The 56,404-nt window shown below is 66.6% G+C and carries 55 protein-coding genes and 1 tRNA gene (1 of these 56 cut by a window edge); 27 read left to right on the top strand and 29 right to left on the bottom strand.

The window, feature by feature from the left end; translation table 11 throughout:
* Window positions 1–875, top strand: partial view of a phosphonate ABC transporter, permease protein PhnE gene (gene phnE, locus DY468_RS12795; protein ID WP_164605185.1) — the 3' portion only. 7 nt of this gene lie to the left of the window's left edge; the window shows 875 of its 882 coding nt (coding positions 8–882); its start codon lies off the left edge, out of view; it ends in the stop codon at window positions 873–875.
* A complete protein-coding gene (gene phnE, locus DY468_RS12790) occupies window positions 872–1,738 on the top strand; it encodes a phosphonate ABC transporter, permease protein PhnE (protein WP_164605184.1) in 867 nt (288 codons plus the stop codon). The genes phnE (DY468_RS12795) and phnE (DY468_RS12790) overlap by 4 nt, the downstream gene beginning before the upstream one ends.
* 323 nt (window positions 1,739–2,061) lie before the next feature.
* Here the strand turns inward: phnE (DY468_RS12790) and phnF are convergent, their stop codons facing one another.
* Complete coding sequence (phnF, locus tag DY468_RS12785) at window positions 2,062–2,790, bottom strand: phosphonate metabolism transcriptional regulator PhnF (protein WP_164605183.1); 729 nt, start codon at window positions 2,788–2,790, stop codon at window positions 2,062–2,064.
* Between the two features lie 111 nt (window positions 2,791–2,901).
* Between phnF and phnG the strand changes: the two genes are divergently transcribed.
* From phnG to DY468_RS12730, 11 genes are all read left to right on the top strand, one after another.
* Window positions 2,902–3,375 carry a phosphonate C-P lyase system protein PhnG gene (phnG, locus tag DY468_RS12780; RefSeq protein ID WP_164605190.1) on the top strand — a complete coding sequence of 158 codons (474 nt, stop codon included), beginning with the start codon at window positions 2,902–2,904 and terminating at the stop codon, window positions 3,373–3,375.
* Between the two features lie 2 nt (window positions 3,376–3,377).
* Complete coding sequence (gene phnH, locus DY468_RS12775; protein ID WP_164605182.1) at window positions 3,378–3,980, top strand: phosphonate C-P lyase system protein PhnH; 603 nt, start codon at window positions 3,378–3,380, stop codon at window positions 3,978–3,980.
* 3 nt (window positions 3,981–3,983) lie between these two features.
* Window positions 3,984–5,081, top strand: a complete 1,098-nt coding sequence (locus DY468_RS12770; RefSeq protein WP_164605181.1) for a carbon-phosphorus lyase complex subunit — start codon at window positions 3,984–3,986, stop codon at window positions 5,079–5,081.
* The gene (locus DY468_RS12765) at window positions 5,078–5,956 is read left to right on the top strand and encodes an alpha-D-ribose 1-methylphosphonate 5-phosphate C-P-lyase PhnJ (protein WP_164605180.1); all 879 of its coding nucleotides are present in this window, start codon (window positions 5,078–5,080) and stop codon (window positions 5,954–5,956) included. The genes DY468_RS12770 and DY468_RS12765 overlap by 4 nt, the downstream gene beginning before the upstream one ends.
* Complete coding sequence (gene phnK, locus DY468_RS12760) at window positions 5,949–6,767, top strand: phosphonate C-P lyase system protein PhnK (RefSeq protein WP_164605179.1); 819 nt, start codon at window positions 5,949–5,951, stop codon at window positions 6,765–6,767. Before DY468_RS12765 ends, phnK begins: the two co-directional genes overlap by 8 nt.
* Entirely contained in the window at window positions 6,767–7,477 is a 711-nt protein-coding gene (gene phnL / locus DY468_RS12755) for a phosphonate C-P lyase system protein PhnL (RefSeq protein WP_164605178.1), read from the top strand. Before phnK ends, phnL begins: the two co-directional genes overlap by 1 nt.
* An 8-nt stretch (window positions 7,478–7,485) precedes the next feature.
* A complete protein-coding gene (locus DY468_RS12750) occupies window positions 7,486–8,652 on the top strand; it encodes an alpha-D-ribose 1-methylphosphonate 5-triphosphate diphosphatase (protein ID WP_502706223.1) in 1,167 nt (388 codons plus the stop codon).
* On the top strand, window positions 8,649–9,233 hold the full coding sequence (gene phnN, locus DY468_RS12745) for a phosphonate metabolism protein/1,5-bisphosphokinase (PRPP-forming) PhnN (protein WP_164605176.1): 585 nt from the start codon (window positions 8,649–8,651) through the stop codon (window positions 9,231–9,233). The genes DY468_RS12750 and phnN overlap by 4 nt, the downstream gene beginning before the upstream one ends.
* Window positions 9,214–9,861, top strand: coding sequence for a pyridoxamine 5'-phosphate oxidase family protein (locus DY468_RS12740; RefSeq protein ID WP_164605175.1), 648 nt, complete (start codon window positions 9,214–9,216; stop codon window positions 9,859–9,861). Before phnN ends, DY468_RS12740 begins: the two co-directional genes overlap by 20 nt.
* Before the next feature lie 110 nt (window positions 9,862–9,971).
* On the top strand, window positions 9,972–10,154 hold the full coding sequence (locus DY468_RS12735) for a hypothetical protein (RefSeq protein ID WP_164605174.1): 183 nt from the start codon (window positions 9,972–9,974) through the stop codon (window positions 10,152–10,154).
* A 174-nt stretch (window positions 10,155–10,328) separates the two neighbouring features.
* Window positions 10,329–11,618 carry a PepSY-associated TM helix domain-containing protein gene (locus DY468_RS12730; protein ID WP_164605173.1) on the top strand — a complete coding sequence of 430 codons (1,290 nt, stop codon included), beginning with the start codon at window positions 10,329–10,331 and terminating at the stop codon, window positions 11,616–11,618.
* Between the two features lie 153 nt (window positions 11,619–11,771).
* Here DY468_RS12730 and DY468_RS12725 read toward each other — a convergent pair whose 3' ends face one another.
* From DY468_RS12725 to DY468_RS12715, 3 genes are read right to left on the bottom strand one after another with little or no spacing between them, the layout of a single operon-like run.
* Entirely contained in the window at window positions 11,772–12,899 is a 1,128-nt protein-coding gene (locus tag DY468_RS12725) for an ABC transporter permease (protein ID WP_164605172.1), read from the bottom strand.
* A gap of 2 nt (window positions 12,900–12,901) precedes the next feature.
* The gene (rbbA, locus tag DY468_RS12720) at window positions 12,902–15,616 is read right to left on the bottom strand and encodes a ribosome-associated ATPase/putative transporter RbbA (RefSeq protein WP_164605171.1); all 2,715 of its coding nucleotides are present in this window, start codon (window positions 15,614–15,616) and stop codon (window positions 12,902–12,904) included.
* Window positions 15,613–16,644 carry an HlyD family secretion protein gene (locus DY468_RS12715; protein WP_164605170.1) on the bottom strand — a complete coding sequence of 344 codons (1,032 nt, stop codon included), beginning with the start codon at window positions 16,642–16,644 and terminating at the stop codon, window positions 15,613–15,615. Before DY468_RS12715 ends, rbbA begins: the two co-directional genes overlap by 4 nt.
* Window positions 16,645–16,803: 159 nt before the next feature.
* Here DY468_RS12715 and DY468_RS12710 point away from each other — a divergent pair, with 159 nt between their 5' ends.
* On the top strand, window positions 16,804–17,406 hold the full coding sequence (locus DY468_RS12710) for a TetR/AcrR family transcriptional regulator (RefSeq protein ID WP_349644273.1): 603 nt from the start codon (window positions 16,804–16,806) through the stop codon (window positions 17,404–17,406).
* Between the two features lie 66 nt (window positions 17,407–17,472).
* The gene (locus tag DY468_RS12705) at window positions 17,473–19,509 is read left to right on the top strand and encodes a YgiQ family radical SAM protein (protein WP_164605169.1); all 2,037 of its coding nucleotides are present in this window, start codon (window positions 17,473–17,475) and stop codon (window positions 19,507–19,509) included.
* Between the two features lie 24 nt (window positions 19,510–19,533).
* Here the strand turns inward: DY468_RS12705 and gltA are convergent, their stop codons facing one another.
* The gene (gltA, locus tag DY468_RS12700) at window positions 19,534–22,518 is read right to left on the bottom strand and encodes an NADPH-dependent glutamate synthase (protein WP_164605168.1); all 2,985 of its coding nucleotides are present in this window, start codon (window positions 22,516–22,518) and stop codon (window positions 19,534–19,536) included.
* Between the two features lie 514 nt (window positions 22,519–23,032).
* Here gltA and DY468_RS12695 point away from each other — a divergent pair.
* Window positions 23,033–23,749: a glutamine amidotransferase gene (locus DY468_RS12695; protein ID WP_164605167.1), complete on the top strand. Its 717-nt coding sequence runs from the start codon at window positions 23,033–23,035 to the stop codon at window positions 23,747–23,749.
* A 45-nt stretch (window positions 23,750–23,794) separates the two neighbouring features.
* Here DY468_RS12695 and DY468_RS12690 read toward each other — a convergent pair whose 3' ends face one another.
* From DY468_RS12690 to DY468_RS12590, 21 genes are all read right to left on the bottom strand, one after another.
* Window positions 23,795–25,147 carry a sensor histidine kinase gene (locus tag DY468_RS12690; protein ID WP_164605166.1) on the bottom strand — a complete coding sequence of 451 codons (1,353 nt, stop codon included), beginning with the start codon at window positions 25,145–25,147 and terminating at the stop codon, window positions 23,795–23,797.
* Window positions 25,140–26,588, bottom strand: a complete 1,449-nt coding sequence (locus tag DY468_RS12685) for a sigma-54-dependent transcriptional regulator (RefSeq protein WP_164605165.1) — start codon at window positions 26,586–26,588, stop codon at window positions 25,140–25,142. Before DY468_RS12685 ends, DY468_RS12690 begins: the two co-directional genes overlap by 8 nt.
* Before the next feature lie 39 nt (window positions 26,589–26,627).
* Window positions 26,628–27,674, bottom strand: coding sequence for a hydrogenase expression/formation protein HypE (hypE, locus tag DY468_RS12680; RefSeq protein WP_164605164.1), 1,047 nt, complete (start codon window positions 27,672–27,674; stop codon window positions 26,628–26,630).
* On the bottom strand, window positions 27,671–28,813 hold the full coding sequence (gene hypD / locus DY468_RS12675) for a hydrogenase formation protein HypD (protein ID WP_164605163.1): 1,143 nt from the start codon (window positions 28,811–28,813) through the stop codon (window positions 27,671–27,673). The genes hypE and hypD overlap by 4 nt, the downstream gene beginning before the upstream one ends.
* Window positions 28,810–29,043, bottom strand: a complete 234-nt coding sequence (locus tag DY468_RS12670) for a HypC/HybG/HupF family hydrogenase formation chaperone (RefSeq protein WP_164605162.1) — start codon at window positions 29,041–29,043, stop codon at window positions 28,810–28,812. Before DY468_RS12670 ends, hypD begins: the two co-directional genes overlap by 4 nt.
* The gene (hypF, locus tag DY468_RS12665; RefSeq protein ID WP_164605161.1) at window positions 29,043–31,295 is read right to left on the bottom strand and encodes a carbamoyltransferase HypF; all 2,253 of its coding nucleotides are present in this window, start codon (window positions 31,293–31,295) and stop codon (window positions 29,043–29,045) included. The genes DY468_RS12670 and hypF overlap by 1 nt, the downstream gene beginning before the upstream one ends.
* Before the next feature lie 4 nt (window positions 31,296–31,299).
* Window positions 31,300–32,265 carry a hydrogenase nickel incorporation protein HypB gene (gene hypB / locus DY468_RS12660; RefSeq protein WP_164605160.1) on the bottom strand — a complete coding sequence of 322 codons (966 nt, stop codon included), beginning with the start codon at window positions 32,263–32,265 and terminating at the stop codon, window positions 31,300–31,302.
* Window positions 32,265–32,606, bottom strand: coding sequence for a hydrogenase maturation nickel metallochaperone HypA (hypA, locus tag DY468_RS12655; protein WP_164605159.1), 342 nt, complete (start codon window positions 32,604–32,606; stop codon window positions 32,265–32,267). Before hypA ends, hypB begins: the two co-directional genes overlap by 1 nt.
* The gene (locus tag DY468_RS12650; RefSeq protein WP_164605158.1) at window positions 32,599–33,783 is read right to left on the bottom strand and encodes a nickel-dependent hydrogenase large subunit; all 1,185 of its coding nucleotides are present in this window, start codon (window positions 33,781–33,783) and stop codon (window positions 32,599–32,601) included. The genes hypA and DY468_RS12650 overlap by 8 nt, the downstream gene beginning before the upstream one ends.
* Window positions 33,780–34,301, bottom strand: a complete 522-nt coding sequence (gene hybE, locus DY468_RS12645; protein WP_164605157.1) for a [NiFe]-hydrogenase assembly chaperone HybE — start codon at window positions 34,299–34,301, stop codon at window positions 33,780–33,782. Before hybE ends, DY468_RS12650 begins: the two co-directional genes overlap by 4 nt.
* A complete protein-coding gene (locus DY468_RS12640) occupies window positions 34,291–34,503 on the bottom strand; it encodes a rubredoxin (protein WP_164605156.1) in 213 nt (70 codons plus the stop codon). The genes hybE and DY468_RS12640 overlap by 11 nt, the downstream gene beginning before the upstream one ends.
* Window positions 34,500–35,366, bottom strand: coding sequence for a hydrogenase expression/formation protein (locus tag DY468_RS12635; protein ID WP_164605155.1), 867 nt, complete (start codon window positions 35,364–35,366; stop codon window positions 34,500–34,502). Before DY468_RS12635 ends, DY468_RS12640 begins: the two co-directional genes overlap by 4 nt.
* Window positions 35,363–35,767 (bottom strand): thioredoxin domain-containing protein, encoded by a 405-nt coding sequence (locus DY468_RS12630; RefSeq protein WP_164605154.1) that lies wholly within the window; start codon window positions 35,765–35,767, stop codon window positions 35,363–35,365. Before DY468_RS12630 ends, DY468_RS12635 begins: the two co-directional genes overlap by 4 nt.
* A gap of 316 nt (window positions 35,768–36,083) precedes the next feature.
* Window positions 36,084–36,386 carry a HypC/HybG/HupF family hydrogenase formation chaperone gene (locus tag DY468_RS12625; RefSeq protein ID WP_164605153.1) on the bottom strand — a complete coding sequence of 101 codons (303 nt, stop codon included), beginning with the start codon at window positions 36,384–36,386 and terminating at the stop codon, window positions 36,084–36,086.
* Window positions 36,387–36,404: 18 nt separating this feature from the next.
* A complete protein-coding gene (locus tag DY468_RS12620) occupies window positions 36,405–36,989 on the bottom strand; it encodes a HupE/UreJ family protein (protein ID WP_164605152.1) in 585 nt (194 codons plus the stop codon).
* A 13-nt stretch (window positions 36,990–37,002) separates the two neighbouring features.
* Entirely contained in the window at window positions 37,003–37,605 is a 603-nt protein-coding gene (locus DY468_RS12615) for a HyaD/HybD family hydrogenase maturation endopeptidase (RefSeq protein WP_164605188.1), read from the bottom strand.
* 141 nt (window positions 37,606–37,746) lie between these two features.
* On the bottom strand, window positions 37,747–38,472 hold the full coding sequence (gene cybH, locus DY468_RS12610; protein WP_164605151.1) for a Ni/Fe-hydrogenase, b-type cytochrome subunit: 726 nt from the start codon (window positions 38,470–38,472) through the stop codon (window positions 37,747–37,749).
* Between the two features lie 22 nt (window positions 38,473–38,494).
* Window positions 38,495–40,288, bottom strand: coding sequence for a nickel-dependent hydrogenase large subunit (locus DY468_RS12605; RefSeq protein WP_164605150.1), 1,794 nt, complete (start codon window positions 40,286–40,288; stop codon window positions 38,495–38,497).
* 18 nt (window positions 40,289–40,306) lie between these two features.
* Window positions 40,307–41,431, bottom strand: a complete 1,125-nt coding sequence (locus DY468_RS12600) for a hydrogenase small subunit (RefSeq protein WP_164605149.1) — start codon at window positions 41,429–41,431, stop codon at window positions 40,307–40,309.
* Between the two features lie 238 nt (window positions 41,432–41,669).
* Complete coding sequence (locus DY468_RS12595) at window positions 41,670–43,115, bottom strand: nickel-dependent hydrogenase large subunit (RefSeq protein WP_164605148.1); 1,446 nt, start codon at window positions 43,113–43,115, stop codon at window positions 41,670–41,672.
* Window positions 43,112–44,113, bottom strand: coding sequence for an NADH-quinone oxidoreductase subunit B family protein (locus tag DY468_RS12590; protein ID WP_164605147.1), 1,002 nt, complete (start codon window positions 44,111–44,113; stop codon window positions 43,112–43,114). Before DY468_RS12590 ends, DY468_RS12595 begins: the two co-directional genes overlap by 4 nt.
* Before the next feature lie 294 nt (window positions 44,114–44,407).
* On the opposite strand from DY468_RS12590, the gene DY468_RS12585 reads away from it, so the two are divergent.
* A complete protein-coding gene (locus tag DY468_RS12585; protein ID WP_164605187.1) occupies window positions 44,408–44,722 on the top strand; it encodes a helix-turn-helix domain-containing protein in 315 nt (104 codons plus the stop codon).
* Window positions 44,719–45,963: a type II toxin-antitoxin system HipA family toxin gene (locus DY468_RS12580; protein ID WP_164605146.1), complete on the top strand. Its 1,245-nt coding sequence runs from the start codon at window positions 44,719–44,721 to the stop codon at window positions 45,961–45,963. Before DY468_RS12585 ends, DY468_RS12580 begins: the two co-directional genes overlap by 4 nt.
* A 108-nt stretch (window positions 45,964–46,071) precedes the next feature.
* Here the strand turns inward: DY468_RS12580 and DY468_RS12575 are convergent, their stop codons facing one another.
* From DY468_RS12575 to DY468_RS12565, 3 genes are all read right to left on the bottom strand, one after another.
* A complete protein-coding gene (locus DY468_RS12575) occupies window positions 46,072–47,253 on the bottom strand; it encodes a Fic family protein (protein WP_164605145.1) in 1,182 nt (393 codons plus the stop codon).
* A gap of 306 nt (window positions 47,254–47,559) precedes the next feature.
* Window positions 47,560–47,636: transfer RNA gene (locus DY468_RS12570), tRNA-Arg, on the bottom strand.
* 322 nt (window positions 47,637–47,958) lie between these two features.
* Window positions 47,959–49,437 carry a sensor histidine kinase gene (locus DY468_RS12565; RefSeq protein WP_164605144.1) on the bottom strand — a complete coding sequence of 493 codons (1,479 nt, stop codon included), beginning with the start codon at window positions 49,435–49,437 and terminating at the stop codon, window positions 47,959–47,961.
* Between the two features lie 115 nt (window positions 49,438–49,552).
* On the opposite strand from DY468_RS12565, the gene DY468_RS12560 reads away from it, so the two are divergent.
* From DY468_RS12560 to DY468_RS12520, 9 genes are all read left to right on the top strand, one after another.
* Window positions 49,553–49,765 carry a hypothetical protein gene (locus DY468_RS12560; protein ID WP_164605143.1) on the top strand — a complete coding sequence of 71 codons (213 nt, stop codon included), beginning with the start codon at window positions 49,553–49,555 and terminating at the stop codon, window positions 49,763–49,765.
* A gap of 48 nt (window positions 49,766–49,813) precedes the next feature.
* Window positions 49,814–49,948 carry a 50S ribosomal protein L34 gene (rpmH, locus tag DY468_RS12555; RefSeq protein ID WP_006609582.1) on the top strand — a complete coding sequence of 45 codons (135 nt, stop codon included), beginning with the start codon at window positions 49,814–49,816 and terminating at the stop codon, window positions 49,946–49,948.
* Window positions 49,949–49,971: 23 nt separating this feature from the next.
* Window positions 49,972–50,313, top strand: a complete 342-nt coding sequence (gene rnpA / locus DY468_RS12550; RefSeq protein WP_164605142.1) for a ribonuclease P protein component — start codon at window positions 49,972–49,974, stop codon at window positions 50,311–50,313.
* 16 nt (window positions 50,314–50,329) lie between these two features.
* A complete protein-coding gene (gene yidC / locus DY468_RS12545) occupies window positions 50,330–52,192 on the top strand; it encodes a membrane protein insertase YidC (protein WP_164605141.1) in 1,863 nt (620 codons plus the stop codon).
* Window positions 52,193–52,322: 130 nt separating this feature from the next.
* Complete coding sequence (yihA, locus tag DY468_RS12540; protein ID WP_164605140.1) at window positions 52,323–52,973, top strand: ribosome biogenesis GTP-binding protein YihA/YsxC; 651 nt, start codon at window positions 52,323–52,325, stop codon at window positions 52,971–52,973.
* Entirely contained in the window at window positions 52,973–53,347 is a 375-nt protein-coding gene (locus tag DY468_RS12535; protein WP_164605139.1) for a DUF423 domain-containing protein, read from the top strand. The genes yihA and DY468_RS12535 overlap by 1 nt, the downstream gene beginning before the upstream one ends.
* 113 nt (window positions 53,348–53,460) lie before the next feature.
* Window positions 53,461–54,357 carry an acetylglutamate kinase gene (gene argB / locus DY468_RS12530; RefSeq protein ID WP_107342826.1) on the top strand — a complete coding sequence of 299 codons (897 nt, stop codon included), beginning with the start codon at window positions 53,461–53,463 and terminating at the stop codon, window positions 54,355–54,357.
* A gap of 86 nt (window positions 54,358–54,443) precedes the next feature.
* The gene (locus DY468_RS12525; RefSeq protein WP_164605138.1) at window positions 54,444–55,463 is read left to right on the top strand and encodes a DUF1036 domain-containing protein; all 1,020 of its coding nucleotides are present in this window, start codon (window positions 54,444–54,446) and stop codon (window positions 55,461–55,463) included.
* Window positions 55,460–56,161: a pyrimidine 5'-nucleotidase gene (locus tag DY468_RS12520; protein WP_164605137.1), complete on the top strand. Its 702-nt coding sequence runs from the start codon at window positions 55,460–55,462 to the stop codon at window positions 56,159–56,161. The genes DY468_RS12525 and DY468_RS12520 overlap by 4 nt, the downstream gene beginning before the upstream one ends.
* Window positions 56,162–56,404 lie beyond the last annotated feature (243 nt).

Here is a 56,404-nt window from a genome sequence, read left to right as displayed (position 1 = left end):
CAGCCGTCACCGAACTTCCCGAACCCCAGCTTCGTGCACTCGCCGATCATTACGATGCGGCGGTGGCCGAGAAGCGGCGGCGGCTGGCGCTCGGCGGCGCGATCCTGATCGCCGCGATCGCCGCGGCGGCCTGGATGGGCGAAGTCGATCTGGTCAAGCTGGCCGAGAATTTCTGGCGATTTCCGTCCTACTTCATCTCGATCGCGCCGAAGCTGGCGCTGGCGACGCTGTGGACCGACATCAACGAATGGTTCTGGGGCATCAAGCGCTGGACCGGTCTGCTGCTCGACACCATCCTGATCGCCTATGTGGGCACGCTGCTCGGCGCGCTTGCCGGCTTCGCGCTGTGCTTTCTCGCCTCGGCCAATCTGGTGCGTTCGCGCGCGCTGGTCTTCGTCACCCGCCGCTTCCTTGAATTCTGCCGCACCGTGCCGGAGATCGTGTTCGCGCTGCTGTTCGTGCTGGCGTTCGGACTCGGCCCGCTGCCGGGCGTGCTGGCGATCGCGATTCACACCGCCGGCGCGCTCGGCAAACTGTTCGCCGAAGTCGTCGAGAACATCGACGACAAGCCGCTCGAAGGCGTGGTGTCGTCCGGCGGTGACTGGTTCGAGATGGTGCGCTTCGCCGTGGTGCCGCAGGTGCTGTCGAACTTCGTCAGCTACGCACTACTGCGGTTCGAGATCAACGTCCGCGGCGCGGCCGTGATGGGCTTCGTCGGTGCCGGTGGCATCGGCCAGGACCTGATCGAAGCGGTGCGCAAGTTCTATTACAGCGATGTCAGCGCCATCCTGCTGCTGATCATCGTCACCGTGATGGCGATCGACTACTTCACCGAAGGCGTGCGCCGCCGCCTGATCGGTCAGGAGCGACGATGAGCACCGCCCGCCGCACCCTGAGCTTCGGCGACGAAGCCGGCATCGCCGCCCGCTTTCCCGAACACTTCCGTCCCAACTGGATCAACCGCGCCAAGCTGATCGGCGGTCTGACCTTGGCCGCGGCCATCTTCGTGTTCGGCCTGATCCGTCTTGAGATCCCGTTTGACAGGTTATTCAGCGGCATCGGCCGTCTGATCGAATTTCTCGGCCTGATGCTGCCGCCCGATCCGGGATCGTGGCAGCTCGCGCAAGTCTATCTGCACGCGATGGGCGAAACGCTGGCGATCGCGTTTCTCGGCACGCTCGGCGGCGCGCTGCTGGCATTCCCGGTGTCGTTCCTGGCGGCCCGCAACGTGCTGCGGATTCGCCCGCTGCAACTATTGACCCGGCGGCTGCTCGACATGGTGCGCGGCGTCGATACGTTGATCTGGGCGCTGATCTGGGTCGGCGTCGTCGGGCTCGGCCCGTTCGCCGGAATCCTCGCGGTGATGTGCTCGGACTTCGGCAATTTCGGCAAACTGTTCTCCGAAGCCTTCGAGGCCGCCGACAACAAGCCGATCGAAGGCGTCAAGGCCACCGGCGGCTCGCACGTCCACAGCGTGCGGTTCGGTCTGTTACCTCAGGTGGTGCCGATCCTCGCCAGCCAGTTACTCTACTTCTTCGAATCCAATACCCGCTCGGCGACCATCATCGGCATCGTCGGCGCCGGCGGCATCGGCCTGCAGCTCACCGAGCAGATCCGGGTGCTGGAATGGCAGAAGGTGTCGTTCCTGATCCTGATGATCCTGATCACCGTCGCGTCGATCGACTGGATTTCCAGCAAGCTGCGCTTCGCGATCATCGGCCGAAAGGCGGTCGCTTGATCGTCGGGGACCGGGCGGCGCGGTCGCCCGCCGGCTCTTTATGTCGCACTTATAAAACCGCGCCGATTGCCGTCTCGATCCTTTATTCTGATTGTCCGATCTTCTCCCCGCAGTCGGCGAGGCCCGAACGGCACGGAGGATCGAGCATGTACAGCCAGCGAGTGATCAATGGTCGGGGAGATTGCAGAGCTAACGTGAGGGCGCGGAAGGCGTGGCGGTCGAGCTTGCTGCTCGGCGCGCTGATGATCGTCAGCATCGCCATCAATGCCGCCATCGTGCTCGCCACCGGCAATGGCGGTTAGTCATCGCGGCCACGATGCCGGCTAGTCCGGCTCGATCACGAACTCGACCCGCTCTGCCGCAAAGCGGGCACGGGAAGTCAGCAGCGGGGTGCCGTCGGCGGCGACGTCGATGCTCTCCACCACCAACACCGGGCGCCCGGCAGGCAGATCGAGCCGCGCAGCATCGGCCGCATCCACGATCGAGGCGGTGATCCGGGTCGACAGCCGGCGATAATCGTTGACGCCGTAATGCGCCAGCACCTTGGTCATCGAGCGTTTCGCCGCGAACACCTTGGGCGCATCGGGAAATCGCACCGCCGACAGCCAGGTGGTGCCGCGGCTGATCGGCACGCCGTCCGCCGACCGCAGCGCTTCGATCCGGAACAGCGGCGCACCGATGTCGAGATCGAGCTGGCCGGCCAGCGCGCCGGTGGCCGGCTCGCGCTCCGCGGCGATCAGTTGACCGCGCGGCTCGCGCCCGCCCGCATTGATGATTTCGGAAAACCGCGTCCGGGTGCGCAGCGGATAGGCGATCCGCCGGCTGCGCACGAAAGTGCCGCTGCCACGCTCGGCGCGCACCAATCCACGCTCCGCCAGCGCTGCGAGCGCCCGCCGGACGGTGTGACGGTTCACCCCATAATTCTCGGCGATCTCGGTCTCCCCCGGCAGTTTGCCGCCGGGCAGATAGCGGCCGTCGGCGATCGCCAGCTCGATGCCGTCGGCGACCTGACGCCACAACGCGACGCCTGAAGTGAGTGCCTCGGCGGTCATGACAGGCACGCTTTTGTGATCATCGCCACGGAATTCGTCGTCATCGAGTTTTCACATTGTGCTTCTATCAAGTTGTCTATTAACATAGACAACTTGAGTTGGGCAATGGCGATGCACGCGGAGACACAAAACTCCCCCGAACAAGCCGCAACCGCGCGCCGGCGCGCCGCGATGGCGGTACTGGCCGCATCCGAGACTGCCGCGATCGGCGCGCGCCTCGACACGCTGGCTCCGCCGGCGTTCACGCTGCTGCGCGAACCCGAACAGGGACTGGTGATGCTGCGCGGCCGGATCGGCGGCGACGGCTCCGCCTTCAATGTCGGCGAGGCGACGGTGTCGCGCGCCGCGGTGCGGCTCGCCAGCGGCGAGGTCGGGTTCGGCTACACGCTGGGGCGAGACCGTACCAAGGCGAAGCTGATCGCGCTGTGCGACGCGCTGCTGCAATCGGCGGACTATTCGGCTGCGGTCGAGACCGAGGTGATCGCGCCGCTGCAGACTGAAGTCGAAGCCGCACGCGCCGAAAAGGCCGCCCGGACGGCTGCCACCAAAGTCGATTTCTACACGCTGGTGCGAGGCGAGGGCTGACCATGACCACCACCGAACTTGCCGCCGGCTTTGCCGACAAGGTGCTCGGCGCGCAATCGACCTTCCGCGCCGTGATGGAAGCGATGGCGCGGCCCGGCCGCATTCAACGCATCACCTTCGAGGCCGGCACACCGGCGCCGCTGATGCACGCCAGCGCCGCACTGGCGTTGACGCTGTTCGACCACGACACGCCGATCTGGCTCGACGCCGCGATCGCGGCGGACGGCACGGCCGCGCGCTGGCTGAAGTTTCACACCGGGGCGCCGCTGACCGACGATCCTTCTACTGCGGCGTTCGCGCTGATCGGTGACGGCTCGGCCCTTCTGCCGCTAGAGCGGTTCGCGCTCGGCACGCCCGAATATCCGGACCGTTCGACCACACTCATTATTCAAGTGCAGGCGCTGGGCTCCGGCGCCAGCTACCGGCTGCACGGTCCAGGCATCGACGGCGAGGCGCTGCTGCAGGCATCGCTGCAGCCGGCCGACCTGTTCGATCGCCTGAGTTTCAACGCCGCGCTGTTTCCGCGCGGCCTCGACGTGGTGCTGGTGAGCGGCGATCAGGTGGTGGCGATCCCGCGCACCACACGCCTCAGCCAAGGGAGCTGACCGATGTATGTCGCAGTCAAAGGCGGCGAACGCGCCATCGACAATGCCCACCGGCTGCTCGCCGATGCCCGCCGCGGCAACCGCGACGTGCCGGAGCTGACGCTCGACCAGATCTCCGAGCAGCTCGCGCTCGGCGTCGATCGGGTGATGAGCGAAGGCTCGCTCTACGACCGCGAGCTGGCGGCCCTGGCGATCAAGCAGGCGCGCGGCGATCTGATCGAAGCGATCTTCCTGGTGCGGGCGTTCCGCGCCACGCTCCCGCGGTTCGGCTCCTCCGAGCCGGTCGACACCGGCGCAATGGCGGTGCGGCGGCGTATTTCTTCGACCTTCAAGGACATTCCGGGCGGCCAGATCCTCGGCCCGACCTTCGACTACACCCACCGGCTGCTCGATCCGCAGCTCGCCGAAAGCGGCGATCCAGCCGAGCCGGCGACGGCGGAAGCCAGTGACGCACCGACGCCGCGGGTCACCGACATCCTGCGCCAGGACGGGCTGATCGAAGAATCGCCGGTTGCCGAGGATGACAGCGCGGTCGGCGACCTCACCCGCGAGCCGCTGAATTTTCCAGCCGGACGCGACCTGCGGCTGCAGAACCTCGCCCGCGCCGACGAGGGCTTTCTGCTGGCACTCGGCTATTCGACTCAACGCGGCTATGGCCGCAACCATCCGTTCGCCGGCGAAATCCGGTTCGGCGACGTCGAGGTGTTCTTCGAGGCTGAAGACGCCGGCTTCGCGGTGCCGCTCGGCAGCGTGGCGCTGACCGAGTGCCAGATGGTCAATCAGTTCAAAGGCTCGGCGACCGAAGCGCCGCGCTTCACCCGAGGCTACGGCCTCGCCTTCGGCCAGAGCGAGCGCAAGGCGATGTCGATGGCGCTGGTCGATCGCGCGCTGCGCGCGCAAGAACTCGGCGAGGACGTCAAGGCGCCGGCGCAGGACGAGGAGTTCGTGCTGTCGCATTCGGACAACGTCCAGGCGACCGGCTTCGTCGAGCATCTGAAGCTGCCGCACTATGTCGATTTCCAGTCCGAGCTCGGCCTGCTGCGCAAGCTGCGCGCCGAATTCAACCAGGACCAACCCGAGCTGCGCGAGGCCGCGGAATGACCGAAGCGACTTACAATTTCGCTTATCTCGACGAGCAGACCAAGCGGATGATCCGCCGGGCGATCCTGAAAGCAATCGCGATCCCCGGCTATCAGGTGCCGTTCGCCAGTCGCGAGATGCCGATGCCGTATGGCTGGGGCACCGGCGGCGTGCAGGTGACGGCGTCGATCCTCGGCCCGGACGATACGCTCAAGGTGATCGACCAGGGCAGCGACGACACCACCAACGCGATCTCGATCCGCAAGTTCTTCGCCAAGACCGCCGGTGTCGCCACCACCACGTCGACGCCGGACGCGAGCGTGATCCAGACCCGGCACCGCATTCCCGAGACGCCGCTGCACGAGGGCCAGGTGCTGGTGTATCAGGTGCCGATCCCCGAGCCGCTGCGCTATCTCGAACCGCGCGAGACCGAGACCCGGCGCATGCATGCGCTCGCCGAATACGGGCTGATGCACGTCAAGCTGTACGAGGACATCGCCAAGTTCGGCCACATCGCCACCGCCTATGCCTATCCGGTGAAGGTCGCCGGCCGCTACGTGATGGATCCGTCACCGACGCCGAAGTTCGACAATCCCAAGATGGACAACTGCCCGGCGCTGCAACTGTTCGGCGCCGGCCGCGAGAAGCGGATCTACGCGATCCCGCCCTACACCCAGGTGGTGTCGCTGGATTTCGAAGACCATCCGTTCACGCGCTATCGCCAGGACGGCTGCTGCGCGCTGTGCGGCGCCGACGATTCCTATCTCGACGAGATCGTCACCGATAACGCCGGCACCCGGATGTTCGTGTGCTCCGACACCGATTACTGCGAAGGCCGCCGCGCCGAGGGTCACACCGGCAGCGAAACCACACCGATGGAGAGCGCCCATGCTTGATCGCGTTTCGTCCGCCGCATTGGACACCTTCGTCGCTTCCGATCAGCCGCTGCTGATCGCCGACGGCCTGTCGAAGCGCTACGGCCGGATTGATGCGTGCCGCGGCGTGTCGTTCGAACTCTTCCCCGGCGAAGTGCTGGCGATCGTCGGCGAATCCGGCTCCGGCAAATCGACCCTGCTGCAGATGCTGTCGGGACAGATGACGCCGAGCGCCGGTCGCGTGTCGTATCGGATGCGCGACGGCGTGTTGCGCGATCTCGCCGAACTCGGCGAAGCAGAACGGCGCCTGCTGCTGCGCACCGATTGGGGCTTCGTGCATCAGGACCCGGCGCAGGGCCTGCGCATGGCGGTCTCGGCGGGCGCCAATGTCGGCGAACGGCTGATGGCGATCGGCTGGAACCACTACGGCAAGATTCGCAGCGTCGCCAGCGACTGGCTGGAGCGGGTCGAAATCGACACCGGCCGCATCGACGACGCGCCGCGCACCTATTCGGGCGGCATGCGGCAGCGGCTGCAGATCGCCCGCAACCTCGTCACCGATCCGCGCCTCGTCTTCATGGACGAGCCGACCGGTGGACTGGACGTCTCGGTGCAGGCGCGGCTGCTTGATCTGGTCCGCAGCCTGGTGGCCGAACTTGGGCTCGCCGCGATCGTCGTCACCCACGATCTGGCGGTGGCGCGGCTGCTGTCGCACCGCATTCTGGTGATGAAATCCGGCCGCGTCATCGAGACCGGGCTGACCGACCAGGTGCTCGACGATCCACGCGAACCCTATACGCAATTGCTCGTCTCCTCGATCCTTCCGGCGTGATGACCATGACCCAAACTCCCGCTCTCGTCGTCGATAACGCCCAGAAGAGTTTCGTCATGCATCTGCAGGGCGGCGTGACGCTGCCGGTGGTGCGCGGCGTCAGCTTCCAGGTTCAGCCCGGCGAATGCGTCGTGCTGTCCGGCCCCTCCGGCGCGGGCAAATCGTCGATCCTGAAAATGATCTTCGGCAATTATCGCTGCGACTCCGGCGCGATCCGTATCGCCCATGAGGGTGATACGCTCGACATCGCCACCGCGCAGCCGCGGCAGATCCTCGCCGCGCGGCGCGGCAGCATCGGCTATGTCAGCCAGTTTCTGCGCGCCGTCCCCCGCGTCGCGGCGCTCGACGTCGTGGCCGAACCGCTGATCGTGCAGGGCACCGCCCGCGAGGCGGCGCGCGAACAGGCTGGCGTGCTGCTGCGCCGGCTCAATATTCCGGAGCGGCTGTGGACGCTGCCGCCGGCGACGTTCTCGGGCGGCGAACAGCAGCGCGTCAACATCGCCCGCGGCTTCATCTCGCACACGCCGATCCTGCTGCTCGACGAGCCGACCGCATCGCTCGACGCCAAGAATCGCGCCGTGGTGGTCGAGCTGATCGCCGAGACAAAGGCGCAGGGCGCCGCGATCATCGCCATCGTGCACGACGACGAGATCCGTGAGATCATCGCGGACCGCATCGTCGACGTGACCTCGTTTGCCGCCGCCGCTTGACCAATGGAATGAACGAGACCATGAACAATTCGCAGGAGATGGTGCTGGGCAATGCCCGGCTGGTGCTGGCCGATCGGGTGATCGAACACGGCTGGGTCGCGATCGCCGACGGGGTGATTGCGGAAATCGGCGAAGGCGCCGCGCCCAACGGCGCCAAGGACATGCAAGGCGATCTGGTGATGCCGGGGCTGGTCGAGCTGCACACCGATCATCTCGAAGCGCACTACACGCCGCGCCCCAAGGTGCAGTGGAATCCGGTCGCCGCCGTGGTGTCCTACGACGGTCAGCTCGCAACCTGCGGCATCACCACGGTGCTCGACTCGCTCCGGGTGTGGCGCGAGGAAGGCGCCGAGGAGGTCGATGGCCAGGCGATCGTGCTGGCCGGCGCGATCTCGACGGCACGCGACGCGCAGCTGCTGCGCGCCGATCACTTCCTGCATCTGCGCTGCGAAATTCCGATGCCGAACGTGGTGGCCGAGGCCAAGGAGCTGATCGACCGTCCCGACATCCGGCTGATGTCGCTGATGGATCACACGCCGGGCCAGCGCCAGTTCCGCGACGAGGAAAAGCTGCGCGATTACTACCGCGGCAAGGGAGCCGGCATGACCGATGCCGAGCTCGACGTGATGTTCGCACGCCGGGTGTACTGCAAGGAGACCTACGCCGACGCCAATATGCGGGCGATCGTCGAGCTGGCGCATCGTTACGAGATTCCGCTGGCGAGCCACGACGACACCACGCCCGAGAACGTCGCCGACGCGATCCGCGACCGGGTCGCGGTCGCCGAATTCCCGACCACGCTGGAGGCGGCGCGCGAGCTGCACCAGGCCGGCATCGAAATCCTGATGGGCGCCCCCAACGTGGTGCGCGGCGGCTCGCACTCCGGCAACATCGCGGCGATCGACCTGGCGCACGAGGGACTGCTCGACATCCTGTCGTCGGACTACATCCCGTCGAGCCTGTTGATCGCGGCGCTGCAATTGCCGATGCGCGCGCCGGCGATCGATCTCGCCGCCGCGATCCGCACCGTCACCAAGGCACCGGCCGAAGCGGTCGGCCTCAACGATCGCGGCGAGGTCTCCACGGGCAAGCGCGCCGACCTGATCCGCGTCCATGTCGCACACGACGTGCCGGCGGTGCGCAGCGTCTGGCGCGAAGGACAGCGCGTGGCATGACGGATATCGCGGTGGCGGAGCAGACGACGAAACTGATCGGCCCGGGGCGGTTGGTGCTGGTGGTCGGCCCCTCCGGCGCCGGCAAGGACACGCTGATCAATGCCGCCCGCTCGCTCGGTGCCGACGACACGGCGATCGTATTTGCGCGCCGCACCGTCACCCGCGAAGCCTCTGCGGCCGAGGACAATCTGCAGGTCACGCCGGACGACTTCAGCCGCCTCGAAGCCGCCGGGGATTTCGCGCTGTCTTGGCGCGCCCACGGCCATGCCTACGGTCTGCCGCGCGGTCTCGACGACGACATCCGCGCCGGACGCACCGTGGTGGCCAACGTGTCGCGGATGGTGATCGACCCAGCGCGCAGCGCTTACGCCAATGTCGTCGTCGTGCTGATCACGGCGCCGGCCGAGGTGCTGGCCGCCCGGATCGCGGTGCGGGCCCGCGCCAGCGACGGCAGCATCACCGACCGCGTCGGGCGCAACGTTGCGGCGCATCCCGACGTCACCATCAGCAATGTCGGCGATCCGATCGCCCACGCCCAAGACTTGTTGGAGATTATCCGCCATGGACGCCCGCAGCCCTGACGACCGCCGCCCCGCCTTCCCTGCGCTCGACACGGTCGAGGCGCTGGAGGCGATCTACGGTGTGCCGAACGACGCCTCCACCGAAAAGGTGGCGCACTGGATCACGCCGCCCTATCGCACCCTGATCGAGAAATCGCCGTTCGCAGCGCTCGCCACCGTCGGACCCGAAGGACTCGACTGTTCGCCGCGCGGCGACGTCCCTGGCTTCATTCGTGTCTATGACGACACCACGCTGCTGATCCCGGATCGCCGCGGCAACAACCGGATCGATTCCTTGCGCAACGTGGTGCGCGATCCGCGCATCGCGCTGATGCTGCTGATCCCCGGCTCGACCAACGCGCTGCGCATCAACGGCCGCGGCTATGTCACGGCCGATGAGGCTTTGCGGATGTCTTTCGACGTCGAAGGCAAGGCGCCGCGCACCGTGATCGTGATGACGGTCGAGGAAATCTATTTCCAATGCGGCCGTGCGCTGATCCGCTCCGGCCTGTGGGACCCGAGCAAACAGGTCGCACAGGACACGCTGCCGACGCCCGGCGAAATCCTGGCTTCGATGACCGAAGGCCGCGTCGGCGGCGAAGCCTACGACCGCGCCTGGCCTGAACGCGCCAAGGCGTCGATGTGGTAGTGGCCGGAGCCGTTCAGGTTCCGACGGGTCGGGACATGCTGATGATTTAGTCGAATCCCGGCAACCGCCGGGCCTGTTCCCGCGTTAGCAGGGCTCAGGAGGATTCCGCCATGACGGATCACGACAACAGTCTGCAACCGGACGATTTTCCGATCGAAGTCGAGCGCTCGGCGCTGAAAACGACGGACGGAAAGACGATCGCCGAGGCGAAGACCAAGAAACTCGCCGCCGATATCGCCGACCGCCTCAACGAACAGGCGGATCGCGAGCAGCAGGATTGCTGGTCGGCTTAAGCGAATCCGGAATGCCCGATCGCATCGCACCGGTCGCTCACGCGAGGCGGATTGCCGCATCGCGTCGCGCAAAAGGTTGATAAGTCGCGACCCTCCCTTCGGCGCGGCAGCAATTTCAAACGATTCCAAAATTGCCCCCCTGGCATCGCGAGCGCGACGCGGTACAGCGGCAGCATGAGATTGATATTCGGACGACTGCACCGCTGGGCCGGGCTCCTCACCGCGGCGTTTCTGCTGTTCTCAGGCGTCACCGGCGCCGTGATCTCGTGGGACCACGAGATCGACGAGACCATCAACGCCAAGCTGTTCCACGCTGCCGCGACAGGGCCGGCGATACCGGCCATCGAGCTTGCCAAGCAGATCGAGCAGCGCGATCCGCGGGCTCGCGTGGTTTACTTCCCGATGGCCGAAGAGCCGGGCCACTCGCTGGCGTTCTTCGTGGTGCCGCGGATCGACCCGGCGACCAGCAAACGATACGCGCTCGAATATAATCAGGTGTTCGTCGACCCCGCCAACGGCGCTGAACTCGGCCGGCGCTATTGGGGCGCGGTGTGGCCGGTGACGCGCGAGACCTTCGTGTCGTTTCTCTACAAGCTGCACTACACCATGCACATCCCCGAATTCTGGGGCAGCGACCGCTGGGGGATGCGGCTGCTCGGCATCATCGCGATCATCTGGACGATCGATTGCTTCGTCGGCTTCTATCTGACGCTGCCGGCGCGTCGGCTGCTGCGGGCCGGACAGGCGCCGGCGGTGCGGCGCGAGCTCGGCAAGGGGTTCTGGGCACGATGGGCGCCGGCCTGGAAAATCAAGGCTTCGGGCAGCGCCTACCGGATCAATTTCGACATCCACCGCGCCTTCAGCCTGTGGACCTGGGCGGTGCTGTTCGTCGTCGCCTTCACGGCGTTCTCGCTGAACCTGTATTTCGAGGTGTTCTCGCCGTTGATGAAGACGGTGTCGAACTACACGCCGTCGCCGTTCGAGCAGCGCCCGTTCCGCAGCCTCGACGATCCGATCGAGCCGAAGATGAGCTTCGCCGACATCGCCGCACGCGCCACCGCCGACGGCAAGGCGCGCGGCTTCACCGAGCCGCTCGGCTCGCTGTTCTACGGCCCGGCGCACGGCGTCTATGTGGCAGGCTTCTTCAAGCCGGGCGACGAGCACGGCGCCGCCGGGGTCGGCCCGGCGCGGCTCTATTACGACAGCGAGGACGGCCGCTTCCTCGGCGAGCGGCTGCCTTGGACCGGAACCGCCGCGGACGTGTTCGTGCAGATGCAGCTCCCGCTGCATTCCGGCCGGATCCTCGGCCTGCCCGGTCGCATTCTGATCTCGGCGATGGGATTGGTGGTGGCGGCGCTGTCGGTCACCGGCGTGGTGATCTGGGCGCGCAAACGCCGCGCCCGGCTGGCGGCCAAGCGCAGCCGTCAGGCATCGGCCGGCGCCCGGCTGGCCCCGGCGGAGTAACGGCGCCACTGCGGCGCTCGTCATGCCCGCGCTTGTCGCGGGCATCCACGTCTCGAAGGCCGTGCAAGATCAAAGACGCAAAATGGCCCGAACGAGCTCGGCCATGACGCGTCGATAGGGCTTGATCGACGGCTGCTGCTCGCAGGCGCCCGTTCAGTCCTGTGCCGAGATGGTCTTGGCGAAGCGAACGCGGCAGATGCCGAGCGTTACGCCGCCGATTGCCAGCATCGCCAGCAGTTGCGGCCACACCAGATCGATGCCGGCGCCGCGATACAGCACGCCTTGCGCGAACGAGACGAACTGCGTGTTCGGCGTGAACTGCATCACGAACTGCAGCCATTGCGGCATGGTCTCGATCGGGGTGCTGGCACCGGACAGCAGATACAGGATCACGATCACCGGGATCGCCAGCAGGCCGAACTGCGGCATGGTGCGGGCATACGTCGCCAGCAGCAGGCCGAGTGCCGTCACCGAGAACATGAACAGCACCATCCCCAAAGTGAACAACGGCACCGAGCCGATAATCGGTACGCCCAGCACCCCTTTGACCATGAACTGCAGCGACAACAGTGCCGCCATCACGATCACCGCGCCGTTGGCGATGATCTTCGACAGCATGATCTCGAGCGGGTTCACCGGCATCACCAGCAGATGCTCGATGGTGCCGCGCTCACGTTCGCGAATCAGCGCGGCGCCGGTGAGAATGATCGACAGCGTCGCGATGTTGTTGATCACCTGCATCACCGAGGTGAACCAGGCCGAGTTCAGGTTGGGATTGAACTTGGCGTGCATCACCAGGTTCACAGGCGTGGTGCTGGTGCCGGAGTCCTTACGCAAGTAAGCGGCCGTCTCACGCAGCACGATGTTCTGGATGTCGACCGCGCCGTTACCGGCGATCGCCATCGCGGTGGCGTCGACATTGATCTGGATAGACGGGTTCTTGCCGGACAACGCGTCGGATTCGAATTGCGGCGGGATCTCCACGACGAACACGTAGCGGCCGCTGTCCATCGCCGAATCGATCTCGGACGGGCTGATCTGCTCGGCGGCACGGAACAGCGGCGGCAGCATCGCAGCAGCGATCCGCCGCGACAGCTCGGAGTGATCCTCGTCGACCACCGCGACCCGCGCGGCCTCGACTTCCAGCTTGGCGCCGGTCGCGATCGTGTAGATCGCGACGCTGAACACGTAGACAATGAAGCCGAGCAGGATCGGGTCGGCCCACAGACTGCGCAGCTCCTTGCCGGTGAGACGATAGATGTGTCGCAACATCGAGCCCATCGTCACGCCTCCTGCTTGCGCAGCACCAGAATGGCGCAGATCAGATAAGTCAGACCGAATCCGAACAGCACCAACAGGTTCGGCGACAGCATCCAGAACCCCATGCCCTTGGTGAAGGCGCCGATACTGACCTCCTGGAACCAGGCCGCGGGAAACGCCTCGCCGAACAATCGCCCGATCTGCGACAGCGACGACACCGGCACCAACAGACCGGAGAAGTTGACGGCCGGGATGATCGAGATGATCGCGACCACGAAGATGGCGGCGATCTGAGTGCGCAGGAACGACGAGAACAACACACCGAGCGCGGTGGTGGAGAACACGTAGAGCAGCGCCCCGCCGACCAAAGCCGTCCACGACCCGCGAACCGGAACACCGAAGATCACCATCGCCCCGACCAGCAGCAGCACGAAGCTGAAGAACGACAGCAGGGCGTAGGGCAGCTGCTTGCCGAGCAGGAACTCGGTCGCTGTGACCGGCGTCGAGCGGAAGTTGGAGATCGAGCCGACTTCCTTTTCGCGGACGACGCCGACCGCGGTCAGCATCGCCGGGATCAGCATCAGGATCAGCGTGATCACGCCAGGAATGATCGAATACACGCTCTTGAACGCCTGATTGTAGCGAAACCGGGTTTCGATATTGATCGGCGAGGCCGGCGACGCCATCGCATGGCGCCGATACTGCTCGGCAAGATAGGCCTGCGACAGCCCGGTAACGTAGGAGCGGATGGTCTCGGCGCGGAACGGCATCGAGCCGTCGATCCACACCGCGACTTCCGGAGACTTGCTGGTCAGCAAGTCGCGGCCGAAGCCGTGCGGTACTTCGATCACCAGCTTGAGTTCGCCGCTGGCGAGACGCCGGTCGATGTCGGCCGCGGAGGCGATGTCGGGCGCCTGCTTGAAGTAGCGCGAACCGGAAAAGCTCTCCAGCAGTTCGCGGCTTTCCAGCGTGTTGTCCTGATCGTAGACCGCGTAGGTCAAATTCTCGACGTCGAACGAAATGCCGAATCCGAAAGTCAGCATCAGGACCAGCGGGCCGAGAATCGCAAACGCGAGCCGCAGCCGGTCGCGCAGGATCTCCATGGTCTCGCGGCGGGCATAGGCCCACAGCCGCGCCGGATCGAACCGCCGCAGCTTGGCCGCGGCCTCGCGCGGCGCCGCCAGGCTGGTCTCCTCGCCGTCGCGCTGCGCGCCGGTCGCTTCTTCCAGATAGGCGATGAAGGTCTGTTCGAGATCGGCGGCGCCGCGGCGCGCCACCAGCTCGTGCGGCGCGCCGACCGCCAGCACCTTGCCGGCGTGCATCAGCGATATCCGATCGCAGCGCTCGGCCTCGTTCATGAAGTGGGTGGAGATGAAGATGGTGACGCCGTCCTGGCGCGACAGCGCGATCAACATCCGCCAGAACGAATCCCGCGCCACCGGATCGACGCCGGAGGTCGGCTCGTCGAGGATCAGCACTTCGGGGCGGTGGATCACCGCGACCGCGAGCTGCAGCCGCTGACGCAGGCCGAGCGGCAGACCGTCGGGCCGGGCATCGGCGACGTCGGCGAGATCGAACCGCGCCAGCATTTCGGCGACGCGATCCGGAATCTGCGCGCTCGGCAGCTCGAACAATTGCGCATGCAGCAGCAGGTTCTGCCGCACTGTCAGTTCGGCGTAGAGCGAAAAGCTCTGCGACATGTAGCCGACACGCTTGCGGGTCGCCATGTCGGAGGCGTCGAGCACCTCGCCGAACAGCCGCGCCTCGCCTTCGCTCGGCGTCAGCAGGCCGGTCAGCATCTTCATCGTGGTCGACTTGCCGCAGCCGTTGGAGCCGAGGAAGCCGAAAATCTCGCCGCGCTTGATCTGGAAGTTGACGTGATCGACCGCGGTGAAATCGCCGAACCGGCAGGTCAGGTTCTGGGCTTCGATCGCGTAGCCGTCGCCGCTGTCCGGCAGCGGCGGCAATACGACGTCGGCATAATCGCCGCGCATCTCCGCCGGCAGCAGCGCGATGAAGGCGGCGTCGAGTGTCGGCTGCTTGGTCTGCGCCCGCAGCTCGGCCGGCGTGCCGGCGCCGATGATCTTGCCGTCGTTGAGGGCGGCGAGCCAGTCGAACCGCTCGGCCTCTTCCATATAGGCGGTCGCGACCAGCACGCTCATCTGCGGACGGCGCTTCCGGATGCGGTCGATCAATTCCCAGAACTGCCGACGCGACAGCGGGTCGACGCCGGTGGTCGGCTCGTCGAGGATCAACAGGTCCGGATCGTGGATCAGCGCGCAGCACAGCGACAGCTTCTGCTTCATGCCGCCGGACAATTTGCCGGCGGGCCGATCGCCGAACGGCGACAGCCCGGTGGCGCTCAGCAATTCGGCGATGCGCGCCTTGCGCTCGGCCGTGCCCTGACCGAACAGCCGGCCGAAGAAGTCCAGATTCTCGAACACCGACAGGGTCGGATACAGGTTACGTCCGAGCCCCTGCGGCATGTAGGCGATCCGCGCCGCGCTTGCGGCGCGGTGACGGGCGTCGCGCATATCGCCGTCCAGCGCCATCACCTCGCCGGTCTGAATCCGGCGCACGCCGGCGATCAGCGCCAGCAGCGTCGATTTGCCGACGCCGTCGGGCCCGATCAGGCCGACCATCTTGCCGGCGGGCAATTCCAGCGTGACGTCGTCCAGCGCATGTGTCGCACCATAGGTGTGAGTGACATGCGTGAGACGCGCGGCGAAGCCGGTCATTGCGGCAGCTTGACCTTGAGATTATCCGGCCATGGCTTGTCGCTGTCCGTGCGCAAATACGCCATGCCGCGCACACCGGTCTTCACCTCGCGCTCGTATTTGCGCAGCAGGTCCGGCGGCAGCGTCAGCTTGACGCGGAACATCAGCTTTTCGCGCTCGTCCTTGGTCTCGACCGCTTTCGGGGTGAACTGCGCCTCGCTGGCCACGAAGGTGACCTTCGCCGGCACCACATATTGCGGGATCGCATCCAGAATCAGTCGGGCGTCGGAGCCGTAAGCCAATCCGGCGGCGACGCTCGCCGGTACGAACACCGTCATGTAGACGTCGGTGAGATCGACCAGCGTCAGCACGCGGGAGCCGGCCCCGAGCACTTCGCCGGCCTGCGCCAGCTTGTACTGGATGCGGCCGCGGCGCGGCGCCTTCAACTGCATGTCGTCGAGCACGGTCTTGATCCGCGCCACCTCGGCGCGCGCGGCATCGATCGCCGCCGTCGCATCGCTGAGGCTGGCCTTCGCGGCGATCAGCGCCGCATCGGCGACGTTCTGCGCGGACTGGCGCTGGTCGCGGATTTCCGCGGTGGAGAAGCCTTTCTCGAACAGCGCCTCGGCGCGGCCGAGCTGCTGAGCCGCCAGCTTCTGCTCGCTCTCCCGCTGCAGCACCATCGCTTCGGCCACCGCCTTGCTCTGCACGGCGCGGCGCTCCTGCGCTTCGGCGGCGAGGAGCTGGGCCTGAATGTCGGAGACGTCCATCTTCACCAGAAGCTGGCCCTTCTCGACCTCGTCGCCCTCCTTCACCAGCACTTCGGCGATCCGGCCAGCCAGCTTGGTGGCGATCTCGACCTGCTCCGATTCCAGCCGGCCGTTGGCCGAGGCGAAGCCCGCGGGCAGCCGCTTGGGCATCAGCTTCTGGATCAGCTTGTCGAATTTGTCGTCGGCATGGGCCGGGAGCGGGCCCGCCAGAACACCAACACCGAGGCAGAAAACGCTGAACAGCCGGACACCGCGGCGGGTCGGGTGAAAGATCGTCATCATACGGCTCCGGAATCACGGACTGAACAGTGAATGCCCCCACCCCAGCTATCCCTCCGTTCGATCAAGGCCAATTCCGCTTTGAACCGGATTGTCGGCGAAGCCTATTCGCAGTATTGAACACAGTTGTTCAAATCAGATCAAGTGTGTCCAAGGACCGTGTCGAGCCCCGCACAGCGGCAGATCTATCTGGCGGCGATGCAATTGTTCGCCGAGCGCGGGCTGACGCAGATCAGCGTCACCGATCTGGCCCAGGCGGCCGGTGTCGCGCGGGGGACAGTCTACAATAACCTCGGCGACCTCACCGGCCTGTTCGACCTGGTGGTGACCAATCTGGCCGGCGAACTGAATCCCCGGCTGACCGTAGCGCTGGCGGATTGCCACGATCCGGTGCGGCGTCTCGCGACTTGGATGCGGCTGTTGATCCGCCAGGCGCACGAAGAGCCCCGGCTCGGCCGGTTCGTCTGCCGGTTCGGCATGAGCTCCACGACGCTGCGGGTGGTCTGGGATGGACGGCCGCTCGACGACCTCGCCACAGGGCTGGCGCAACGCGGCCATGCCCTCAGTCCCGCCCAACTGGCGTCGGCGACCAATTTCATCTCCGGCGCCATGCTGGGCGCGATCTTCACCATCCTCGATGGCCATCGCACCTGGTCCGAAGCTGCGGCCGAGACGGTGGAGTGGGTGCTGGTGGGGCTCGGCGTGTCGCGCGACGAAGCACGGAACCTGGCGGTCGGCGATCTGCCGCCGCTGCCCGAGTGATCACAGCGCCGAGACGACGCGGCCCGCGGCGTTGAACTTACCGCCTCCCGGTCTTATGGCTGGGCGATGCAAAGCTCCCTCCTCACCGCACCGCCGCTGATGACCCGGTTCCGCCCCGTGACCGCGGCGATGCGTAAGCCTGCGCCGTTTCTGCCGATGAGCCGCGCCGAGATGGATAAGCTCGGCTGGGACGCCTGCGACATCGTGCTGGTGACTGGCGACGCTTACGTCGACCATCCGAGCTTCGGCATGGCGATCATCGGCCGCCTGCTCGAATCCCAGGGGTTCCGCGTCGGCATCATCGCGCAGCCGGATTGGCAGTCCGCCGAACCGTTCAAGGCACTCGGCAAGCCACGCGTGTTCTTCGGCGTCACCGGCGGCAACATGGACTCGATGGTCAACCGCTACACGGCGGACCGCCGCTTGCGCCACGACGACGCCTACACGCCGAACGGCGAAGGCGGCAAGCGGCCGGACCGCTGCACGCTGGTCTATGCCCAGCGCTGCCGCGAAGCCTTCAAGGACGTGCCGATCATCCTCGGCGGCATCGAAGCCTCGCTGCGGCGGATCGCGCATTACGATTACTGGTCCGACAAGGTCCGCCGCTCGGTGTTGGCGGACGCCAAGGCCGATCTGTTGCTCTACGGCAATGCCGAGCGCGCCGTGGTCGAGGTCGCGCATCGGCTCGCCGCCGGCGAAGCGCCGCGCGAACTCGACGACATCCGCGGCGTCGCGCTGTTCCGCCGCGTGCCGGAGAACTACACGGAACTACACGCCGACGATCTCGACGCCGCCGACGAGGGCGCACGCCAAGAGCGCGGCGACGTGGTGATCCGGCTGCCCTCCTGCGAGCAGGTCGAGCAGGACAAGGAAGCCTATGCCCGCGCCTCGCGGGTGCTGCACCGGGAGAGCAATCCCGGCAACGCGCGGCCGCTGGTGCAGCGCCACGGCGACCGCGACCTGTGGCTCAATCCGCCGCCGATCCCGCTGACCACCGAGGAAATGGACTCGGTCTACGATCTTCCTTACGCCCGCGCGCCGCATCCGTCTTACGGCAGCGCCAAGATCCCGGCGTGGGACATGATCAAGACCTCGGTGACGATCATGCGCGGCTGCTTCGGCGGCTGCACCTTCTGCTCGATCACCGAGCACGAGGGCCGCATCATCCAGAGCCGCTCCGAAGGCTCGATCCTGCAGGAGATCGAAAAGATCCGCGACAAGACGCCGGGCTTCACCGGCGTGATCTCCGACATCGGCGGCCCGACCGCCAACATGTACCGGATGGCCTGCAAGGACCCGAAGGTCGAAGCCGCCTGCCGGCGGCCGTCCTGCGTATTTCCGGAGATCTGCCCGAACCTCAACACCTCGCACGACGACCTGATCCGGCTGTACCGCAAGGCGCGCGAGGTCAAGGGCGTCAAGAAGGTGATGGTGGCGTCGGGGGTGCGCTACGATCTCGCGGTGAAGAGCCCGGCCTATATCAAGGAGCTGGTGAGCCATCACGTCGGCGGTTACTTGAAGATCGCGCCCGAGCACACCGAGCGCGGCCCGCTCGACAAGATGATGAAGCCCGGCATCGGCGCCTATCATCGCTTCAAGCAGATGTTCGAGGCCGCCGCTAAGCAGGCCGGCAAGCAGTATTACCTGATCCCGTATTTCATCGCGGCGCATCCCGGCACGCGAGATGAGGACATGATGAACCTCGCGCTGTGGCTGAAGCGCAATCGCTACCGCGCCGACCAGGTGCAGACCTTCCTGCCGTCGCCGATGGCGACCGCGACCGCGATGTATCACAGCGGCGTCAACCCGCTGCGCGGCGTGCGCCACGGCGCCAGCGAGCCGGTAGAAGCGATCAAGGGCCTGCGGCAGCGCCGGCTGCATAAGGCGTTCCTGCGCTATCACGATCCGGACAACTGGCCGGTGCTGCGCGACGCGCTGAAGGCGATGGGCCGTGCCGACCTGATCGGTTCACGGCCCGATCAGCTCGTGCCGGCGCATCAGCCGCCCGGCACCGGCAAGGCCGCCGGCACCCGCCGCCCGCTACGCGGCGACGGACCGAAGCCGCAGCGCTTCACCACCAAGGGCGTGCGGCTGGTGAAGTAACCGCCGCCATCGCAAGTCGCGGGCTTACGTCAGCAGCCCGCGCTTGCCTTCCTTCCAGCGCGCGAATTCGGTCTGCAGCACCGAGACGTGCTCGTCCTCTTCGGCGGCGAGCTCGCGATAGAGCTGGCGTTCGACCGATCCGTCCGGCGTCTCGCCGACCCGGGTCTTGAAGAACGAGGCGGCGCGCCGCTCGAACTCGATCGCGGCTTCGAACAGCGTGGTCGGATCGCCGATCTGTCCTTTGACGCCGGCCATGATCGCCGCGGTGCCGAGGTGGAAGCCTTCGGTCGCCTGCGGAATCGCCACATGATAGCGATTGGCTAGCGTCGTCATGTGCTCCTCTTCCATCTCGGCGAAGCTCAGGAACAGCTCCTGCAAGGTCGGATCTGAGGTTTCCTTGGCGGCGCGCGCATAGAACGCGCGGCCACCGAGTTCGATTTCGAACGCGGTGCGGATCGCCGCCAGCCCCGCTTCGTCGCTGACGCCGGCGCGGTCGAGCGGCTGCAGCTTGCCACCGCAATGCGGGCACATGCCGTAGGGGAACGCGAAGCCTTCGCTGACCTTGGCGCAATCGTCGCAGCGCCACTGCAGCTCGGAGCCGGCGCAGCAGATGTACTCCTCCGGGCCTTCCAGCTGCTGGTGACACTTCGGGCAATGCGCCACGCCTTCCTCCTCGATCGGCGGCGCCAGCTTGCCGGCGACGAAGTCGTCGGCGTCCTGCGCCGTAATGGGCCATTTGGTCTTGTTCAGCCGCAGCCAGGCGGCGATCGACTTGGCGGCGCGGCGGCCCGCGCTCATCGCCAGGATCACGGTCGCACCGCCGGTGACGATGTCGCCGCCGGCGAACACGCCCGGCATGTTGGTCGACTGGGTGTCGTCGTCGGCCGCGATGTTGCCCCACTTGTTGAGCTCGAGCCCCGGCGTCGCCTGACCGATGATCGGATTGGGCTTGGTGCCGAGCGCGTAGATCACCGTGTCGCATTCGAGCTCGATGAACTCGTCGAGCGGCACGGGCTTGCGGCGACCCCGTTCGTCGGCCTCGCCGAGCTCCATCTTCTGCAGCCGCACCGCGCGGACGTCGCCGCTCTCGGTGACGAGAATCTCCACCGGCGAATGCAGGAAGAAGAAGTCGACGCCTTCCTCCTTGGCGTGGCGGATTTCTTCGATGCGGGCCGGCGCCTCGGCCTCCGACCGGCGATAGACGCAGCGCACCGTCGCGGCGCCGACGCGGCGGGCGACGCGCAGGCAATCCATCGCGGTGTTGCCGGCACCGATTACGATCACGCTGTTACCGACGCTGACCGGCGTGTCGAGATACGGGAAGCGATCGCCGCCCATCAGATTGATACGGGTGAGGAATTCGTTGGCCGAATAGACCCGGCCGGCGAATTCGCCGGGGATACCCAGGAAGGTCGGCGCACCGGCGCCCGCCGCGACGAACACCGCGTCGAAGCCGCGGCCGTTCATCAACTGTTCGATCGTGAAGGTCTTGCCGACGACCTTGTTGGTCTCGAACTTGACGCCGATATCCTTCAGCCGCTGGATTTCGCGGTCGATGATGTCGCGCGGCAACCGGAACGACGGAATGCCGTATTGCAGCACGCCGCCGAGCACATGCAGCGCCTCATAGACCGTGGTTTCGACATTGTAGCGGGTGAGATCAGCGGCGGCGGCAAGGCCGGCCGGACCGGAGCCGACGATTGCAACCTTGCCGATCGTCTTGGACAGATCGATCGGCTTGCTCTTCGGCGCCCGCGCATTGTCGCCGACGAAACGCTCGAGCCGACCGATCGCGACCGGCTCGTGCTTCTTGTACTTGCGGATGATGCACTGCGCTTCGCACTGCGTCTCCTGCGGGCAGACCCGGCCGCAGATCGACGGGAAGATGCTCGACTGATAGATCGTCTCCAGCGCCGCATCGAAGTCGCGGAACAGGATGTTCCGAATGAATACCGGAATGTCGATCCCGACCGGGCAGCCGGCCACGCAAGTCGGCGTGATGCACTGAATGCAGCGCTCGGCTTCCTGCAGCGCTTCCTCGACCGAATAGCCGAGATTGACTTCCTTGAAATTGGCGGCGCGCTCGTGGGCGTCACGCTCCGGCATCGGGGTCTGATGCGGCGGCAGCGTCGCCAGTTTCTTGTAGTTGCGCTTGCCCTCGACGATCAGCTGCTTTTCGAGATTGCAGACATGGGCGAAATGTTCGTTCGCCTTGTCTTCCTCGGTCTTGAAACGCTTCTGGCGGGCGTGCAGCTCGTGGAAGTCGACCTTGTGGCCGTCGAAATCCGGGCCGTCGACGCAGGCGAACTTCACTTCATTGCCGACCGTGACCCGGCACGAGCCGCACATGCCGGTGCCGTCGACCATGATCGTATTCAGCGACACCATGGTCTTGACGCCGTGCGGACGGGTGGTCTCGACGCAGGCGTGCATCATCGGCATCGGGCCGATCGCCACCACCTTGTCGGGCTTCTGCTGGGTGATCACCCGCTCCAGCGCCGCGGTGACCAAGCCTGCCTCGCCGTAGCTGCCGTCGTCGGTGCAGATGATCAGTTCGTCGGCGAACTCGCGGAACTTGTCTTCCCAGAACACCAGATCCTTGGTGCGGAATCCCATGATCGCGGTGGTGCGCGCGCCGGACTGTTTGAAGGCGCGGAGCTGCGGGAAAATCGGCGCGACGCCGAGGCCGCCGCCGACGAACACCACGTGATCGACCTTGTCGATATGCTGCGGCAGGCCGAGCGGACCGACGAAGTCTTCGAACGCCTCGCCTTCCTTGAACTTGTCGCGCATCTCGCGCGTGGTCTTGCCGAGCGCCTGGACCACGACGGTCACCAGCCCCTTGTCGCGATCGAAGTCGGCGACGGTGAGCGGAATGCGCTCGGCGCCGTCGTAAAGACGGAGCATCACGAAATGGCCGGGCTCGGCGGAAGCCGCGATGTCCGGCGCCTCGACGTCCCACAGGAAAGTCGCGTCCGAGAACTGCTCGCGTCGCACAATACGATACATGATGTCAGCACAGATTGGTCCGAGGCCGGCGAGCGGCGTCGTCAGGTGACGGGAAAGCGGCTCAAAATACCCAAGGAGCGCCAAATTGATTTGACCTCGGTCATGTCCGGTCTGGCGCCGCACGCTCGCGAACGGCGCGATCACGCAGAAATGTGCCGCCGCGGTTCGCCCGGCAGGCGAGCGCATGACCGGCATGCGAAGGCGACCCGGCTTGCGGCCTTCGACCAAGGTCTAATGGGGGCGCCCCACTGAACTAATCAGGATCCCGGTCGCGTTCGTCGCGGCCCGTCATATCGGCCGCCTGCAAGTAACACCGCTGCCGTGAGGGCTCCGGCCAGACTGCATCAGGACCGTGGCCGGCTGTGCGGCGCCTCGTGGATCGCGGGACCGGCGCCGAGCTTGACATCGAGGTCGCCGATAGCGTGATGCTGATCGACCACATGTCCGTTCCGGACAGATCATTCGATCAAGCACGCGTCGCTCGCATCCGCCGCGACGTGGTGCGGAGCGCACGATGACAAACCTTCCCCGCTCGAAAACCGCCGTCGTGATTCGGCACGTCCTGTTCGAAGACCTCGGCTACTTCGCACCCGTCCTCACCGCGGCCGGCTACGACATCCGCTACGTCGATCTCGATCAGACACCATTCTCGGCCATCGATCCCGAACAGCCCGATCTGTTGATCGTGCTCGGCGGACCGATCGGCGTCTATGAAGGCGACGTTTATCCGTACCTGCTCGAGGAGCGCCGGATTCTGGCGGCGCGGCTGGCCGCGAATCGACCGACCTTCGGTATCTGCCTCGGCGCCCAGCAGATCGCCGCGACGCTCGGCGCCACCGTTGCTCCGATGGGCCACAAGGAAATCGGATTCGGAGCGTTGACGCTGACCGATGCAGGACGGCGCGGACCGCTCCGGCATCTCGACGGCATCCCGGTGCTGCATTGGCACGGCGACGCGTTCCAGATTCCCGCCGGCGCCGAGAACCTCGCCACCACCGCGCTGTGCGCCACGCAGGGCTTCGCGATCGGCCGCAATGTGCTGGGGCTGCAGTTTCACCCTGAAGTCGAAGTCGATCACGGCATCGAACGCTGGCTCACCGGGCATGCGGCGGAGCTGTCGGGAGCCGGCATCGATCCGCGCGCGCTGAGGGCGCAGGCGCAAGCCATCCCATCCGACGCGCACCTCGCCGGGCAGCGGATGTTCGAGGAATGGCTCTCGCAGATCGGTTGACGCCCGAAGACATCGAGCGGTGCGGCGGCGATCCGGCGCGCGGCGCTACGGACCGGCCTCGAGCGTCAGCGTGAACACCGCGCCGCCGCCGGCTCGATTAGCGGCGACCAGCGTGCCGCCGTGCTCGCGGGCGATGCCGTAGCTGATCCACAGGCCGAGCCCGGTGCCCTCGCCGACCGGCTTGGTAGTGAAGAACGGTTCGAAAATCTTGTCGATCATGCCGTCCGGCAGACCCGGGCCGTTGTCGGCGACCGCGATCGCCACCTCGTCGTTCTGACGCTTGGCCGAAATCTCGATCCGCGGCGCGGCGTGGCCGCGCAGCGCATCGATCGCGTTGTCGACCAGATTGACCATGATCTGGTGAAACTGGCCTTCATTGCCGATCACCGTCACGTCGGGCGCGATGTCGAAAACGAGGTCGACACGGCCGGGCTTGGCGCGCGCCGCCCAGCGCGCCGCGGTCCGCACGATGCGGTCGACGTCGATCGGCTGGGTCTCGCCGGTGCGCGGAAAACTCAGTCGGCGCAGGTTCTTCACCACGTCCGAGACCCGCATCGCGCCTTCCAGCGTGCCCTCGATCAGCGACGCGTAGTCGGCGAGCAGCGCATCGATCTTCAAGCGGCGGCGCAGTTCGTCGATCTCGGCCGGATCGGCGCCGCCGTGGATCGCCGTCAGATACGCCGCCATCCGCTCGCGGTAACGCTCCAGCATGTGGATGTTGCCGTAGATGAAGCTGATCGGATTGTTGAGTTCGTGGGCGACGCCGGCGACCAGGCGGCCGAGGCTCGCCATCTTCTCCTGCTCGACGAGCTGGCGCTGGGCGCGCTGCAGCTCGCTGTGCGCGGTGTGCAGCGCCTCGTAGGCGCGGCGCAGCTCGCCGATCGGCCGCCCGGTCAGCACCGTGCCGACACGATGGCCGGCCTGATCGCAGCGCGTCGCGCCGTTGATAGCGTAGAGATCCGATAGCCCGTGCGCGGTGACGAAGCGGATTTCCAGCGCGATCTCCGAAGACGACGACGCGCGCAGCAATTCCTCGATCCGGGCCCGGTCGGCGGCATCGACCAGATCGCCCAGCGGGCGCTCGACCACCGCCTCGGCCGGCGTCGCCAACAGCCGCACCGCCGCCGGATTGATCTGCAGCACGATGCCGTTGCGGTCGCAGACGATCAGGATGTCGGAGACCGACTCGATGACGCTGGAGATGAACGCCTGCGCTTCCTCCAGCGCGGTGTTTTTCTCTTCGAGATCGGTCTCGTAGCGCAACAGGTCCGCGTAGACCTCGTCCATCTTGCGGATCACTTCGATCCAGGCCGCCTCCTGGTCGCCGTCGAGCGGCGACAACAGAGGCGAACCGACGCGCTCGATCAATCGTTCGCCGGGTGCGATGCGATCAGGCATCGTCGCTGAGGCCCTTGCGCAGATCGTAGCGGCCGAGCTTGTTGCGCAGCCCGACGCGCGACAGGCCGAGCTCGCCGGCGACGCGGCTGATGTTGCCGCCGTGGCGATCCAGTGCCTCGATGATCATGTGGCGCTCCAGCGCCTCGATATTGGTCTTCAGGGTCGCGCTGCCATGATGCGAGGACTGCAGGCGGATCGGTTCGCTGCCGTTGCGGATCCGCGCCGACAGATCGGATTCCTGCAGCCAACCGTCGTTGGTCAGCACCACCATCCGCTGGATTTCGTTCTGCAGTTCGCGGACGTTACCGGGCCAGTCGTAGTGCCGCATCCGCGCCAGCGCGCCGGGTGTGAAGCCGTCGACGGCGCGGCCGTAGGATTTGGTGACGTCGGCCAGCACCTTGGCGGCGATCAACGGCACGTCCATCGGCCGCTCGCGCAGCGACGGCATGTGCAGCGGAAACGCCGCCAGCCGATAAAACAGATCGCGGCGGAAGCGGCCGGCGCGGACTTCGGCCTCGAGGTCACGGTTGGTGGCGGCGACGATGCGGACGTCGACCTTGCGCACGCGCTGCGCGCCGAGGGGGCGGATCTCGCTCTCCTGCAGCACCCGCAGCAGCTTGACCTGGAACGCCGGCGACGTCTCGCCGATCTCGTCGAGAAAGATCGTGCCGCCGTCGGCGACTTCGAACAGTCCGACACGATCCTGATAGGCGCCGGTGAAGGCGCCCTTCTTGCAGCCGAACAGCTCGCTTTCCAAAAGCTCGTCCGGCAGCGCGCCGCAATTCTCGACCACGAACGCCTTGCCGGAGCGCGCCGAGCCGTAATGGATCGCGCGCGCCAGCAGTTCCTTGCCGGTGCCGCTCTCGCCGGTAATCAGCACCGAGATGTCGAATTCGGCGGCGCGCTTGCCGAGCTCGATCACCTCGGCGAGCGGGCTGTCGGGCGCGTGCACGATGCGGTCGAAATCGTACAGCCTGCGGGCCACGCCGCGCTTTTCGGTGACGACTCGCTGCACCCGCTCCGGCGTCAGCTTGACGTCGATATTGGCGGTCTCGGTTTCCTTCTGCAGCCGGAACAGCTCGACCGCGCCGCGCACGATGTCGAGCAGCCGGTCCGGATGCCACGGCTTGGCGATGTATTGGTACACCCCCGCCTCGTTGATGCCGGCGATGATGTCTTCGGAGTCCGAATAGCCGGAGATGATCATCCGCACCGGATCGGGCCAGGTCTCGCGAACGTGCTTGAGGAAGTCGACGCCGGTCTCGTACTGCATCCGCTGGTCGCACAGGATGGCGTGGACGATCTCGCTTTCCAGCACGCGCCGCGCCTCGCCGGCATCCTTGGCGCAGATCACCTCGAACTCGTCGCTCAGCACGCGCTTCAGCGATTCCAGCGAGCGGATCTCGTCGTCGACCACCAAAACCGTCGCCTGACCGCTCATCGTCCTCGTTCCATCACTCACAAGACCAGTCTAACGCCTTCAGCAAATCCGCGGCAATTGCTCGCCCGAGAGCCAGTCGACGATCCGCCCGCCGCCGAACGAGGTGGTCATCTGCACGAAGTGATGATCGTCGGCGATCACCTCGCCGATCAGCGCCGCATCGCGCCCGAGCGGATGCGCCCGCATCGCGGCAAGCACGGTCTCGGCCGCCTCGGGCGCCACGATGGCGATCAGCTTGCCTTCGTTGGCGACATAGAGCGGATCGAGCCCGAGCAGTTCGCAGGCGGCCGCCACTTCGGCCCGGACCGGCATCACGTCCTCGTCGAGCCGGAACCCGACGCCGGATTGCTGCGCCAGTTCGTTCAGTGTCGCCGCCACCCCGCCGCGGGTCGGATCGCGCATCACCCGCAGCCCTTGCGGAGCCGCCGCCACCATCGCGGCGACCAATTCGTGCAGCGCGGCGCTGTCGGACTGGATCGAGGTCTCGAAGGCGAGGTTCTGGCGCTGCGACATCACCGCGACGCCGTGGTCGCCGATGAAGCCGGACAGCAGCACCTTGTCGCCCGGCTGCGCCCGGTCGGACGACAGTACCAGCTCGCGCGGCGCGATGCCGACACCGGTGGTGGTGATGAACACGCCGTCGGCCTTGCCGCGCTCCACCACCTTGGTGTCGCCGGTGACGATCGGCACACCGGCGGCACGCGACGCCGCCGCCATGCTGTCGGCGATCCGCTTCAGATCGGCGAACGCAAAGCCCTCCTCGATAATGAAGCCGGCGGACAGATACAGCGGCTTGGCGCCGGCCATCGCCACGTCGTTGATGGTGCCGTGCACGGCGAGCGAGCCGATGTCGCCGCCGGGAAAGAACAGCGGCGACACCACATAGCCGTCGGTGGTCATCACCATCCGGCCGCCGCCGACTTCGAACGCCGCCTGATCGTTGCCGGCGCGCAGCATCGGATTGTCGAACGCGGCGTGGAAGATCTCGCCGATCAGATGCGCCATCGCCCGGCCGCCGGCGCCGTGTGACAGATCCACCCGGCCGTTCTTGAGATCGAGCTTGCGCCGCCGGATGTCGCTGCTCATGCCACGTTCCTCCGTGCATGGTCGCGGAAGCGGCCATAGGTCCAGTGCGCCGCGCAGGCGCCTTCCGACGACACCATGCAGGAGCCCATCGGGGTTTCCGGCGTGCACAGCGTGCCGAACAATTTGCAGTCGGTCGGCCGCTTGATGCCGCGCAGGATGGTGCCGCATTCGCATGCCGGATTGTCGGCGGCGGAGATCTCCGCCATCGCGAAGCGCTGCTCGGCGTCGAAATCGCGATACGCCGCGCGCAGCCGCAGTCCGCTGAGCGGCACTGCGCCGAAGCCGCGCCACTCGAAGCTGTCGCGCAGTTCGAAGATCGCGTCGACTTCGGCCTGGGCGATCGTATTGCCCTCCGGCGTCACCGCGCGGATGTATTGGTTCTCGACCTCATGACGGCCGTCATTGACCTGGCGGATCAACATCAGGATCGCCTGCATCACGTCGAGCGGTTCGAAGCCGGCCACCACCACCGGCTTTTCGAACTCGCTAGCGAACGGCGCGAACGCATCCGAGCCGATCACCGCGCTGACATGCGCCGGACCGACGAAGCCGTCGAGCTTTGGGCCGGGCTGGCCGTCGAGATCGGGGTGTTCAAGGATGCCGCGGATCGCCGGCGGCGTCAGGACATGGTTGCAGAACACCGTAAAGTTGCCGAGCCCCCGCGCCTGCGCCAGTTTGATCGCCAGCGCGGTCGGCGGCGTGGTGGTTTCGAACCCGATGGCGAAGAACACCACCTGGCGCTCCGGCTCGGCCTGCGCGATCGCCAGCGCATCCAGCGTCGAATACACCATGCGGATGTCGGCGCCGGCCGCCTTGGCGCGCAGCAGCGAGGCGCTGTGCGAGCCCGGCACCCGCATCAGATCGCCATAGGTGCACAGCGTCACCTCCGGCCGCATCGAAAGCTGGATCGCCATGTCGATGCGGCCGACCGGCAGCACGCAGACCGGGCAGCCGGGGCCGTGTACCATACGCACGTTCGCCGGCAGCAGGTCTTCGAGGCCGTAGCGCGAGATCGCGTGCGTATGCCCGCCGCAGAACTCCATGAAGTGATAGCTGCGCGCCGGATCGGCCGCCTGCGCAATCGCGGCGGCGATCCTGCGCGCGACGTCGCCGTCACGGTATTCGTCGACGTATTTCATTGCGCGGCCTCCGCGAGCTGTCCCATTTCGGCGAGCAGCGCCAGCGTCTGCCTGGCCTCCTCCGGATCGATCCGCGTCAGCGCGAAGCCGACATGGACCACGACGTAGTCGCCGACCGCGACGCCTTCGACCAGCGCGACCGAGATCACCTTGCTGACGCCGTCGAGCGATACCCGCGCCATCTGGTCGGGCAGTAATTCAACGACTTCGGCGGGAATGGCGAGGCACATCAGCGCGTCTCCTGTTCGGCAATGAGTTGGCCGGCGATCCACGCCTGGCCGAGACTGAGTCCGCCGTCGTTCGGCGGCACCTGCCGGGCCAATAGCGGCGTCAGCCCGGCCGCGCGCAGCCGCGCGGCGAGATCTTCGCTCAGCACGCGATTGAGGAAACAGCCGCCGCCGAGCGCGATCGTGGTGAGTCCGGTTTGCTCTGCGGCCTGCACGGCCCAATCGGCGAGCGCCGCGGCAAGCGTGCCGTGGAACAGCTCGGCGCCGTCCTGCGCGTCCGGCCGCCCGGCGAGGTGCGCGAGCAGCGGCGAGAGATCGAGCGTGCCGGCGCCGATCTCCCAGCCGCCGCCCAGCACGCGCGGGCATTTCACCAGCGCCTCGAGCTGCATGGCCGCCTGGCCTTCGTAACCTTGTGTCGTGCAAACCCCGAGCAGACCGGCGGCGGCATCGAACAGCCGGCCGGCGCTGGTGGTCGTGGCGCAACCACGGCTGGCGAGCATTGCGGCCAGCGCCGCCGCGCGCGGCTGATCGGCGAAGCGTGCGGCGATCTCCTCGCCCCGCCCGAGTGCCGCCAACGCCGCCGCCGCCATCCGCCACGGTTCGCGCGCAGCCGCATCGCCCCCCGGCAGCGCCAGCGGCGCCAGATGGCCGAGCCGGGTGAAGCGTGCGCCATCGACGCGCAGCAGCTCGCCGCCCCACGCGCCGCCGTCGCTGCCGGCGCCGTGGCCGTCGAGCACGATCCCAAGCAGCGGCGCGGCAACGCCGTGCTCGGCGGCGATCGAGGCGACATGGGCGTGGTGATGCTGCACGGCGACCAGCGGCAGACCGAGACCTTCCGCGAAACGCGTCGAGGCGAAATCGGCGTGCAGATCGTGCGCGACCGCGACCGGCGCGGCGCCGACCAGGCGCGTCAGATGCGCGATGGTGTGTTCGAAGAACCGCACGGTGCCCGTCGTCGCCAGATCGCCGATGTGCTGCGACACGAACGCCTCGCGGCCGCGCGTCAGCGTGACCGTATTTTTCAAGTAAGCGCCGACCGCCAGCACCGGCGGCACCGCGCGCGGCAGCGCGACCGGCTGCGGCGCGAAGCCGCGCGCCCGGCGCACGAAGGAGGGCGCGCCGTCGATGATCGTTGCAACGCTGTCGTCGGCGCGCACCACGATGGCGCGGTCATGCCCGACGATCAGATCGGCGACGCCGGCGAGCTGGCGTTCGGCATCGTCGATCACGATCGGATCCCCGCCGCCATTGGCGCTGGTCGCGACCAGCACCAGATCGACCGGCGCGCGCTGCCAGGCGCGACCGGCGGGCGAGCCGGCGGCAGCGTGGAAGATCAGATGATGCAGCGGCGTGTAAGGCAGCATTACGCCGAGCGCCCCGAGCCCCGGCGCCACCGACGGCGCCAGCGCGCCGCGATGCCGCATCAGCACGATCGGCCGCGCGACCGACTTCAGCAGCGCCCGCTCGGCTTCACTCGCGATCACGATGCCATCCAGCGACGCCTCGGAGGCGACCATCACGGCGAACGGCTTGGCGTCGCGGCCCTTGCGGCGGCGCAGCCCGGCGACGGCGGTCTCATTGGTCGCATCGCACAGCAGATGATAGCCGCCAAGGCTCTTCAGCGCGACGATGCCGCCGGCGCGCAGCCGCGCGACGATCTCGGCGATCGGCTGATCGAGCCGCGGCCCGCAGGCCGGGCAAGCGACCGGCTCGGCATGGAAGCGACGATTGGCCGGATCGCGATAGTCGCGCGCGCAATCGGCGCACAGCGCGAAGCCCGCCATCGAGGTGTTGGCACGGTCGTAAGGCAGGCGCTGCGTCAGCGTGTAGCGCGGGCCGCAATGGGTGCAGTTGACGAACGGATAGAGGTGGAAGCGGCTGGCCGGATCGAACAGATCGTCGAGACACGCCTCGCAGATCGCCGCATCCGCGCCGATCCTGGTGGTCACCGCCCCGCCGCGGCTCTCGGCGATGTCGAAGCCGCGCTCGCCGCGGGCGCGCAGCGCTTCGGTCTCGATCGCGTCGACCCGCGCCAACGGCGGCGCCTCGCGGCGCAGCGCCGCGATGAACTCCGAAAGCGCCGCACCTTCGACCTCGATCAGCACGCCCTCGGCATCGTTGGCGACGAAGCCGCCGAGCCGATAGCGCTGCGCCAGGTGATACACGAAGGGGCGGAAGCCGACGCCCTGCACCGCGCCGCGCACGCGCACACGCGCGCGAGTGGCATTGGGCAACAGGGCGACGGCGGGCTGCATCGCGCTACTCGGCCGCGGTCGCGGCAGCGCGGGCGGCAGCGGCGCGCTTGGCGATCCAGGCATAGAACGCCGGCATCCCCTCGCCGGTCTTGGCCGACACCGTCAGCACCTCGATCTTCGGATTGACCCGGCGGGCGTATTCGATCGTCGCCGCAAGGTCGAAATCGAGATGCGGCAGCAGGTCGATCTTGTTCAGCAGCAGCAGATCGGACGCGGCGAACATATGCGGGTATTTGAGCGGCTTGTCCTCGCCCTCGGTGATCGACAGCACCGCCACCTTGTGCGCCTCGCCAAGATCGAACGCGGCGGGACAGACCAGATTGCCGACATTCTCGATGAACAGCAGGCCGCCCTGCATCGGTGGCAACTGCTCGAGCGCGTGGCCGACCATATGGGCGTCGAGGTGGCAGCCCTTGCCGGTGTTGATCTGGATCGCCGGTGCGCCGGTGGCGCGGATCCGCTCGGCGTCGTTGGCGGTCTGCTGATCGCCCTCGATCACCGCAATCGGATGTTGATCCTTCAGATCGGTGATGGCCTTCACCAGCAGCGTGGTCTTGCCGGAGCCGGGACTGGAGACGAAATTCAGCGCGAAGGTGCCGGCAGCCGCAAAGCGGGCGCGGTTCTCGGCCGCATAGCCGTCGTTCTTGGACAGGATATCGCGCTCGATCTGCACCACGCGTGCTTGCGTCAGGCCGGGGACGTGCACGCCGGCGATGCCGCCGCCGAAGTCGATGCTGCCCGACGCGGCCGGATGCGTATGGTCATGATCATGGTGGTGATGCGCATGGCTGTGGTCATGGTCATGGCCATGACCGTGATCATGATCGTGATGATGGTGATGCTCATGATCGTGGCCGTGGGAATGATCGTGGCCGTGACCGTGCGCGTGATCATGGTCGTGATGGTGGGCGTGGCCTTGTGCCTGCCCGGGGGCCACGCTGGCGTCTCCGCATCCGCAAACCGTGCACATCAATCGACCTCCAATTCCTTGATCCGCAACTCGTCACCCGCCGTGACCTGCAATTGATAGCCGCCGCAGTCCGGACACGGCTCGGCCCGCTGCGTCAGCGGCACCGTCTTGGCGCAGCTCATGCACCAGGCTTCGCCCGGCACGGTGATCACCTCGAACCGCGCCTCGGCGGCGATCCCGGCATGCGCGACCGCCGAAAAGCAGAACCGCATCGCCTCCGGCTCGACATGGCTGAGCGCACCGATCTCGACCCAGACGGTCCGCACCCGCGCAAAATTCTGCGCGCGCGCCTCGCGCTCGATGATCTCGATCAGCCCTTCGCACAGCGACATTTCATGCATCGGCGGCCTCACGCAACGTAACGTCGTAGCCGACGCAAGGATCGAAGGCCGCGACCAGCGACACGACGCGTTGCCGGTCGGCCTCGGTGACATGCAGCGGCGCGCCGATTAGCGCGCGGGCGAGGGGCCCCTGCGGATGGAAGTTCCACTCGGTCGGGGCGAGAATCTCGTAGCGCGCGATGCGGCCGTCCGAATCCAGCGCGATCAGATGATGCAGCCGCCCGCGCGCGCATTCGACCGCGCCGAGCCCGACACCCTCGCCGAGCCGCGTCGCCTGCAGGATGGCGGTAGCATCGGCGTCGCCACGGCGCAGCGCGTGCAGAAGCCGCGGCGTTTCGCGCGCTTCGATCAGGCGTGCAAGCAACCGGCCCGTAAGGCCGATGCCGACAGAGCGGATCAGCGGATGATCCGCGAGCCGCGCCAGCGCGCCGGTCTCGGGCATGCGGCCGGCAAGATCGGGCCGCGCCGCGAAGGAGGCGCCGCGCTGCAGGAGCTGCTCTCCGACGACGCAGTCATCGTCGGCATTGAGCGGATCGATCGCGATCGCGGCGAAGTCGGACTCCGGAGCTGGAGTCGCGGGCGCTTGGCTTTGGGGAGACGCCCCCTCGCGCCGGCCCTCTGCCCGCACGCCGGAAGAGGGAGCGCGGGCGCTGTGCGGAGGGGCGAGCGGCGAGCCGGAGGCGAACCAGATGCCGTAGGCGTCGGCATCCTCGAAATTGTGCTCGGACAGCCCGAGCGCGTCGAGGCCGTGCGCGAGGGCGTCGATCGCCTCCGCATCCAGCGCGCTGCGGCCGTCGAACCGGCGAGCGGCGGCGATCAGCTCACGAAGCTGCGGCGCGAAGGTCGGCGGCCGATCGCCGGCGAACGTGGTGATGGAGCCGCGCAGCAGTTCGATCAGCCGTTCGGCCAGCACGGCGCCGGCCTGCGCCGCCATCTGCTCCGGCGGCACGGTTTCGCCGCGCGCGGCGGCGAGCGCGCAGCTTGCGGCGGCGCGTTGCGCCGAGGCGCACAGCGCGAACAGCCGCGGCACCAGCGCCACGACCCCGTCGGCCGGCTTGCCGAACGCCAATCGGCCGACGCCGACCGGACGGCGCGCGCTGATCTCGAGCCGCGCGACGCGCCCCTGCGCCAGCTCCGCGCTGACGGCAATGCGATCCTCGCGCGGCAGGGCGTTCATGGCCGCCGCTCCGTCAGGGCGCCGCGCAGAAAGCGGCGACGGTCGAGCGCCGGGGCCGGCTGCGGGACCGCGGCGGCTTCGGGCGCGGCATCGACAGCGAAATCCGGATCGAGCACCGCCGCGAGCGCCGCCAGCGCGGTGCTCTCCGCGATCTGCTGATCGGCGAAGCCGAACATCGGCGACGCCAGCGAACAGCTCTCGATCACGCCGAACCCGTCGAGCACGCCGACGGTAAAATCCATCACCCCGGCCGGCATCGCCCGCGCCACCGTCGCGCCGGGGCTCACTTCGGCGCCGCGATCCGCTGGCACCCGCACCAGATTCATGAACCACGGCGTCACCACCACGCCGAGCGCGGAATCGCCGAGCGCGCGGAAGCCGATCGCCGCGACCGCGAGCGCCGGATTGTAGATCGGCAGATCCCGCATCGCGCGATCGGCGATGCGATACACCGCGGCGAGCGCGTCGCCGGTGGCGCGCGCCTCGGTATCGCGATCCGGGCCGGGCTCAGCGGTCATCGTCCACCTTGAGGAATTTGCTCGGCGGCGCGTCGCAGGTCGGGCAGCACCAATCCTCCGGCAGCGCGGCGAACGGCGTGCCGGGCTCGGCGCGGCCGCGGCTGTCGCCCTCGGCCGGGTCGTACACCGTCCAGCACACGCCGCATTCCATCCGCGCCTGCGAGTCGGCATCGACCCGCCCGAGATTTTCGAACTTGGTCATGCGAAATACGCCTCGATGATGTCGCCGATCCGCTCCGCCGAATCCTGAAAATCCTCGTCGGCCGCGCGCACCGCCGTCGGCACGTCGCCGACCTCGATGGTGTCGAGGATCGGGGTGTCCATCGCGTTGAGATATTGCACTGACCAGACGTGACGGGCGCCGGTCGCCAGCACGCGGCAACTGCCGTAGCCGCGCGAATACAGTTGGATCGGCCCGCTGCCGAGCGTCGCGACCAGATGCTCCATGTCGGCGGGATTCATCGGCAGCAGGGTGAAGTTGATGATGTGCGAGGGTTCCCCGGCACGGTGCGCCGCCATGCGCTCGCTGATTTCGGCGAGCACCGGCATCACGTTCATCGCGCCCGCGGGCGGCTCGGTGATGGCGATCTCGGCTGCCGGGAAGTCCAGCGCGGCGCGCGCGGCGATCTCGGGGACCGCACCGATCTCCAGATAGTCATAGGCGCGCTGGCCGGCGTCGCCCTCGATCCGCACCCGCCACAACCCGGCGAACACCGATTCCTGGATCTGCGCGACGCGGCGATCCGGCAGCGCGACGATGCCGGAGACTTCGCCCTCGCCGAGCACGTCGGCGAGTAGTTTGCGCTCGGCTTCGTCCAGCCCGTCGATCCGCACGCGCGCCGGCGGCGCATCGGCACGCTGCGCCGCGAGCGCCTGGCGGAGCTGGGCAAGAAGATCGGCGAGCCGCGGGCACTGCTCCAGCAGCTCCGCGCCGCTGCGGGTGGCGAGCGCCGCGATCGTGCCTGCCCCGGTCAGGCCGCGCCGTTCGCCGCCGTCATGGCCGACCGGCAGCACGAGCATCTCGATATCGTCGCCCCCCTCGACGCTGGTGTATCCTACTCTCATGCCGAAGCCTCCTGCGCGAGGATGCGAGCATCGGCGTCCAGCAGCACATTGATGCGCGCCAGATAAACCGACCAGTCCTGGATCTTGGAGATGGCACCGAGGCTGCGGCCCGGCCGCGCCAGCGCGATCCCAGGACAGACCTTGACGCCGAACCGCGGCATCAAGGCTTCCTCATCGCCGGCAGCGATCTCGGCGCCGACCAGCCGGCCGGCAAACGCGGTGATCAGCTCCGGCAGCACCACCGCGATATCGCTGGCTTCCGGAAACCGCGCGGTGTCACCGCGAAAGAACAGCACGGTGATTTGGCCCGATGCGGCGGCGATGAAATCGTCGACCGTCGCCTGATCGACGATCGGCAACGCGTTGTTGCGCGCGGCGGCGTGCGCGAGCGGAGAGCCCATGTTTCCTCCCAGTCCCGATGTCTCTCATCGGTCGTGACTTGCTTGACCGGATATTCAGCAAGCCATGTGCCAATCGATCTCACCATGCGGCGGAGCCGATTTTACCGTCAAACCGGGCGATTTCAGACCAATCCGGCGGAGTGATCGAGCCAGATGAAAACATGATTTTCGGAAACTGGATATTTAATTTCCGCACGCCACCGGCGCTGCGGCGCGGCCGAAAGTCTGGCTGCCCCCCCCATTTGGCAGCCCCTTGAAACGTCGATGCCCGCGACGAGCGCGGGCATGACCAGGGATCAAAGCTGAACTGCAGACCTCAGTGCCGCTCGGTCCGCAGATGCGGCGGCAGTTCGGGTTCGCGATCGATCAGGTCGGCGAACAGATGTTCGAACGGACGCCCCTCGATTGCCGCGGCGAGGCCGTCGAGCGCATCGTCGATCTGCTGCGCCTCGTCCAGATCGAGCTTCCTGATCGCGCTGTCGATGAACACCAGCAGCCGGTCGCCGATCGCGACCTCGCCGATCAGCGCGGTCGAGACAAGGCGCTGCTCGGCGCGCCGCTCGCACAGCGCGGACGCGCCGTCGGTACTGATCACGGTCATCGGGACGCCGACGCACATCGCAACGATGCCCCGGCGTTACAGTGGCAGCGCCAGGGCGACCCCGGCGAGCGCAATCGCGCCGCCGGCCAGCCTGAACGTCGGCAGACGCGAACGCAATCCGCCGAGCGCGAGACCCGCGCCGTGCAGCAGCGCAGTGGCGGCGACGAAGCCGACGCCATAGGCGAGCGGCGAAGCCAGCGCCGGCATCTCGGCGCCGTGCGCGGCCCCGTGGAAGACGCCGAACACCGCCACCACGGCGGCGGCTGCGCCCGTCGGCACCCGCACCGCCAACGCCACCAGCACGCCGAGTGCAATTACCGACAGCGCGATCATCGGCTCGACCGCCGACAGTGCGAGGCCGCTGGCGCCGCCGATCGCACCGAGCGTCATCAGCGCAATGAAACTTCCGGGCACCAACCAGCGCGCCCGGCCGCCGAGCGACGCTGCCCACAGGCCGACCGCGACCATCGCCAGCAGATGATCGAGGCCGAGAAACGGATGCGCGAAGCCGGCCGCCGCGCCCTCGGAGGTCATCAGGTGAACGCCGGTATGCGCCTCGGCGAGGCCGGGCACACACACGGCAAGGCTCGCCAGCGCAGCGGCGCGGATCAATCGGGTCATGACGTTTCCTCCCTCATCCCTGGACTGTGGTCGTCGCCGGATCGGCGCGCCGTTCGTAGCTGTCGTGATCGATGTCGTGGCCGAGCAGGCCCTGCGCCGGATCGAGCGGGACCTTGCGCGGCGCGACCGCGACGCCCCATTCGCCGAGAACGTCGCACGCCAGTGCCAGCGCATCGGCGATCCGTGCCTTCACCGGCGGCGTCAGCGCGCCGCCCCAATCTTCGAGATCCTGCGGCTGGCAGCCGATCAGCGTCAGCCGCTGCGGTGCCGCGCCGAGCAGATCGGCGGCGCTCAGCACTTCCTGGAAGCCGGTCTGGTGCAAGCTCATCTTCTTGGCGCCGGTGAATTTCGGCACCTCGTCGCCGTCGATGCGCTTCAGCGTGCCGGGCGGCAGGCCGTAGTCGATCGCGTCGAACACCAACAGATGATCGTGCTCCTGCAGGAAGTTCACCAGATACAGCCCCTGGGTGCCGCCATCGAGCACCGTGACATTGTCCGGCACCTCGAAGCCGCGATGAAACGCCTCCACGGCACGCACGCCGAACCCCTCGTCGGCCCAAAGGATGTTGCCGATGCCGAGGATCAGGATGCGGGGCGACTCTGCACTGCGGTCCATTCGTGCCATGGCATCATCCATGTATCAGCCTCCAATTCTGTCATTGCGAGGAGCGAAGCGACGAAGCAATCCAGCTCGGTGCACTGGACTGGATTGCTTCGCTTCGCTCGCAATGACGGGGTAAGGACACGACGTGCGGCCTCAATCCGGCAGATCGTCGCGGAACAGGCGCTCGCCGGAAACCATCGACGAGATCATGCTCTGGCGGCTGAGGATGTCTTCGCGCACCGCGGCGTAGATGTGGATGATGACGAACACCACGATCGCCCACATTCCGAGATGATGCAGGGTGTGCAGCGTCTGGCTGGTGAAGATCGAGAACATGAAGCCGAACATCCTGTACTGCCAGCTGTCGATGCCCTGCCCCTCCGAATACAGCGCCATGCCGCTGACCATCATCAGCACCAGGAACACCATGAAGGAGAACATCGCCATGTGCGCCAGCGGATTATGGCCGATGTACTTCTTCGGGTCCTTGACCAGGAACGCGTACCATTTGAACTCGTACAGCATCCCCCACCACCAGGTCTTGTTGGTGATTGGCAGCAAGAAGAGCTGACGGGAATATTTGTTGCCGACCAACGCCCAGTAGACTCGCATCAGGAAGAACACGATCAAGAGCTGCCCGGCGGCGAAATGCACGAACCGGATATAGCCCATCTGGAAGTTGGCAGACGCCTCGCCCGGCACCGAGGGCGGCGGCGTGCCGATGAAGTAGCCGGTGACGCACAGCGCCAGGATCAACAGCGCATTGACCCAGTGCCACAGCCGTACCGGCGCCTCGTAGACATAGACGGTCTGGAGCGAGCGCGCGCGTTCGCCGGCCGAATCGAGCGCGCCTTGGACCCGAGCAATCTCCGTGGTCATCGTCTGTTCCTCCGGCTGGCGCTCAGCGCACGGTGACCTTGCTCATCTCGCGGCCGTCCTCGCTCATCACATGCGTCGAACAGGCGAGGCACGGATCGAACGAATGCAGCGTCCGCAGGATCTCCAGCGGCTGGTTCGGATCGGCCATCGGAGTGTCGAGCAGCGACGCCTCGAACGCGCCGATGCCACCCTTTGGATCGCGCGGGCTGCCGTTCCAGGTGGTCGGCACCACCGCCTGATAGTTGTCGATCTTGCCGTCCTTGATCTTGACCCAGTGGCCGAGCGCGCCGCGCGGCGCCTCGGTGAAGCCGACGCCCTTGACGTCCTTGGCCCAGGTCTCCGGCTTCCATTTGTCGACATTGGCGGTCGAGCTGTCGCCGGCCTTCAGCGTGGCGATCAGCTTATCCTGGAAGTAGCGGAGCTGGTGCGCGGCCCATTGCGCTTCCAGCGCGCGCGCCGCGGTGCGGCCGAGCGTCGAGAACAGCGCCGTCACCGGCAGCCCGAGATCCTTCAACAGCTTCTCGGTCGGCTCCTTGAACTCCGCCTTGTTCTGCGCGTAGCCGATGATGTAGCGCGCCAGCGGGCCGACCTCGACCGCGTTGCCCTTCCAGCGCGGCGACTTGATCCAGGAGTATTTCGCCTCCTCGTCGAGCGCCTCGATCCGGGTCTTGGTGCCCTTCGATTTCGGGCCGAGCTCGTAATGCGGCACGGTGACGCCGTCCCACGGGTGCAGGCCCTTGGTCTCGTCCGGATATTTGTACCAGGAGTGGGTGACGAACTCCTGCACCTGATTGGGATCGGCGAGATCGATCGGCAGCACTTCTTTGAGATTGCCGTTGAGGATCACGCCGCGCGGCAGCTTCAACGATGCGTCCGAGTAGTCGTTGGCGTGTTCGGGGATGTCGCCGTAGCTCATCACCGATTTGCCCGACAGCCCGCCGCCGTAGGTCCAGTCCTTGTAGAACGAAGCGATCGCCTGCAGGTCCGGCAGATAAACCTGGTCGACGAAGGTCACCATCTGGTCGATGATCGACGAGACGAGATTGAGCCGCTCCATATTGATGGCGCCGACCGCGCCGGTGCCGTCGATGTTGATGGCGCACGGCACGCCGCCGACCAGCCAGTTCGGATGCGGGTTCTTGCCGCCGTAGATGGTGTGGATCTTGACGATTTCCTTCTGGAAATCGAGCGCCTCGAGATAATGCGCCACCGCCATCAGATTGGCTTCCGGCGGCAGCTTGTAGGCGGGGTGGCCCCAATAGCCGTTCTTGAACGGACCGAGCTGGCCACTCTCGACGAACTTCTTCAGCCGGGTCTGCAGATCCTTGAAATAGCCCGGGCTCGACAGCGGCCACGACGAGATGCTCTGCGCCAGCGTCGAGGTCGCCTTCGGATCGGCCGACAGCGCCGACACGATGTCGACCCAGTCGAGCGCGTGCAGATGATAGAAATGCACGACGTGATCGTGCACCTGCAGCGCGAGCTGCATCAGGTTGCGGATGGTGTTGGCGTTCTCCGGGATCTTGATGTCGAGCGCATTCTCCACCGCGCGCACCGAGGTGAGCGCGTGGGTGCCGGTGCAGACGCCGCAGATCCGTTCGGTGAACGCCCAGGCGTCACGCGGGTCGCGGTTCTTCAGGATCACCTCGATGCCGCGCCACATCGTGCCGGTCGACACCGCGTTGCGGATCACGTTGTTGCTGTCGACATTGACCTCGACGCGCATGTGGCCCTCGATCCGGGTCACCGGATCGACCACGACGCGGCGGCCGGCATTGTCGAGCTTGAAGCCGTTGGGAGTGGTGACGTTGGTCATGATGCTGCTGATCCCGACTTAGGCCGACGCGCCGTTCGAATTGCCGTTGGATTTGCCGTTACCGTTCGGCACTTCCTTGTGCCGGGACAGGTTGCGCACGGTGGTCACCGCGGCATGCGCCGCGATCGCGGCGCCGACCACACCGGCCGCCGTCGCGCCGATCTTGTCGGCATTGGCTTCGATGCCGAACTGATTGATGGTGGTGAGCCGGTCGTAGAACGAGCCCTGATCCCAGAAGCCGTCTTCCGAACAGCCGATGCAGCCGTGGCCGGACTGGATCGGGAACGACACCCCGCCGTTCCAGCGCACTGTCGAGCAGGCGTTGTAGGTGGTCGGGCCCTTGCAGCCCATCTTGTACAGGCAGTAGCCCTTGCGCGCGGCGTCGTCGTCCCACTCCTCGACGAACTGGCCGGCATCGAAGTGCGGCCGGCGGTAGCATTTGTCGTGGATGCGCTGCGAGTAGAACATCTTCGGCCGCCCCTGGCGGTCGAGCTCCGGCAGCCGGCCGAACGTGGTGACGAACGTGACCACGCCGGTCATCACTTCGGCGATCGGCGGACAGCCCGGCACCTTGATGATCGGCTTGTTCTTGATCACCTTGTCGATCGGGGTGGCCTGGGTCGGGTTCGGCTTGGCGGCCTGCACGCAGCCCCACGACGCGCAGGCGCCCCAGGCGATCACCGCCATCGAGTCCTCGGCCATCTCCTTCAGCTTCTCGACGAACGGGCGGCCGCCGTCGATGCAGAACATGCCGTCTTCATTGAGCGGCGGATTGCCTTCGACCGCGAGGATGTACTGACCTTTGTACTTCTGGCGGGTCTCCTGCAGGATCGCATCGGCCTGATGGCCGGCAGCCGCCATGATGGTGTCGTCGTAATCGAGCGAGATCATCGACAGCACCGCATCCTTCACCAGCGGATGCGCCGAGCGGATGAAGCTCTCCGAGCAGCAGGTGCATTCCAGCCCGTGCATCCAGATCACCGGAATGCGCGGCTTGGTTTCGAGCGCATTGGCGATCTGGCTGGAGCCGATCGGGCCGAGTCCGAGGCTGGTCGCCGTCAGGCTGCAGAACTTGATGAAGCTTCGGCGGGTGATGCCCTGCCGCCTGATAACCTCGTAAAAGGTTTCGGTCGCTGCGCCCATGATGGCTCCTTGGTGTCCTCGCCGCGTGCGAAGTCTGTGTCGGCTTCGCTGTTCGAGAGGTGTTCGCAAGAACCATGCCAGTGGGGCTCAGCCGTTCAGCTCAGCGCGCAAGTGTTTGAAAGCGCCGGTAAAGATACGAAGTTCGCGCGCCACGCGATCCACGCGCGGGGCGCCGCAGGTGATAAGCCGGTTGCGATGCTGATAAGCGCGTGACCGCAGGCGATGCGCGCGATCGGCCTTAGTGTGCGGTGCACACCATGCAGGGATCGAACGAGCGCACGACGTGCTGCACCGCGACAGACTTGGCACCTTCGTCGCCGACCTCGGTGCCCGCGAGCGCCTGTTCGAGCGGACCGGCGACGCCGCCCTGATCGCGCGGCGAGAAATTCCAGGTGGTCGGCGCGACGATCTGATAGCGGCGGATCTTGTCGCCCGACAGATCGATCCAATGGCCGAGGCTGCCGCGCGCGGCTTCGATCAGGCCGACGCCGGCGCCTTCGCCGCGCCGCTCGGCGCGCTGCAGAAACGGCGCGCGCAGATCGAGCCGGCGCGCCCAGCCTTGCATCGCGCATACGATCTTGGCCGTCTCGAGCAGCCGCGCGATCACCCGGTTGGTGACGTTCGGTCCGGTGCGCGCGACGAGATCGCGGATCAACGCATCGCCATGGACCGCCTGCCGCGCCAGCGCGCCGACCTCGACCGGGCCGCCCGCATAACGCGGCGCCTTGCACCAGCTATAGCCCGCCGGCTTGTCGGCATCCGGCTCGGTGTCGGCCTCCGCCGGCCGCAGCGCGGTGTCGCGCATCCAGGCATGGGCGACATCTTCGGAAATCGCCTCCGGATCGAGCGCGGCGACGCGCCCCTCCACCGGATCGAACACGCCGCGTGCGAACAACGACGCCGCTTCCTCGTGATAGGCACCATAGCTCATCAACGGCAGCGCGATGCGGCCGAGCCGGTCCAGCGCCAGATCGTCGGCGACACCGAGGAAACGGGCGAAATCGCCGCCACGCCCCTCGCGCCAACTGTCCAGCGCCGCGGCGCTGTCGAGTGCCAGCACATTGTCGAGATTGTCGGCGAACACGTCGCGCTCGAGAAAGTCGCGGACGTCGCCGATGATCGAGAACAGTTGCACCCGCTCGCCAAGATCGATCGCGCGGGTGGTGCCGCCGGGCTGGAACGCCAGCGAGTGCGGCCATTTGCCGGCGAGCAGCCCCATGATCTGCAGCAGCCGCGCCCGCGCCGGCAGCATCGCCTGCGCGGCGCTGCCGCGCACCGCCTTGAACCGGCCTGCGATCTCGCCGTGCCAGGGCCGCGCCGCGTAAGCGTCGCGGGCGCAGTCGGGCATGAAGAACAGATAGAAGTGGGTCAGATGATCGGCGATGTTTTCGGCGGCATGGCACAGATTGGCCGCCAATACGCCGTTCTCCGCCGCGTGAATGCCCTCGGCGGCGCGCAGCGCCGCGACCGCGGCGAGCGACTGCGACACCGAGCAGATGCCGCAGATCCGCGGCGCCAGCGTCAGCGCATCCAGGGTGGGACGGCCGCGCAAAATCTGCTCGAAGCCGCGATACAGCGGCGCGGTGACTTCCGCCGAACTCACCACGCCGTCATCGATGTCGAGCCGGACTTCGAGATCGCCCTCGACGCGGTTGAACGGCCCGACCGTGACGCGCCGTGTCATTTGCGGCGTCCGCCGTCGGTGCGCGGCGGCACGATAACGTGGTCGGAGGTGGCGTTGGCGCGCACCCGCTTCGGCGTCGCCGATTTCGACAGCGCCGCCAGCGCCACGAACCACGCCTTCGGCATGTCGAGCGGCAGCCCGACCGGAATCCCGCCGAGCTTGGCGGTCTCCAGGAAGTTCTGCGCGCTCTCGAAGCCGGGCGAGGTGCAGGCGATGCAGGCCATGCCACCGCTGGTGCAGGAGCCGTTGCCGTTCCAGCCGCGCTGGTTGCAGTCGCCGACCGCCTGGGTCGCCTTGCAGCCGAGATGCTCCATCATGCAGCCCTGCTGCGACAGCTCCTCGGCGCTGGCCTTGAATTCGTAATACTCGTTGCGAGCGCAGCCGTGATGGGCGAGGTGATCGGCATAGAACCGCGGCCGGCCGAAATCGTCGAGCGCGGCGCCGTCGACGCCGCCGAGCGCCAGCGCCGCCAGCGTCTCCGAGATCCACCCCGGATGCGGTGCGCAGCCGGCGATGTTGATCACCGGCAGGCCGGCGCGCGACCGGAACCCGGCGCCGAGCGCGCCGCCGGCCTCGGCCCCCGCATATTGCAGCCCGCTGGCGTCGGTGGGATTGGTCCCGGCCATCGGCACGCCGCCGAACGCCGCGCAACTGCCGGCGGCGACCACATAATCGGCGCGCGGCGCCAGCGTCGTCACCCAATGCAGCATCGAGCGGCCGGTGCCGCCGAGCATGTTGAACCGGCCGGTGCCGTTTGGCCCGCGCAGCACCGAGCCTTCGAGCACCAGCGCGTCGAGCCGCTGGGTGCCGGCCACGATCCGATCGAAGATCTCGACCACCTCGTCCGCGGTCGCCTCGCTCAGCGACGGATGCCACAGCAGATCGATGCCGAACCGCGCCAGCTCGGCGAACCAGCCGGAGGTGCCGTTATCGAGCGCCGCCATCGTGCACCCGCCACAACTCCCGCCCTGCAGCCACAGCACATTGAACGGCTGCATGCTCGAAGCCTCCCGCTGAACGTCCCCGACCCGTTTCCCGAATTAAGCCAAGTTCGACCAAGCCGGCAAGCGAGGCCCGGACGAACCGTTCCGCCGGGGCGGGAGGGAAGCGATGGACGCGGGACGGGAGGGAAGCGCCAATTCCGTGGTCCGACGGGAGCGCCGCCGTCTGGACGATGACGATATGTTTGCAGATCATTTCTGTGCAAAATGATCTGCAAACAGATCTTTCTTGATTTGCCGCAATGATCCGTTTAAGGATCAATCGAGTCCATTTTGATCCGTAAACAGATCATGACATCGACACCATCGCCATTGCTCAAGGAGTTGGGCGAGCGCCTTCGTAGCGCCCGGCTGGCCGCTGGCCTGTCGCAGGAGGAGATCGCCGCTCGGGCCGGTATCAGCCGCCCGCGCTATCGCGACATCGAGACCGGTGTCGCCGCAGCGCGCGCCACCAGCCTCGTCAACATCGCACGCGCCCTGGGCCTCGAGATGATGCTGATCCCGCAGGCGATGGTACCCGCCGTGCAATCGATGCTGCAGCCCGGCGACGACGATGACGATCGCCCCGCCTTCACCTCCGACATCGAGGACGAGGCATCACTATGAAGCGCGTCGCCTTCGCCACCGAACGAATTCAGTCGCTCGACATCTGGTTGAACGACCTTCTGGTCGGCACCCTCGTCCGCACGCCGGGCGATTACCACGCGTTCAACCTTTCGGCGGCGTATCGCAGCATGAACGATCCGCCGGTCCTCAGCCTATCGCTGCGCTCGGCGGACGGCGGCCTTCGGCGGGACGCCAAGCCGGTGCGCGGAGCCTTGCCACCGTTCTTTGCGAACCTGCTGCCCGAAGAAAAGCTACGCGAGGCGATGGAACGGCATCATGCCGCGTCGGTGAGGCCGGGAAACGACTTCGATCTTCTGGCCGCGCTCGGTACCGACCTGCCAGGAGCGGTGCGAGCGCTGCCGAGCGACAGCCCTGCTTTAGCGGCCGATCCAGAGCTTGCGGGAGCGAACAGAGCGCGCTTCTCGCTCGCCGGCGTTCAGATGAAGCTCTCGGTGATGAAGAACACCGGAAAGGGCGGGGGGATCACGCTCGCCGTCGACGACTCGCAAGGGCAACACATCGCGAAGTTTCCCTCGCTCACACACATTGGAGTTTCCGAAAACGAGTTTGCGATCCTGGCGCTGGCCGATGCGCTCGGGATGGCCGTGCCGGCGCGCGAACTCGTCGAAAAGACCGAGTTCGCCGGCATCCCGGAAGAGTTCAACACCATGTCTACCGGGAAGGTCCTGCTCGTCCGCCGCTTCGACCGCGGCACTGACGGCACACGCGTGCATATGGAAGACTTCGCGCAGGTGTTCGGCCGCTATCCGTCGGAGAAATACATAGGCGCCGCTTATCACAACATCGCTGCGGCGCTGAGCAGCGGCGTCTCGCTGGATTCCGCGATGGAATTCGTTCGCCGCCTCGCATTGGTCGCGATCACCGGCAACGGCGACATGCACCTGAAGAATTGGTCTCTACTCTATCCCGGGGACGGCCAGACGCCCGAACTGTCACCGCTATACGACGTACTTTCGACCATCCCCTATCTGCCGAAAGACGCGCTGGCGCTCAGTCTCGCCGGCGAAAAATCGTTCAAGGCGCTAACACCGGACCGCTGGCGCAATTTCGCAAACCGCAGCCGCCTCCCGGAAGGAGCCGTGCTCACAGCCGTGGCCGAAACCGCAGCCGCCGCGCACGACAAATGGTCGACCCTGCCGGAACGCGACGTTGTCCCAACACCGATCCTCGCGCGGATCGATGCGCACATCGATGAGATGGCGTCCATACTGAATCCGTAGATTCCGCTGCCGTCACGAGATCGATGGCGGCTTGCCTATCATGCGGCTTCGCTGTCTCGCGTGTCGCATCGCGCATAACGTCCAAAACAGAGCATATCGAGTTTGTCTTCAGACCGTGGTGGGGAGCGGATCGGTTCCCTCGCTCAGGATGGCAAGATACCGCCTATAACTAAATACGCGACCTCGTTTGCGCCCAGTGATTTCCTCGACGATGCCGGCTCGCTCCAGATCGGCGAGTGAGGCATTGACCGTGGGGGCGGAGAGACCGGTCTTCTGAACGAGCCGGTTGGCCGTCAGGTAGGGGGTTTGCTGAAACAGATCATGGATACGCAGCGCGGAGCCGGCCCGATCACTCTCCGTCGCAATCCGTTCGCGGTCTTCCTTGAACAGATCGACGATGCGGGTAGCAGCATCGAAGGCCTGATTGGCCGTGTCCGCAACGCCAGTGAGGAAGAAGTCCAGCCACGCTTCCCAGGCCCCGTGCTCACGCACCTCCTGGAGCAGACGATAATATTCGGCACGATGCGATTTCAGATAGAGGCTCAAATACAGCAGCGGCTTACGCAGCACGTCATTGACGCACAGGTACAAGGTAATCAGCAGGCGGCCGATCCTGCCATTGCCATCGAGGAATGGGTGGATGGTCTCAAACTGGACATGCAGCAACCCGGCCTTGATGAGGGCGGGCAGACGTGATCCCTCCTCGTGCATGAAACGCTCGAGTGCATCGAGACAGGCGTCCATCTCGGTTGGCGGCGGCGGCACGAAAAGCGCGTTGCCCGGGCGCGTACCACCGATCCAGTTCTGCGACCGCCGGAATTCGCCTGGATTCTTCGTGCCGCCACGCCCGCTCTGCAACAGTCGTGCGTGCATCTCACGGATCAGGCGCAACGAGAGCGGCAATTCCTCCAGCCGTTCCAGCCCATACATCATGGCATCGACGTAGTTCGAGACTTCACGAACGTCGTCGATCGGCTGGCCCGCCTGCGCCTCGGTCTCGAATCGGAGCAGATCCGATAGGGTCGACTGCGTCCCCTCGATCTGGGACGAAAGGACCGCTTCCTTCCTCACATACATATAGAGGAACAGCTCCTGCCGCGGCAGCAGCATTGTGACACCGTCCAACCGCCCGAGAGCACGTTCCGCCAGCCCCAGCTTTTCCAGCAGAGCCAGTACGTCGATAGCAGGCTCTGGCGGCAATGAGGGCGGCACGAAGGCGCGCACGATTTCGCCGGCAACGGGCGTCTCGACAAAGCGGCCCAGCCGAGGATTGGGGGCTGATTCTGACATGCCCCCATTATGCGGCCGGATCGTTATTTAAACAATTGCCGCTTGGCTTAAATAAAGAAGGGACTAAGGTAAGTTCCCTTAAATAGCGAAGCCACCCTCACTGACCGGTAAAAGACCGCGTAGCTCTCAAACAGACCTCCCCCCCTCGGCGGGTCAACAGGCAAAAATCTCTGAAAAGACGAGAGGTGACGAAGGCTTTTACCGCCAAGCGCCGTCGTTACGACGTTCTGACGCAGAGAGTCCCTGCCCAGCTCAGCGCGTGGGGTCGTAACTATTGCGGAGTGCAGATGGCAATCAGCGAATTGATGGCGCGCCCGAAAGGATTCGAACCTCTGACCCCCAGATTCGTAGTCTGGTGCTCTATCCAGCTGAGCTACGGGCGCGTCTGCCGCGGGCTCGCGGGGCGTGGTGCCTGGAGCCGCTGGCGTTCCGCAGCGGCGAAGCGCTGCGAAGGCCGCCATAGCTAGCGGCTCCGATCCGGATTGGCAAGCGCCGCGGATGCTCTTTTCTGACGGATCGACGACGACGCCCGCCGCGCGGCGATTCCGGCCGGGAAAACCCGCCGGCATCGGCACCGGGTGAGGCCGCACAGTGCGCGGCAGCGTCGGGAATGGCGGCGCCGGATCGCGGCGGCGCCGGTTTTCGGCCCAACGGGGACGATTCCGCGCGGTACGGCGGCCGGGTTCGAAGAGGCCGCGCCTTGGGTCAGGCGCGGGCGCGTTCGTTGCGCAGGCTGTGCAGATCGACCGGGCGATCGGGAATCGAGATCCGGAAGGTGGCGCCGATCGTGCCCTCGACCAGATTGATCTCGCCGCCATGAGCGCGCACCAGCTCGGCGGCGATCGCGAGGCCGAGGCCCGAGCCACCGGCCCGCACCGAGCCGTGGAACGCCTCGAACAGATGGTCGCGCGCCTTCTGCGGCACGCCGGGGCCGGTGTCGGACACCTCCAGCACCGTCACCGAGCCTTCGCGGCGGCCGGTGATGCGGATCTGCAGCGGATTGGCGTCGCCGCGCGGCAGGATTTCCAGCGCCTGCGCGGCGTTGCGCACCAGATTGAGCAGCACCCGGAACAGTTGGTCGGGGTCGGCATCGATGGTGAGGCCGCGCTCGATCGCGCTGACCCAGGTGATCGCGGCCTCGTCGGCGAGCCCGGCGGTTTCGCGGACGTCGTTGACCAAGGGCTCGATCAGGATCGAGCGGCGGTCCGGCGCCGCCTCCTGGGCCCGGCCATAGGACAGCGTCGACTGGCAGAACGCGATCGCCCGCTCCAGCGAGCGCACCAGCTTCGGCGCGAACCTTTGCACCCGCGGGTCCGGCACGCTGGAGAGCTGGTCGGACAGAAGCTGCGACGACGCCAGCAGGTTGCGCAGATCGTGGTTGATCTTGGACACTGCGAGGCCAAGCGCGGCGAGCCGGCTCTTCTGATGCAACATCGACACCAGATCGCGCTGCATATCGGAGAGTTCGCGCTCGGCCAGCCCGATCTCGTCGCCGCGCGGCCCCGGCACCACGATCGAGGCCGGGCTTTCCGGATCGCGGCGGAAATTCACCATATTGGCAGTCAGCCGCCGCATCGGCCGCACGAACAGGAAGTGCAGCGCCAGATAGATCAGCGCCGTGGTCAGACTGGTGATGGTGAGCGACACCAGCAGCAGATTCGACGAGAACCGGTACATCGCGTTGCGCAGCGGCGCGGCGTCGATCACCACCTCGATGAATTCGGCATTGCCCTCGGCCGGACCGATCACGCGGATCGCCGGATTACCGCTCTCCAGCATCACCACGAAGGAATCCAGGATCGCCCCCCACGGCGTGACGTGGCGCATGTCGACGACGTGATCGACCTTGGTCGGCAGATCGGAACTGGCGAGCAGCCGGCGCTGCTGGCCCATCTTGATTGCCACCGCGCGCGCTTCGATCGAATCGAGAATCTGCTTGGCGAGCGAATCCGGCACCCGCCCGGAGGGCGAAGCGTCCAGCACCAGCGCCGCCGTATTGGCGGCCGCCAGGCGGTCGTTCAGCCGATTCAGCCGGTAATTGGCGATCGACGGCACGTAAATCAGGATTTCGGCGATCAGGATCAGCGGAATCGTCAGCAGCAAAAGCTTGCCGGACAGCCCGATCTTGGGCTCCAGGCCGCGCCGCCAAGCATGCGTCTCCGGCTGTCTGTCTGTGGTCTGCACCGAACCTCGCTCTCGGCCCCGCTCCTCGCAGCCCGCATCGGGCCGGATTCGCGACATCGTCTAAAGTCAAGATGCTCCTTCGCCGGATAGAGGTCAAATTACCGTTTTCTCATGCGTGATCGCGGCCCTGGCGGGGACGGCAGCACAGGGCGCCGAGCACGGCTTCGACACCGTCGATGCGGTGACGGGTGCAATTGACGAAAACAGGACGCTCCCGTATAAGCCGCGCCAACTGTCCGCGATGACCCGGCTCTGCCCGGGGCGGTTCATTTTTGGGCTGCATCCGGCTCATCTGTGGGCCGGCATCACCGGGCTTACCCACCACTGATGACTAACTGACCCGGTGAATAACTGACCCGGCAACGGAGAACGACCCGTGAAGCGGACTTATCAACCCAGCAAATTGGTGCGCAAGCGCCGTCACGGCTTTCGTGCCCGTCTCGCCACCACCGGTGGTCGCAAGGTGCTGGCGGCGCGCCGCGCCCGCGGACGCAAGCGTCTGAGCGCCTGAGCGGGCTTGCCCGGGACCTGTTGATGGAGCGGTTACGGCAGCGGGCGGATTTCATCGCCGTTGCCGGCGGGCTGCGGATCAATGGGCCTGCCTTCGTGCTGCAGAGCCTGCGCCGCGAAGACCAGGGCCCGATCCGGGTCGGCTTTACCGTAACCAAGAAAATCGGCACCGCGACCGAACGCAATCGAATTCGACGCAGACTGCGCGAATTGGTGAAGCGGACGGATCGCGGTTTTCTGCTGCCGCACAGCGACTATGTGCTGGTCGGACGCCGCGCGGCATTGAGCCGCGACTTTGCCGTCATGCTCGGCGATCTGCGCTCCGCGCTCGAGCGACTGTCGCGGCGATCACCCAAACCTGCGTGAGTGACGAGACCCGACGATGTCCGACAATCGCAACACCATTCTCGCCGTCGTTCTGTCGGGCCTCGTGCTGCTCGGCTGGCAATACTTCTTCAACATCCCGCAGATGGAGAAGCAGCGCGCCGCTCAGCAGGCTCAGCAGTTACAGCAGCAGGCCGCGAAGCCCCAGGACGGCACCGCGCCGGCCGCCACGACGCCGGCATCGCCCGGCGCACCCAGCGCCGCTGCCCCGTCCAGCCCGCAGCCGTCGGCCGCCCCGACCGTGAGCCGCGAAGCCGCGCTCGCCGCCGCCCCGCGGGTCAAGATCGAGACCCCGCGGTTGGCCGGTTCGATCGCGCTGAAGGGCGCCCGGATCGACGATCTGGCGCTGACGCAATATCGCGAGACGGTCGATCCGAAGTCGCCGCCGATCGAGCTGTTCTCGCCGTCGGGCAGCGATAAGCCGTATTACGCCGAGTTCGGCTGGGTCGGCGCCGCGGGCGCCAGCGTCAAGCTGCCCGACCAGAACACGGTTTGGACCCAGGAAAGCTCCGGCGCGCTGACCCCGGCCAGCCCGATCACCCTGAAATGGGACAATGGCGAAGGCCTGACCTTCCGCCGCCAGATCGCCGTCGACGACCGTTATCTGTTCACCATCAAGGACGACGTCACCAACACCGGCGGCGCTCCGGTGACGCTGTATCCGTTCGCGCTGATCTCGCGCCACGGCACCCCGCACGTCGAAGGCTACTACATTCTGCACGAAGGCCTGATCGGCTATCTCGGCGAGCACGGGCTGCAGGAATACTCCTACAAGAAGATCGACGAAGCCAAATCGGTGAGCCTCAAGGCCACCAATGGCTGGCTCGGCATCACCGACAAGTACTGGGCCTCGGCGCTGCTGCCCGACACCAATGCTCAGCTCCAGGCGCGGTTCTCGGCGAGCCAGACCGGCAAGGTCACCACCTACCAGACCGACTATCTCGAAGACGCCCGCACCATCCCGATCGGCGGCACCGCCACTGCCAACGCCCGGCTGTTCGCCGGTGCGAAGGAAGCCCGGGTGGTCGGCATCAACTTCCCGTTCGCCGGGCTCGGCGGTTACGACCGTCAGCTCGGGCTGAACCACTTCGACCTGCTGATCGACTGGGGCTGGTTCTACTTCATCACCAAGCCGATGTTCCTGGCGCTCGACTTCTTCTTCCACATGGTCGGGAATTTCGGCGTCGCCATTCTGCTGGTCACGGTGCTGGTCAAGCTGCTGTTCCTGCCGCTCGCCAACAAGTCCTACGCCTCGATGGCGAAGATGAAGGCGATCCAGCCGCAGCTCGCCGCGCTGAAGGAGCGTCACCCCGACGACAAGGTGAAGCAGCAGCAGGAAATGATGGAGATCTACCGCAAGGAGAAGATCAATCCGGTCGCCGGATGTCTTCCGATCCTGCTGCAGATCCCGGTGTTCTTCTCGCTGTACAAGGTGCTGTTCGTCACCATCGAAATGCGGCACGCGCCGTTCTTCGGCTGGATTCACGACCTGTCGGCGCCGGATCCGACCAACATCTTCAACCTGTTCGGCCTGATCCCCTACGATCCGACCGCGATCCCGGTGCTCGGCCACTATCTGGTGCTCGGCGCCTGGCCGCTGGTGATGGGCTTCACGATGTGGTTCCAGATGAAGCTGAACCCGCAGCCGCCGGATCCGACCCAGCAGATGATCTTCGCCTGGATGCCGGTGATCTTCACCTTCATGCTGGCGCACTTCCCGGCCGGTCTGGTGATCTACTGGGCCTGGAACAACACTCTGTCGGTGGCGCAGCAGGCCTTCATCATGCAGCGCAACGGCGTGAAGGTGGAGCTCTGGGACAATCTGAGAACCAGCTTCGCCAAGAAGAAAAAGCCGACCTGACCTCTTCATTCCGGGGCCGCGCCTCAGCTCGGGCCCCGGAATTCGACGTCTGGTGTGAAACGAGATTCCGGGTTCGCCGCTGCGCGGCGCTCCCGAATGACCTCAGTACTCGTTGCGAGCCCGGAGCCGCATGACCGACACCATCGATCCCGATCTGATCGAACGCGGTCGCAAGATGTTTGCGGGCGACTGGCATTTCATCTGGGCGTCGCCGTCGATCGAAACGCTGCCGCCGATGGGCAGTGTCGAAATCGCCTTCGCGGGCCGTTCCAATGTCGGAAAATCCAGCCTGATCAATGCGCTGACCGGGCGCAACGCGCTGGCCCGCACCTCCCATACGCCGGGCCGCACCCAGGAGCTGATCTTCTTCGAAGGTCCGCCCAATGCCGGGCTGCGGCTGGTCGACATGCCGGGCTACGGCTACGCCGCGGCGTCGAAGGCCAAGGTCGCGTCCTGGACCTCGCTGATCCATCATTTCCTGCAGGGCCGCGCCACGCTGGCGCGGGTCTATGTGCTGATCGACGGCCGCCACGGACTGAAGGACGTCGACCTCGACATCCTGAAGACGCTCGACAAGGCCGCCGTCAGCTACCAGGTCGTCCTGACCAAGGCCGACCAGGTCAAAGCCGCCGAGCTCGCCGAGCGGGTGACCGCCACCGTCGCGGCGCTGGCGAGGCACCCGGCCGCGTTCCCCGAGGTGCTGACCACCTCGTCGCGCACCGGCGCCGGCATGCCGGAACTGCGGGCGGCGATGATCCGCCTGCTCGACGAGCGCCGCTGATGACCGCCGCCCTGCGCCTGCTGATCGCGATCGCCGGGCTGTACGGCGCCGCCGGCGTGGCGCTCGCCGCCGCGGCCGCCCATGTGCCGGACGCCGGCCGGCTCGGCCCGGCCTCGTCGATGCTGCTGTTTCACGCCTGCGCGATGGCCGCCGCGGCGCTGCTGGTCGAGCGCGGCCTCGCCCATCGGATCCCCGGATTGGCCGCGAGCTTCGGTTTCGTGTTCGGCACGGCTCTGTTCGCCGGCGATCTGTCGCTGCGGCAGTTCGCCGGCCACAGCCTGTTCCCGATGGCGGCACCGACCGGCGGCACGATCCTGATCGGAAGCTGGCTGCTGCTCGCGGTCGCCGCGCTGTGGCCGCGCCGCGGGGCCTGACCAGCACGCGCGGCCTCTAGGATCGGCCGTGCCGAAGTGCTAGCGATTTGTCCCGCCGCAACGGCTTCGAAATTGCTCGTTCAGATCGTCCCTTCAGTTCGAAAGACCGCTTCATGACCGACGTGCCCGTCATCAGCCCGCTCGATCAGGCTCGGATTCTGTCCGAGGCGCTGCCGCACATGCAGCGCTACGACGAGGAAACCATCGTCATCAAATACGGCGGCCACGCCATGGGCGCCGAGGACACCGCCAAGGCGTTCGCCCGCGACATCGTGCTCTTGGAGCAGACCGCGGTGAACCCGGTCGTGGTGCACGGCGGCGGACCGCAGATCGCGCAGATGCTCAAGCGCCTCGGCATCAAGTCGGAATTCGCCGCGGGGCTTCGCATCACCGACGCCGCCACCATCGAGATCGTCGAGATGGTGCTGGCCGGCTCGATCAACAAGCAGCTCGTCGGCTACATCAACGAGGCCGGCGGCAAGGCGGTCGGGCTGTGCGGCAAGGACGGCAACATGGTGTCCGCCACCAAGGCGACCCGCACCATGGTCGATCCGGATTCGCGGATCGAGGAGGTGATCGACCTCGGCTTCGTCGGCGAACCCGAAAAGGTCGACCTGACCTTGCTCAACCAGCTGATCGGCCACGAGCTGATCCCGGTGCTTGCACCGCTGGCGACCTCGGCGTCGGGCCAGACCTTCAACGTCAACGCCGATACCTTCGCCGGTGCGGTCGCCGGCGCGCTGCGGGCCAAGCGCCTGCTGCTGCTGACCGACGTGCCGGGCGTGCTGGATCAGAACAAGAAGCTGATCCCCGAACTGTCGATCAAGGACGCCCGCAAGCTGATCGCGGACGGCACCATCTCGGGCGGCATGATCCCGAAGGTCGAGACCTGCATCTACGCGCTCGAACAGGGCGTCGAAGGCGTCGTCATCCTCGACGGCAAGGTCCCGCACGCGGTGCTGCTCGAACTGTTCACCAACCAGGGCACCGGCACACTGATCCACAAGTGATGCGAGGCGGCGGCGATAACATCCGTCATGGCCGGGCTCGTCCCGGCCATCCACGTCTTTCCGGCGGTTCTCTCAGCAAGACGTGGATGCCCGGCACAAGGCAGGGCATGACGGGGTGGAGATCGCGCGCCCTCGCCACCCTTGTCACCACCCTCGCCCTTACCTCCGCCGCACACGCCGACCTCAAGCTCTGCAACCGCATGAGCTACGTGGTCGAGGCGGCGATCGGGGTGGATTCGAGCGGCACCACGGCGACGCGCGGCTGGCTGCGGATCGATCCGGCGCAGTGCCGCGTGGTGCTGCAGGGCGCGCTCAACGCCGACAAGATCATGCTGAATGCCCGCGTGCTGCCGCTGTACGGCGCATCGCCGCTGCCGCAGAACGGCACCGACCGGCTGTGCGTCGCCGAGGACAATTTCGTCATCGCCGCCGCCCGGCAATGCCGCGGCAACCAGACGCTGGCCGCCTTCACCGAGATCAAGCCGACCGACACCGAGGACGGCAACAAGATCGCGTATCTGGCCGAGGACTCCGGCTACGACGACGAGCAGGCCAAACTCGCCGCGATCCAGCGCCTGCTGCTGATCGCCGGCTATGAGGCCTCGCCGATCGACGGCGTCGACGGCCCGAAGACGCAAGCCGCGCTGTCCGCCTTCCTCAAGAGTCGCGGACTGAAGCCGGACATCGTCGATGCGCCGGATTTCTTCGACGTGATGATCAAGGCGGTGCAGCAGCCGTCCGGCAGCGGGCTGACTTGGTGCAACGACACCAAGTACAAGATCATGGCGGCGATCGGCGAAGACGACGGCAAGACCGTCACCAGCCGCGGCTGGTACGGCGTCGCGCCCGGCGAGTGCCTGCGCCCCGACCTCGGCGCTCAGCCGAAACGGGTGTTCAGCTTCGCCGAAGCGGTCGATGGCAGCGGCCGGCCGGTCGCCATCAAGGGCCGTGCATTGAACTGGGGCGGCGGCACCACGCTGTGCACCCGCGACAGCAAATTCGAGATCGGCGAACAGGGCGACTGCGCCGGGCGCGGCCTCGCCGCCACCGGCTTCGCACTGGTCGATCTTTCCGGCGGCAAGACCCTGAGGTTCTCGGCACCATGATGCAGCTCGGCAAACGCGGCTTCGACCACGTCGAGACCTGGGTGTTCGACCTCGACAACACGCTCTACCCGCATCACCTCAATCTATGGCAGCAGGTCGACGCGCGGATCCGCGACTTCGTCGCCGATTGGCTGAAGGTGTCGCCGGAAGAAGCGTTCCGAATTCAGAAGGACTACTACAAGCGCTACGGCACCACGATGCGCGGGATGATGACCGAGCACGGCGTCCACGCCGACGATTATCTCAGCTATGTCCACGCCATCGACCATTCGCCGCTGCTGCCGAACCCGGCGATGGGCGATGCGATCGAACGGCTGCCGGGGCGCAAGCTGATCCTGACCAACGGCTCGGTCGCCCACGCCGGCAAGGTGCTGGAGCGGCTCGGCATCGGCCATCATTTCGAGGCGGTGTTCGACATTATTGCGGCCGAGCTGGAGCCGAAACCGGCACCGCAGACCTATCGCCGCTTCCTCGACCGCCACGGCGTCGACCCGGCCCGCGCCGCGATGTTCGAAGACCTCGCCCGCAACCTCACCGTGCCGCACCAGCTCGGCATGACCACAGTCCTGGTCGTCCCCGACGGCAGCCAGGACGTGGTGCGCGAAGACTGGGAACTCGAAGGCCGCGACGCCGCCCATGTCGACCACGTCACGGACGATCTGACGGGTTTTTTGAAGACGCTGAGCGCCGCGAAGTAAGGCACCGCGCCTCCCCACTAACGACGTCATCGCCCGCGTAGGCGGGCGACCCAGTATCGCAGAGCGCTCGCGCTCCTTCCGTCCATAGCCCTGGGATACTGGATCGCCCGGACAAGCCCTACGAGATTCACACATCTGGCCTTAGCTTCCAGCCTGCGAGCATGGCTCTGAGGGATTGGAGGCCGTGGAGGATCACGATGGGGCCTGGCTTGCCGTAGTAGCCGGTCCATCCGCCAAGGCGGG

Origin of the sequence: Rhodopseudomonas sp. BR0M22 (assembly GCF_010907035.1) — a bacterium.
In the GTDB taxonomy this organism is placed as follows: Bacteria; Pseudomonadota; Alphaproteobacteria; order Rhizobiales; family Xanthobacteraceae; genus Rhodopseudomonas.
The sequence above is the reverse complement of the archived record's forward strand: the minus strand, read 5'-3'. Positions and strand labels throughout refer to the sequence as shown.

Coding starts and splice junctions, on each gene's coding strand:
- DY468_RS12575 (WP_164605145.1), bottom strand. CDS start 47,253: ATGTCAGAATCAGCCCCCAATCCTCGGCTGGGCCGCTTTGTCGAGACG.
- DY468_RS12615 (WP_164605188.1), bottom strand. CDS start 37,605: ATGGACCGCAGTGCAGAGTCGCCCCGCATCCTGATCCTCGGCATCGGC.
- phnF (WP_164605183.1), bottom strand. CDS start 2,790: ATGACCGCCGAGGCACTCACTTCAGGCGTCGCGTTGTGGCGTCAGGTC.
- argB (WP_107342826.1), top strand. CDS start 53,461: ATGACCGACGTGCCCGTCATCAGCCCGCTCGATCAGGCTCGGATTCTG.
- DY468_RS12770 (WP_164605181.1), top strand. CDS start 3,984: ATGTATGTCGCAGTCAAAGGCGGCGAACGCGCCATCGACAATGCCCAC.
- hypD (WP_164605163.1), bottom strand. CDS start 28,813: ATGAAATACGTCGACGAATACCGTGACGGCGACGTCGCGCGCAGGATC.
- phnN (WP_164605176.1), top strand. CDS start 8,649: ATGACGGATATCGCGGTGGCGGAGCAGACGACGAAACTGATCGGCCCG.
- DY468_RS12715 (WP_164605170.1), bottom strand. CDS start 16,644: ATGACGATCTTTCACCCGACCCGCCGCGGTGTCCGGCTGTTCAGCGTT.
- gltA (WP_164605168.1), bottom strand. CDS start 22,518: ATGTATCGTATTGTGCGACGCGAGCAGTTCTCGGACGCGACTTTCCTG.
- rbbA (WP_164605171.1), bottom strand. CDS start 15,616: ATGACCGGCTTCGCCGCGCGTCTCACGCATGTCACTCACACCTATGGT.
- DY468_RS12740 (WP_164605175.1), top strand. CDS start 9,214: ATGGACGCCCGCAGCCCTGACGACCGCCGCCCCGCCTTCCCTGCGCTC.
- DY468_RS12630 (WP_164605154.1), bottom strand. CDS start 35,767: ATGGGCTCTCCGCTCGCGCACGCCGCCGCGCGCAACAACGCGTTGCCG.
- cybH (WP_164605151.1), bottom strand. CDS start 38,472: ATGACCACGGAGATTGCTCGGGTCCAAGGCGCGCTCGATTCGGCCGGC.
- hypF (WP_164605161.1), bottom strand. CDS start 31,295: ATGCAGCCCGCCGTCGCCCTGTTGCCCAATGCCACTCGCGCGCGTGTG.
- yihA (WP_164605140.1), top strand. CDS start 52,323: ATGACCGACACCATCGATCCCGATCTGATCGAACGCGGTCGCAAGATG.
- phnE (WP_164605184.1), top strand. CDS start 872: ATGAGCACCGCCCGCCGCACCCTGAGCTTCGGCGACGAAGCCGGCATC.
- DY468_RS12620 (WP_164605152.1), bottom strand. CDS start 36,989: ATGACCCGATTGATCCGCGCCGCTGCGCTGGCGAGCCTTGCCGTGTGT.
- DY468_RS12590 (WP_164605147.1), bottom strand. CDS start 44,113: ATGCAGCCGTTCAATGTGCTGTGGCTGCAGGGCGGGAGTTGTGGCGGG.
- DY468_RS12650 (WP_164605158.1), bottom strand. CDS start 33,783: ATGAACGCCCTGCCGCGCGAGGATCGCATTGCCGTCAGCGCGGAGCTG.
- DY468_RS12520 (WP_164605137.1), top strand. CDS start 55,460: ATGATGCAGCTCGGCAAACGCGGCTTCGACCACGTCGAGACCTGGGTG.
- DY468_RS12765 (WP_164605180.1), top strand. CDS start 5,078: ATGACCGAAGCGACTTACAATTTCGCTTATCTCGACGAGCAGACCAAG.
- DY468_RS12670 (WP_164605162.1), bottom strand. CDS start 29,043: ATGTGCCTCGCCATTCCCGCCGAAGTCGTTGAATTACTGCCCGACCAG.
- rnpA (WP_164605142.1), top strand. CDS start 49,972: ATGGAGCGGTTACGGCAGCGGGCGGATTTCATCGCCGTTGCCGGCGGG.
- phnG (WP_164605190.1), top strand. CDS start 2,902: ATGCACGCGGAGACACAAAACTCCCCCGAACAAGCCGCAACCGCGCGC.
- DY468_RS12750 (WP_502706223.1), top strand. CDS start 7,486: ATGAACGAGACCATGAACAATTCGCAGGAGATGGTGCTGGGCAATGCC.
- DY468_RS12580 (WP_164605146.1), top strand. CDS start 44,719: ATGAAGCGCGTCGCCTTCGCCACCGAACGAATTCAGTCGCTCGACATC.
- DY468_RS12585 (WP_164605187.1), top strand. CDS start 44,408: ATGACATCGACACCATCGCCATTGCTCAAGGAGTTGGGCGAGCGCCTT.
- hybE (WP_164605157.1), bottom strand. CDS start 34,301: ATGACCGCTGAGCCCGGCCCGGATCGCGATACCGAGGCGCGCGCCACC.
- DY468_RS12600 (WP_164605149.1), bottom strand. CDS start 41,431: ATGGGCGCAGCGACCGAAACCTTTTACGAGGTTATCAGGCGGCAGGGC.
- phnH (WP_164605182.1), top strand. CDS start 3,378: ATGACCACCACCGAACTTGCCGCCGGCTTTGCCGACAAGGTGCTCGGC.
- DY468_RS12735 (WP_164605174.1), top strand. CDS start 9,972: ATGACGGATCACGACAACAGTCTGCAACCGGACGATTTTCCGATCGAA.
- DY468_RS12605 (WP_164605150.1), bottom strand. CDS start 40,288: ATGACCAACGTCACCACTCCCAACGGCTTCAAGCTCGACAATGCCGGC.
- DY468_RS12690 (WP_164605166.1), bottom strand. CDS start 25,147: ATGCCTGATCGCATCGCACCCGGCGAACGATTGATCGAGCGCGTCGGT.
- DY468_RS12635 (WP_164605155.1), bottom strand. CDS start 35,366: ATGAGAGTAGGATACACCAGCGTCGAGGGGGGCGACGATATCGAGATG.
- phnL (WP_164605178.1), top strand. CDS start 6,767: ATGACCATGACCCAAACTCCCGCTCTCGTCGTCGATAACGCCCAGAAG.
- DY468_RS12685 (WP_164605165.1), bottom strand. CDS start 26,588: ATGAGCGGTCAGGCGACGGTTTTGGTGGTCGACGACGAGATCCGCTCG.
- yidC (WP_164605141.1), top strand. CDS start 50,330: ATGTCCGACAATCGCAACACCATTCTCGCCGTCGTTCTGTCGGGCCTC.
- DY468_RS12640 (WP_164605156.1), bottom strand. CDS start 34,503: ATGACCAAGTTCGAAAATCTCGGGCGGGTCGATGCCGACTCGCAGGCG.
- DY468_RS12625 (WP_164605153.1), bottom strand. CDS start 36,386: ATGTGCGTCGGCGTCCCGATGACCGTGATCAGTACCGACGGCGCGTCC.
- DY468_RS12695 (WP_164605167.1), top strand. CDS start 23,033: ATGACAAACCTTCCCCGCTCGAAAACCGCCGTCGTGATTCGGCACGTC.
- hypA (WP_164605159.1), bottom strand. CDS start 32,606: ATGCATGAAATGTCGCTGTGCGAAGGGCTGATCGAGATCATCGAGCGC.
- DY468_RS12535 (WP_164605139.1), top strand. CDS start 52,973: ATGACCGCCGCCCTGCGCCTGCTGATCGCGATCGCCGGGCTGTACGGC.
- DY468_RS12595 (WP_164605148.1), bottom strand. CDS start 43,115: ATGACACGGCGCGTCACGGTCGGGCCGTTCAACCGCGTCGAGGGCGAT.
- DY468_RS12730 (WP_164605173.1), top strand. CDS start 10,329: ATGAGATTGATATTCGGACGACTGCACCGCTGGGCCGGGCTCCTCACC.
- DY468_RS12705 (WP_164605169.1), top strand. CDS start 17,473: ATGCAAAGCTCCCTCCTCACCGCACCGCCGCTGATGACCCGGTTCCGC.
- hypE (WP_164605164.1), bottom strand. CDS start 27,674: ATGAGCAGCGACATCCGGCGGCGCAAGCTCGATCTCAAGAACGGCCGG.
- hypB (WP_164605160.1), bottom strand. CDS start 32,265: ATGTGCACGGTTTGCGGATGCGGAGACGCCAGCGTGGCCCCCGGGCAG.
- DY468_RS12725 (WP_164605172.1), bottom strand. CDS start 12,899: ATGGGCTCGATGTTGCGACACATCTATCGTCTCACCGGCAAGGAGCTG.
- phnK (WP_164605179.1), top strand. CDS start 5,949: ATGCTTGATCGCGTTTCGTCCGCCGCATTGGACACCTTCGTCGCTTCC.
- DY468_RS12525 (WP_164605138.1), top strand. CDS start 54,444: ATGCCCGGCACAAGGCAGGGCATGACGGGGTGGAGATCGCGCGCCCTC.